The 57,194-nt window shown below is 67.9% G+C and carries 50 protein-coding genes and 3 pseudogenes (1 of these 53 only partly in view); 27 read left to right on the plus strand and 26 right to left on the minus strand.

Going from position 1 to position 57,194, the window contains the following annotated elements; genetic code table 11:
• Positions 1-277: hypothetical protein (locus ACFV7R_RS10050; protein WP_385262165.1), on the plus strand; the 277-nt coding region annotated here is incomplete at its 5' end.
• Here the strand turns inward: ACFV7R_RS10050 and ACFV7R_RS10055 are convergent.
• The 7 genes from ACFV7R_RS10055 to ACFV7R_RS10085 form a co-directional block, all read right to left on the minus strand.
• Positions 278-2,392: a hypothetical protein gene (locus ACFV7R_RS10055; RefSeq protein ID WP_385261974.1), complete on the minus strand. Its 2,115-nt coding sequence runs from the start codon at positions 2,390-2,392 to the stop codon at positions 278-280.
• A gap of 1 nt (position 2,393) precedes the next feature.
• On the minus strand, positions 2,394-3,965 hold the full coding sequence (locus ACFV7R_RS10060) for a hypothetical protein (RefSeq protein ID WP_385261976.1): 1,572 nt from the start codon (positions 3,963-3,965) through the stop codon (positions 2,394-2,396).
• A gap of 92 nt (positions 3,966-4,057) precedes the next feature.
• On the minus strand, positions 4,058-4,372 hold the full coding sequence (locus ACFV7R_RS10065) for a hypothetical protein (protein WP_385261978.1): 315 nt from the start codon (positions 4,370-4,372) through the stop codon (positions 4,058-4,060).
• A gap of 237 nt (positions 4,373-4,609) precedes the next feature.
• The gene (locus ACFV7R_RS10070; RefSeq protein WP_385261980.1) at positions 4,610-5,653 is read right to left on the minus strand and encodes a hypothetical protein; all 1,044 of its coding nucleotides are present in this window, start codon (positions 5,651-5,653) and stop codon (positions 4,610-4,612) included.
• 41 nt (positions 5,654-5,694) lie between these two features.
• Positions 5,695-6,072 (minus strand): RRQRL motif-containing zinc-binding protein, encoded by a 378-nt coding sequence (locus ACFV7R_RS10075; protein WP_385261981.1) that lies wholly within the window; start codon positions 6,070-6,072, stop codon positions 5,695-5,697.
• On the minus strand, positions 6,072-6,401 hold the full coding sequence (locus tag ACFV7R_RS10080) for a hypothetical protein (RefSeq protein WP_385261984.1): 330 nt from the start codon (positions 6,399-6,401) through the stop codon (positions 6,072-6,074). Before ACFV7R_RS10080 ends, ACFV7R_RS10075 begins: the two co-directional genes overlap by 1 nt.
• Positions 6,398-6,691, minus strand: a complete 294-nt coding sequence (locus ACFV7R_RS10085) for a hypothetical protein (RefSeq protein WP_385261986.1) — start codon at positions 6,689-6,691, stop codon at positions 6,398-6,400. The genes ACFV7R_RS10080 and ACFV7R_RS10085 overlap by 4 nt, the downstream gene beginning before the upstream one ends.
• 671 nt (positions 6,692-7,362) lie before the next feature.
• Here ACFV7R_RS10085 and ACFV7R_RS10090 point away from each other — a divergent pair.
• Positions 7,363-8,121, plus strand: coding sequence for an XRE family transcriptional regulator (locus ACFV7R_RS10090; protein WP_385261988.1), 759 nt, complete (start codon positions 7,363-7,365; stop codon positions 8,119-8,121).
• Between the two features lie 2 nt (positions 8,122-8,123).
• Positions 8,124-8,597 carry an NUDIX hydrolase gene (locus ACFV7R_RS10095; RefSeq protein ID WP_385261990.1) on the plus strand — a complete coding sequence of 158 codons (474 nt, stop codon included), beginning with the start codon at positions 8,124-8,126 and terminating at the stop codon, positions 8,595-8,597.
• Here ACFV7R_RS10095 and ACFV7R_RS10100 read toward each other — a convergent pair.
• The 3 genes from ACFV7R_RS10100 to ACFV7R_RS10110 all read right to left on the minus strand — a co-directional run bounded on the left by ACFV7R_RS10100 (position 8,585) and on the right by ACFV7R_RS10110 (position 10,425).
• Entirely contained in the window at positions 8,585-9,151 is a 567-nt protein-coding gene (locus tag ACFV7R_RS10100; protein WP_385261992.1) for an HD domain-containing protein, read from the minus strand. The two genes, ACFV7R_RS10095 and ACFV7R_RS10100, sit on opposite strands and share 13 nt — an antisense overlap.
• A gap of 1 nt (position 9,152) precedes the next feature.
• Positions 9,153-9,614 (minus strand): GntR family transcriptional regulator, encoded by a 462-nt coding sequence (locus ACFV7R_RS10105; RefSeq protein ID WP_385261995.1) that lies wholly within the window; start codon positions 9,612-9,614, stop codon positions 9,153-9,155.
• 88 nt (positions 9,615-9,702) lie between these two features.
• Positions 9,703-10,425, minus strand: a complete 723-nt coding sequence (locus ACFV7R_RS10110; RefSeq protein WP_385261997.1) for a hypothetical protein — start codon at positions 10,423-10,425, stop codon at positions 9,703-9,705.
• A gap of 900 nt (positions 10,426-11,325) precedes the next feature.
• On the opposite strand from ACFV7R_RS10110, the gene ACFV7R_RS10115 reads away from it, so the two are divergent.
• The 10 genes from ACFV7R_RS10115 to ACFV7R_RS10160 all read left to right on the plus strand — a co-directional run bounded on the left by ACFV7R_RS10115 (position 11,326) and on the right by ACFV7R_RS10160 (position 26,116).
• Entirely contained in the window at positions 11,326-12,564 is a 1,239-nt protein-coding gene (locus ACFV7R_RS10115; protein ID WP_385261999.1) for an IS256 family transposase, read from the plus strand.
• 567 nt (positions 12,565-13,131) lie between these two features.
• Positions 13,132-15,585, plus strand: coding sequence for an ATP-binding protein (locus ACFV7R_RS10120; protein ID WP_385262001.1), 2,454 nt, complete (start codon positions 13,132-13,134; stop codon positions 15,583-15,585).
• The gene (locus ACFV7R_RS10125; protein ID WP_385262003.1) at positions 15,582-17,261 is read left to right on the plus strand and encodes a DEAD/DEAH box helicase family protein; all 1,680 of its coding nucleotides are present in this window, start codon (positions 15,582-15,584) and stop codon (positions 17,259-17,261) included. Before ACFV7R_RS10120 ends, ACFV7R_RS10125 begins: the two co-directional genes overlap by 4 nt.
• Positions 17,258-17,893, plus strand: coding sequence for a hypothetical protein (locus tag ACFV7R_RS10130; RefSeq protein ID WP_385262005.1), 636 nt, complete (start codon positions 17,258-17,260; stop codon positions 17,891-17,893). Before ACFV7R_RS10125 ends, ACFV7R_RS10130 begins: the two co-directional genes overlap by 4 nt.
• A 29-nt stretch (positions 17,894-17,922) precedes the next feature.
• The gene (locus ACFV7R_RS10135; protein WP_385262006.1) at positions 17,923-18,357 is read left to right on the plus strand and encodes a very short patch repair endonuclease; all 435 of its coding nucleotides are present in this window, start codon (positions 17,923-17,925) and stop codon (positions 18,355-18,357) included.
• Positions 18,358-18,412: 55 nt separating this feature from the next.
• Positions 18,413-19,603: a DNA cytosine methyltransferase gene (locus ACFV7R_RS10140; protein ID WP_385262009.1), complete on the plus strand. Its 1,191-nt coding sequence runs from the start codon at positions 18,413-18,415 to the stop codon at positions 19,601-19,603.
• 345 nt (positions 19,604-19,948) lie between these two features.
• Entirely contained in the window at positions 19,949-21,511 is a 1,563-nt protein-coding gene (locus tag ACFV7R_RS10145; protein WP_385262011.1) for an ATP-binding protein, read from the plus strand.
• Positions 21,504-22,487, plus strand: coding sequence for a PD-(D/E)XK motif protein (locus ACFV7R_RS10150; RefSeq protein WP_385262013.1), 984 nt, complete (start codon positions 21,504-21,506; stop codon positions 22,485-22,487). Before ACFV7R_RS10145 ends, ACFV7R_RS10150 begins: the two co-directional genes overlap by 8 nt.
• On the plus strand, positions 22,484-25,327 hold the full coding sequence (locus ACFV7R_RS10155; protein ID WP_385262016.1) for a Z1 domain-containing protein: 2,844 nt from the start codon (positions 22,484-22,486) through the stop codon (positions 25,325-25,327). Before ACFV7R_RS10150 ends, ACFV7R_RS10155 begins: the two co-directional genes overlap by 4 nt.
• Before the next feature lie 366 nt (positions 25,328-25,693).
• Entirely contained in the window at positions 25,694-26,116 is a 423-nt protein-coding gene (locus ACFV7R_RS10160) for a hypothetical protein (RefSeq protein ID WP_385262018.1), read from the plus strand.
• A 152-nt stretch (positions 26,117-26,268) separates the two neighbouring features.
• Here the strand turns inward: ACFV7R_RS10160 and ACFV7R_RS10165 are convergent, their stop codons facing one another.
• The 4 genes from ACFV7R_RS10165 to ACFV7R_RS10180 form a co-directional block, all read right to left on the minus strand.
• Positions 26,269-26,721 (minus strand): hypothetical protein, encoded by a 453-nt coding sequence (locus tag ACFV7R_RS10165; RefSeq protein WP_385262021.1) that lies wholly within the window; start codon positions 26,719-26,721, stop codon positions 26,269-26,271.
• A gap of 28 nt (positions 26,722-26,749) precedes the next feature.
• On the minus strand, positions 26,750-27,037 hold the full coding sequence (locus tag ACFV7R_RS10170) for a hypothetical protein (protein WP_385262024.1): 288 nt from the start codon (positions 27,035-27,037) through the stop codon (positions 26,750-26,752).
• 214 nt (positions 27,038-27,251) lie between these two features.
• A complete protein-coding gene (locus ACFV7R_RS10175; protein WP_385262027.1) occupies positions 27,252-27,722 on the minus strand; it encodes a hypothetical protein in 471 nt (156 codons plus the stop codon).
• 490 nt (positions 27,723-28,212) lie between these two features.
• Positions 28,213-28,680, minus strand: coding sequence for a hypothetical protein (locus ACFV7R_RS10180; RefSeq protein ID WP_385262029.1), 468 nt, complete (start codon positions 28,678-28,680; stop codon positions 28,213-28,215).
• Between the two features lie 254 nt (positions 28,681-28,934).
• Here ACFV7R_RS10180 and ACFV7R_RS10185 point away from each other — a divergent pair, with 254 nt between their 5' ends.
• Both ACFV7R_RS10185 and ACFV7R_RS10190 read left to right on the plus strand, forming a co-directional pair.
• On the plus strand, positions 28,935-30,035 hold the full coding sequence (locus ACFV7R_RS10185; protein ID WP_385262031.1) for an MrcB family domain-containing protein: 1,101 nt from the start codon (positions 28,935-28,937) through the stop codon (positions 30,033-30,035).
• Between the two features lie 488 nt (positions 30,036-30,523).
• Positions 30,524-31,501 carry a lytic polysaccharide monooxygenase gene (locus ACFV7R_RS10190; protein ID WP_385262033.1) on the plus strand — a complete coding sequence of 326 codons (978 nt, stop codon included), beginning with the start codon at positions 30,524-30,526 and terminating at the stop codon, positions 31,499-31,501.
• Positions 31,502-31,565: 64 nt separating this feature from the next.
• On the opposite strand, the gene ACFV7R_RS10195 is transcribed toward ACFV7R_RS10190, so the two are convergent.
• A complete protein-coding gene (locus ACFV7R_RS10195) occupies positions 31,566-32,438 on the minus strand; it encodes an esterase/lipase family protein (RefSeq protein WP_385262035.1) in 873 nt (290 codons plus the stop codon).
• Positions 32,439-32,763: 325 nt separating this feature from the next.
• On the opposite strand from ACFV7R_RS10195, the pseudogene ACFV7R_RS10200 reads away from it, so the two are divergent.
• From ACFV7R_RS10200 to ACFV7R_RS10220, 5 genes and pseudogenes are all read left to right on the plus strand, one after another.
• Positions 32,764-32,838 (plus strand): annotated as a pseudogene (locus tag ACFV7R_RS10200) (cupin domain-containing protein); the annotation flags it as partial.
• A gap of 119 nt (positions 32,839-32,957) precedes the next feature.
• Positions 32,958-33,698: a VOC family protein gene (locus ACFV7R_RS10205; protein WP_129797074.1), complete on the plus strand. Its 741-nt coding sequence runs from the start codon at positions 32,958-32,960 to the stop codon at positions 33,696-33,698.
• A gap of 266 nt (positions 33,699-33,964) precedes the next feature.
• The gene (locus tag ACFV7R_RS10210) at positions 33,965-34,585 is read left to right on the plus strand and encodes a LysE family translocator (RefSeq protein WP_385262037.1); all 621 of its coding nucleotides are present in this window, start codon (positions 33,965-33,967) and stop codon (positions 34,583-34,585) included.
• A gap of 454 nt (positions 34,586-35,039) precedes the next feature.
• Entirely contained in the window at positions 35,040-35,735 is a 696-nt protein-coding gene (locus tag ACFV7R_RS10215) for a response regulator transcription factor (protein WP_385262040.1), read from the plus strand.
• Positions 35,728-36,840, plus strand: a complete 1,113-nt coding sequence (locus tag ACFV7R_RS10220; protein ID WP_385262043.1) for a sensor histidine kinase — start codon at positions 35,728-35,730, stop codon at positions 36,838-36,840. Before ACFV7R_RS10215 ends, ACFV7R_RS10220 begins: the two co-directional genes overlap by 8 nt.
• A gap of 156 nt (positions 36,841-36,996) precedes the next feature.
• Here the strand turns inward: ACFV7R_RS10220 and ACFV7R_RS10225 are convergent, their stop codons facing one another.
• The 5 genes and pseudogenes from ACFV7R_RS10225 to ACFV7R_RS10245 all read right to left on the minus strand — a co-directional run bounded on the left by ACFV7R_RS10225 (position 36,997) and on the right by ACFV7R_RS10245 (position 42,048).
• Positions 36,997-37,695 (minus strand): VanZ family protein, encoded by a 699-nt coding sequence (locus ACFV7R_RS10225; protein ID WP_385262044.1) that lies wholly within the window; start codon positions 37,693-37,695, stop codon positions 36,997-36,999.
• Between the two features lie 65 nt (positions 37,696-37,760).
• Positions 37,761-37,961, minus strand: a pseudogene (locus ACFV7R_RS10230) (hypothetical protein); the annotation flags it as partial.
• A gap of 237 nt (positions 37,962-38,198) precedes the next feature.
• Positions 38,199-39,281, minus strand: a complete 1,083-nt coding sequence (locus ACFV7R_RS10235; protein ID WP_129797077.1) for a S1 family peptidase — start codon at positions 39,279-39,281, stop codon at positions 38,199-38,201.
• 375 nt (positions 39,282-39,656) lie between these two features.
• Positions 39,657-40,559, minus strand: a complete 903-nt coding sequence (locus tag ACFV7R_RS10240) for a S1 family peptidase (RefSeq protein ID WP_385262047.1) — start codon at positions 40,557-40,559, stop codon at positions 39,657-39,659.
• A gap of 229 nt (positions 40,560-40,788) precedes the next feature.
• Positions 40,789-42,048: a DUF5685 family protein gene (locus ACFV7R_RS10245; RefSeq protein ID WP_385262050.1), complete on the minus strand. Its 1,260-nt coding sequence runs from the start codon at positions 42,046-42,048 to the stop codon at positions 40,789-40,791.
• Positions 42,049-42,359: 311 nt separating this feature from the next.
• On the opposite strand from ACFV7R_RS10245, the gene ACFV7R_RS10250 reads away from it, so the two are divergent.
• Positions 42,360-42,800 (plus strand): cell division protein SepF, encoded by a 441-nt coding sequence (locus ACFV7R_RS10250; protein ID WP_385262051.1) that lies wholly within the window; start codon positions 42,360-42,362, stop codon positions 42,798-42,800.
• A 41-nt stretch (positions 42,801-42,841) separates the two neighbouring features.
• Here ACFV7R_RS10250 and ACFV7R_RS10255 read toward each other — a convergent pair whose 3' ends face one another.
• Both ACFV7R_RS10255 and ACFV7R_RS10260 read right to left on the minus strand, forming a co-directional pair.
• Positions 42,842-44,014, minus strand: a complete 1,173-nt coding sequence (locus ACFV7R_RS10255; RefSeq protein WP_385262150.1) for an acyl-CoA dehydrogenase family protein — start codon at positions 44,012-44,014, stop codon at positions 42,842-42,844.
• Positions 44,015-44,185: 171 nt separating this feature from the next.
• On the minus strand, positions 44,186-45,814 hold the full coding sequence (locus tag ACFV7R_RS10260) for an MFS transporter (protein WP_385262053.1): 1,629 nt from the start codon (positions 45,812-45,814) through the stop codon (positions 44,186-44,188).
• Positions 45,815-46,085: 271 nt separating this feature from the next.
• Here ACFV7R_RS10260 and ACFV7R_RS10265 point away from each other — a divergent pair, with 271 nt between their 5' ends.
• The gene (locus ACFV7R_RS10265) at positions 46,086-47,339 is read left to right on the plus strand and encodes a mannosyltransferase family protein (protein WP_385262056.1); all 1,254 of its coding nucleotides are present in this window, start codon (positions 46,086-46,088) and stop codon (positions 47,337-47,339) included.
• Between the two features lie 263 nt (positions 47,340-47,602).
• Positions 47,603-48,649 (plus strand): phosphatase PAP2 family protein, encoded by a 1,047-nt coding sequence (locus ACFV7R_RS10270; protein ID WP_385262058.1) that lies wholly within the window; start codon positions 47,603-47,605, stop codon positions 48,647-48,649.
• Between the two features lie 79 nt (positions 48,650-48,728).
• Here the strand turns inward: ACFV7R_RS10270 and ACFV7R_RS10275 are convergent, their stop codons facing one another.
• Positions 48,729-48,944, minus strand: a complete 216-nt coding sequence (locus tag ACFV7R_RS10275) for an I78 family peptidase inhibitor (RefSeq protein ID WP_129797083.1) — start codon at positions 48,942-48,944, stop codon at positions 48,729-48,731.
• A 442-nt stretch (positions 48,945-49,386) separates the two neighbouring features.
• Here ACFV7R_RS10275 and ctaD point away from each other — a divergent pair.
• A pseudogene (gene ctaD / locus ACFV7R_RS10280) lies at positions 49,387-51,060 on the plus strand (cytochrome c oxidase subunit I); the annotation flags it as partial.
• On the opposite strand, the gene ACFV7R_RS10285 reads toward ctaD, so the two are convergent.
• Genes ACFV7R_RS10285 through ACFV7R_RS10295 form a run of 3 tightly spaced genes read right to left on the minus strand, consistent with a single transcriptional unit; the run spans position 50,957 to position 53,858 of the window.
• Positions 50,957-51,997 carry a helix-turn-helix transcriptional regulator gene (locus ACFV7R_RS10285; protein WP_385262060.1) on the minus strand — a complete coding sequence of 347 codons (1,041 nt, stop codon included), beginning with the start codon at positions 51,995-51,997 and terminating at the stop codon, positions 50,957-50,959. The pseudogene ctaD and the gene ACFV7R_RS10285 overlap by 104 nt on opposite strands.
• Before the next feature lie 45 nt (positions 51,998-52,042).
• Complete coding sequence (locus ACFV7R_RS10290) at positions 52,043-53,329, minus strand: ABC transporter substrate-binding protein (RefSeq protein ID WP_385262062.1); 1,287 nt, start codon at positions 53,327-53,329, stop codon at positions 52,043-52,045.
• Entirely contained in the window at positions 53,304-53,858 is a 555-nt protein-coding gene (locus ACFV7R_RS10295) for a hypothetical protein (RefSeq protein WP_385262063.1), read from the minus strand. Before ACFV7R_RS10295 ends, ACFV7R_RS10290 begins: the two co-directional genes overlap by 26 nt.
• Positions 53,859-53,996: 138 nt before the next feature.
• On the opposite strand from ACFV7R_RS10295, the gene ACFV7R_RS10300 reads away from it, so the two are divergent.
• The 3 genes in view from ACFV7R_RS10300 to ACFV7R_RS10310 are tightly spaced (each overlapping or abutting the next) and all read left to right on the plus strand, a layout consistent with a single transcriptional unit that may run on beyond the window.
• Positions 53,997-54,473 (plus strand): hypothetical protein, encoded by a 477-nt coding sequence (locus ACFV7R_RS10300; protein ID WP_385262065.1) that lies wholly within the window; start codon positions 53,997-53,999, stop codon positions 54,471-54,473.
• On the plus strand, positions 54,473-57,172 hold the full coding sequence (locus ACFV7R_RS10305; protein WP_385262153.1) for an ATP-binding cassette domain-containing protein: 2,700 nt from the start codon (positions 54,473-54,475) through the stop codon (positions 57,170-57,172). The genes ACFV7R_RS10300 and ACFV7R_RS10305 overlap by 1 nt, the downstream gene beginning before the upstream one ends.
• On the plus strand, positions 57,169-57,194 hold the 5' end (the start) of the coding sequence (locus tag ACFV7R_RS10310; protein WP_385262068.1) for an ATP-binding cassette domain-containing protein. Its footprint extends 682 nt past the window's final position; the window shows 26 of its 708 coding nt (coding positions 1-26); the start codon lies at positions 57,169-57,171; the stop codon falls past the right edge of the window. The genes ACFV7R_RS10305 and ACFV7R_RS10310 overlap by 4 nt, the downstream gene beginning before the upstream one ends.

Here is a 57,194-nt window from a genome sequence, read left to right on the forward strand (position 1 = left end):
CTCCACCGGCCTGCCGACGAAGACCGAGCAGGCGGACCTCCTCCAGGCCATGTACGGCCGCAACGGCGAGGCGCCGGTCCCGATCGTGGCGCGGGCCCGCGGAGGTGATGGGTTGTGGTGGTGCTGGCTTGTCGCGTTGCTTGTCGTCTTCCTTGTCGTCTCGCTTGTCGCTTGTCTTGTCTTGTCGCTTGTCGCCTTGCAGGTCACAAGCCGTTTCCGGGCCTCCAGACGCCCTGTAGCGGCATGTGTTTTGGCGGGGGCGACAGGCGACAAGTGATCAGTTTTCGGGGGGCGGTTCGGGGGCGTGGGAGCGGTGGACGTAGCGGGCCTTGGTGCCCTCCCCGACGCGGACGGCGGTGCCGTCCTTCACCCATGCCTTGAGCCAGCCGACGACCGTCTGACGGGTGGTGCCGTGCTCGTCCGCAAGCGCGCGGGCGATCGCGGACGCCCCGGTGCCCTCGGGTCCGGCGGCGATCAGCAGGGCGAGCGCGGCCTGTTGAGCGGGGCTGTCCTGCTCGCCCCGCAGCGCCGACAGGTTCAGCCCACCCGATCCAGTCGGAGGAGCCTGCTCGGTCGGGGTGTGCGGGTCGGGGGCGGTGGCGAACTGGGCGTCGATCTCCGCCCGGAAGCGGCGCAGCATCTCGTCTTCCGGCGAGACCCGCTCCGTCTCCCCACTGCTCAGCGCGGACAGCTTCAGCCCCGCCGCGGCTGGCCCGTCGGCACTGTCGGTGCCGAGGGTGTGGTCGCGCATCCATGTGGTGCGGTCGGCGTCCCAGCGTCGGGCGTAGGCGGGGCCTGCCGCCTTGGCGGACACGTCGTCCAGCACGGGGTGGCGGTCGGAGGTGGCGGCGATGATCTCCCGGATCTGGTTGGGCAGGATCCGCCAGGCCTTGAACAGCGCGGCCGGGGACTCGGGGGTGCCCATGAACCCGGCGCCCTTGTGCGGGGCCCGGTCCACGCGCAGGCCGCGGGAGCCGGGGAACATCTTGCCCAGGTCCATGCCCTCGGTCTCACCGCCCGTCAGGGCGACGCGGACCTTGGCCTCCCGGCGGATCATCAGGTTGCCCAGCACGCTGCCGGTGGCCCCGAGCGCGGTAAGGACGGTGCGCAGGCCCATGGCGCGGGCGATCCGGATGACTTCCAGGATCTTCTCCGCGAGCTTGCGCATCTGCCGGTCGGGGCTGGCCAGGATCTCCGCTCCCTCGTCGATGACGAGCATGATCTGCGGGATCCGCGCACTGATCGGCAGCAGGTCCGTGTTGGCCTTGGCCAGCAGGTCCTGGTAGCCCATCTTGCGCTGCTTGGCGACCCTGACGGCCGTCTCGAGCATCGTCATGGCCTCGTCGAACGTCCCGGCGATCCAGTCGATGCCGGGCCGCACCGGCTTGCCGTCCTCCCGCTCGATGTCGCCGTTGAGGGCGGGCAGCACCCAGGGCAGACCGGCCGATCCGGCGTTGAGGTCGATCACCCAGGTCAGCACGTCCTCGGCGCGGGCGAACCCGGCGAGGATCGCGTGGACCATGTTCGTCTTGCCCGACCCGGTCGGGCCGACCACGAGCGCGCACTGTTCGCGCAGGTAGGCGAGGATGCTTTCCGCGTTGGTGCGGTAGCCCCACGGGATGCCGGTGAGCACCGACAGGGGGCCGTAGTCGGCCGGGTAGGTGCGCTCCTCTTCCAGGACGTTGACCGTGGTCACGTCGATGATGACCCGGCCCTGGTCGATGCCGGGGGAGGCGGTGGCGGTGCAGCCGTGCGGCAGCCGGGCGTCCGCGGACAGGCGCGGGGACTCGGCGGCGATCTTGTTCCAGGTGGCGCCGCCGGGCGGGAGTTCGGCGTCGATGGAGAACCCGGCGCCGGTCTCCCACATCTCGACCCCCAGCACCCGCACGGTGATGGAGCACACCCGCTGGATCCGGTCGACCCATTCCGCGGCGATCGCCCGCCGCTCCGCGGAGAGCTCCCGCGCGATCTGCCGCTGCTCCACGGCGATGGCCTCCTCCTCGCGCGCCTCCTCGTACAGGGCGGTGGAGCGGGCGGCGGCGCCGATCCCGACGCCGATCGTGGCCAGCGAGCCGAGCGCGGCCCACGTCAGGGGGCCGTGCGTCATGGCCCACGTGATCCAGCCGGCGCCGACCAGCCAGGAGGCGGCGCGGGTGGCCAGGGTGCGGCCGGCGTTGCGCACCCGCAGCCCGACCACGGTGTGTCCCAGGGCGCCGGCCGCGCCGACGGCCAGCGCCCAGCCGGGCGGCATGCCGGTGGCGGCACCGGTGGTGGCGACGGCGAAGGCTCCGGTGGTCGCGGACAGGGCGCCGGTCACGGGTCCGTGACCGGCCGCCCAGTCCAGCACCGGGCCACTGCCGGCGTTCTGCTTGGCGGTGGCGGTGCTGCTCATCTCAGACGTTCCAGCCCTTCTCGGCCTCGTGGCCGTTGCGGGGGTCCTCGTGCCGGGCGATGTCCTGCTCGTGCACCTGCCGGAACAGCGGGCCCATGTCCTCGGCGACCGCGACGGCGCTCATCAGGGCGCCGAAGATGTCGTTGAAGCCGTCCGCGACCTCCTTCTCCAGGGGGAACTCGCTGTCGGAGCGCTCCGCGAGGATCTTCATCACGTTCGCCACGCTGGTCAGCGCGGCGGGCAGTCCCTCGACCATGGCCAGGATCTCCATGGCGTTCTCGGGGTCGTAGGAGTTGGCCGCCTGCTCCATCTCGGCGGCGGCCTCTTCGAACCGGAATCCGGACACGTGCTCTCCTTCACTCACCTCGGGTGTGGTGTTGGTGGGGACTGTGGCCGCGGGCCGCTCGACGCCGTCCGCGATGCCCTCCGCGCCGTCCTTCGCGGCCTCGGCGTCGGCGGCGGCCTCCTGCTCGCGCAGGTTCTGGCGGGTGGCCTCGTCGCGCTGCGCGCGCTGCTCGCCCGCCGTTTGGACCATGCGCCCGTACAGGCGGCGGCCCGGGTGCATCAGCGCGGGGATGCCGAGCCTGCGGCCGATCCACGTGGTCAGGCAGCCGATCAGCCCGACCGGCAGGGCGAGCAGGGCGGCGAGCAGGCGGCGGCCGTGGAAGCGGGCCGCGGACCGGCGCAGCGCCTTGCGCGCCGCCGCACGGACCGGGGCCTTGCGGACGTTGCCGCGCTGCGCCGCGACCGCGCCGCTGGCCTTGGCGTCGCGCCGGGCGCGCTGCTTGGCGATCGCCGCGTCCCGCGCCGCCCGCGCCTTGCGGGCGGCACCGCCCATGAGGCGCCCGGTCAGACCGGCGCGCTTGCCCAACCTGCTGTTGCCGGTCGCGGCCTTGGCGGTGCGGCGGGCGTCGGCGACCGCGCGCCGCGCGGCGGTGGTCTGCGCCCGCTGACCGGCGCGCGATCCGCCCGCGGCCTGCTGCGACGCTCGTAGGGCTTTTATCTGCCCGACCCGGCCTGCGGCCTTGCCCGCGCCGCGGGCCGCCGCGTGTTTGGACAGGCCGTGACCGGTCTTGCTGCGGGTCTTTCCGCTGGTCGCGGTGCTGCCGTGGCGGGCGGCCGGGCCGGTGCCGCGGCGGTGCCGGCCCGGCACCCTGCCCGATCGGCCTCCGGAGCGACCGGCACGGGAGGCAGCCGAACGACTCCCCGCGGTACCGCCACGGCGCAGGCCTGCGCGGTGGGCAGCGGTGCGGCCGGCGGCGCGGGCCGCGGCCCGGCGGGCGTCGCGGCGCGGGTGGGGCTTGCGGGAGCGGGTGGCGGCGACCCTGCCGAGCACGACCATCCCGGTGGCAACCACAGCCGCGGCGATGGGACCACCGGCCAGGGAGGCGGCGGCGACCGCGCCGACGGTGCTGTTCGCCCCGGTCAGGGCGAGGGGGACGACCGGCCAGCCGCCGGGCGTGTGATCCACCTCCGTCACGTCCTGCGCCGTGGTGGGCGGGGTGTCGGGCGGCGGGGGCGGGGTGGTCGGGGCAGCCTCGACGGCTACCGGCTCGGTGCTGAGTTCCGTCATGCTGTGAGCACTCCTTTTGACGGAGTAGGGCCCGGCCGGGGCCGTGGAAAGTTGCCGGCCGGGCCTGCCGAATGAGGACTGAAAGCCGCAGCTCAGAGGCTGCGGTGCGGGTGCTGGGCGGCGACCTCTTGCCACCGACGGCTCTCCGCGGTATCCGTGCGGGTCAGCCGCACCTGGAAGTCGCAGCCGGGCTGCGTGCAGCGGTGTGTGGTCGTCGACAGCGCGTCGACGAGACGGCCCCACAGGCTGACGTAGGTGGCCAGGCACGACAGGGAGCAGGCCACCAGCAGCGGCACGCGCACGCCGTAGTCGGACAGGCTCACCGCGATCGCGGCGGCCAGGGCCGTGGACGCGGCGATGCCGGCCAGATGGACCAGACGATGACGGGTCGTTGATGTGCGGTTCACCAGGGAAGTTCCCTTCCGGTCAACGGAGTCTCAGGCGATGTACGGCCCCCGGGCGAGAACGGCGCCCGCCCGGGGGCGGATTCAGCTCGCCGGGCCTGCGCGCCGGGTCTGCGAAGGTGCCGCTCGCCGGGGCTCACCGGGTCTGCTTCACTGGTGCTCGACTGCTTCCGGCAGTCGCGATGACGGCCAGCCCAATGCCCGTGGGCTGGCCGTCATCGGTGTGTGCCGGACGGTGGGTCAGGCCTCGGATTCCTCGTGGGACATCAGCGAGCCCCACGCCTTGCGCACCCGCTGCTCCCCGCCGACGAATCCGGCCTCGCGGAATGCGGCCACGGCTTGGCGGTAGGACAGTGGCGGGTCGTCGACGTAGCGCAGGTGCCGCAGCACGACGACAAGCTGCGCGTCGCTCAGCGGCTCACCCATGACCGGTGTCGGGACGTCGGCCACGGCCGCGATCTCCTCCAGCGTCACGGGCGGCGTCACGGGTGTGACGCCCTGCGGCGGCACCGTCTCCAGTACCGGCGTGACCTGCGTGTCTTGCTCCGTCACGGGGGGTGTGACGCCCCCGTCTTTCGGACCGTCGACGGCGAGGGGCTGTGACGCGGCCGTGACGCCGGTGGCGGGGGCCGTGACGGGCAGGGCGAACATGCCCGCGAGCGCGGCGTCCGCGCCAGCCGTCATCCGCTCGCGCTGCACGTCGACCAGGTGCGCCCCGAGCAGGGCGTCACCGGTGCCGACCTTCTTCGCGAGCTTCCACGACTGAAGCTCCGACTTGTTGCGGGCCTTCTCCTCGGGGTGGTTGGCGGCGCGGGCCCGGTGGTAGGCGAGACGCTGCATGACCGCGGCGTTGCGGCGCTGGGCTTCGGCGTCCACGCCGGTGCGGTAGACCACGATCCGCCGCGCGAGCAGGCCCATGCCCTCCGCGGACACGCACATGGCCATGGGCGTCACGGCGAACACCACCGCCTCGGTGACCGTCTTGGCCACGGCGGCGCCGGTCAGGGAGGCCACTGCGGGCAGCGTCCACAGCCCGATCCGCACGGCGGCCGGCGCGGACTGGCCCAGCATGGTCAGCCCGACCAGGACCAGGGCGAGCACGAGGGTGGCGCCCTCACCTGCGGCGACCACACCGAGGGCGGTTGCCGAGCGGTGAAAGACGGATGTGATGTTGCTGTAGGTGCCCCATGCGCCCATGCCGCCGAAGGCGACCATGGGCACCGCGGCGGCACCGAGCACGAGTGCCTGACCCCTGCTCAGGGACCTTTCGGGAGGATGTTTCACTGTTCACTCCTTGTCGGGGGGTTGTTGCCTGACCAGGCCGGTCAGGCGGCGCACTGGCGGTCGGGGTAGGCGCACGGGACGCACACCCCGAGCGAGGCGGGGATGAAATAGCCGGCGTCCGTGCGGCACTCCGGGCAGATGCGGCGGGCGCGCATCGCGCATTCGAGCGCCCGGCGCTTCGCCGGGGTCATCGGCCGCACCGGCTTGGCCTTGTCGAGCCGGTAGAGGTAGGCGACCAGCGGCCCGCGCCGGTAGCGCGGGCGGAGCACCTGTGCTGCGACCGGCTGTCCGCCGGGGCGCAGGCCACGGGTCCGTAACTGCCGTCTGGTGGCCAACCCGTCCGGTGCACAGCGCCACGGGTAGGTGGGGATGCCATGCCGGGCGCCGGTCGGGTCGAAGCACTTGCCCCACGCCGCCATCAGGCCACCGCTCCGGCCGGTGCCGGGGCGGGGATGTCGGCGTAGGCAACCAACTCCAGCCCAGCGTCCGCACATTGGGCGTCCGCACGCAAGACGCGCGTGTGACCCCCGCTCTGCGTGCCGTGCCGCACCGCGTCCGGGGCGATGCCCAGCGCCTCGCGCCACGCCTCGAACTCGGCCAGACCGCGGTGGAAGCTCAGCCGCAGCCGGTTCGGGTAGATCGGGGTCACGTCCACATCGGGCGCTGGCAGGTGCCCGAAGTCCGTGGCCAGTAGGCGCAGCGCCTGCAGCGGCACGATCAGGTCGTCCAGCGTCAGCCCCTCGCTCATGCCGCAACCCCCGTGCGTGCCGCACGGCGGCGGGCGGGGCGGGCCAGCGGGACCACGTTGAACAGGTCCGGGTGGTCTTCGACGACCCGTGCGGCCAGGCGGATCAGGTCGTCGGGCAGGCTGCGGTACTCGGGGTCGGCGAGGATGTCGCGCGCCGCGTCCAGGCGCGCCGCGCGCTCCTCGTCCGTCTCGCCCTCCACCCCGAGCCACAGCTCAACCGGGGTGCCGAGGGCCAGTTCCGTGAACTCCGCCTCGGTGACCGCCTGATGACCGGCAACGATGCACTTCATGGAGGTCTCTCCTCACAGTGGAACGGCCCGAACGCGCCCGGAGGTGCCTCTACGGGGCGCGCGCCGTGGAAAGGAACCGCACCGGAAGTGGTGCGGGTGGGACCCTCGAAAGTCCTCATCAAACGGGCAGGCCACCGGCGTGACGTCGGCGCCCTGCCCGCATGACGAGTGACGGGAAGCCCGTCACTGTCGTCTCGCGGCTCCGTACGCACCTTGCTCCGCCTCCCTTGGACGGCGCGCGGTCACCGCGCCACTCAGTCGTCACTCGCTGAGTGGAAGCGCCCATCCCTTCCGGGTGTCATGGACCGGGTGCAGCCCAATCACCGGGATCCCCGTGATCCGGTCCCTGGGTCTACGCCCGAGGGTCAGACCAGCGGCTTAGCCGATGACACCGATCGATCCGTGAAGACGACGGGCTTTTACGTCTCCCCTGCCGCTCGGGCCGCGTGTAAGCGGGTCCGGCGGGGTCCTTCATGATGCAGTACCTGTTTTACAGGTACTGCACAGGGGGCCGTCAAGTACGCCGGCCGAACTTCTTGGCTTCGCACCGGGACTTCTTGGTGCACCATCAGAATCGGTGCAGGTCAAGGGAGTTGGTCACCCCATGCATGGACAGCTCAGGTTGATCTGGCTACTGTCAAGAAGTCCCTACAAGTCCCTCAGGGGTGCGGATGTCCAACGAGCGCTTGAGGTCTGCTCTGTTAGCGCGGGGCATGACTGTTCAGGACTTGGCTGAAGAGATCGGCGTCATCCCGAAGACAGTCGAACGCTGGATCACCCGAGGGAAGGTGCCGTACCGGCGCCACCAGTACGCAACGGCAGCAGCGCTCAAAGTCGATGTGACGACGCTGTGGGACGACTCCCGGACGCAGGACTCCGCATCTGACCTGAGCAAAGCCGAGATCGTGGCTGTCTACCCTCATCGGCATGTCGTGCCGTCAGGCCTCTGGCGCGAGATGTGCGAGCGCGCCAGGGAACGCATCGACATCCTTGTGTATGCCGGCATCTACCTGGCGGAGGACCCTCTCTTCTTCTCGACGCTGAAGGAGAAGGCCGAGAGCGGTGTCCGCATCCGAGTACTCATGGGTGATCCAGAGTGCGAAGCCGTCATCCGACGCGGCATCGACGAAGGGCATCGCATCATGGATGGCAAGATCCGTAATGCGCTGGTCAACTACCGCCCACTGTTCACCAGCCACCCCGAAATAGCCTTCCGCCTGCACGACACGGTGCTCTACAACTCGATCTACCTTGCTGATGACGAGATGTTGGCCAACACCCACGTGTACGGCATCGGCGCCTACATGGCACCCGTGTTCCACCTGCGGCGACTCCCCGGAGGTGGTCTGTTCGACACCTTCGCCAATAGCGTTCAGCAGACCTGGGAAGGCGCCAGGCCAGTAACCGAACGCGACATCACGGGAGCTTGAGCATGGGACGCATCGACTACTTGCACGACCCGGCCGCCCCGCCGGCCAACTCTGTCGTGCCCTCGGTCGTGGCATTCGTCCAGAACGACGCGGGTCAGGTGCTCATGATTCAGCGATCCGACAACGGACGTTGGGCACTGCCCGGCGGTGGCCACGACGTGGGCGAGTCCATCAGTGACACGGTCGTCCGTGAGGTCTGGGAAGAGACGGGCATCAAGGCCGAAGTCGTCGACCTGTCCGGGATCTACACAGACCCTGGGCACGTCATGCAGTACGACGATGGCGAGATCCGCCAGCAGTTCAGCATCTGCTTCCGCGCACGGCCGACCGGCGGTGAGTTGCGTACGAGCAACGAGACAACGCAGGTCCGCTGGGTCGACCCAGCGGACCTGGCGAAGCTTGACGTCCATCCCACCATGCGGCTCCGAATCGAGCATGCGATGGACCGGACGCGGCCGACTCCCTACATCGGCTGACGCTTGGCGACGGCGACCCGTTCGAGGACGCGCGACGTGCACGCGAGGATTTCAGGCTCGGCCCGACGGATGAACTTCCCGATCAGGCTGTCCGGCCCGTAGCGTCCGGCGATCTCGTTGACTCGGTCGACGGGGTTCGTGGGCGTGCCCTCCGGCGTGGTGTTCATGTCGCAGTAGCAGAGCGCGTCATTAAGGTGCGCCTCTTCCCGGGGGAACTCGCCCTCCAGCTCCTCACGTAGGCCGCGCGCTTCCGCCTCCATCCACGCGCACGAGTGGTGGGCCACGAGGTTCACGACTCGTGCGTCAACCTTCGCGACGTCACGGAGGTGTCGAGCGCCGTCGAGCGGGTGGAAGCCCGTCTCGGCAAGGTCCGGCGAGTAGCCGATGTCGTGCAGGACGGCCGCGGCCTCCAGCAACTCCGCGTCCCGTCCGAGGATGGGCGCGATGGTCCGCGCCCGCTCGGCGACGCCCAAGCAGTGCTTCCATCGCCGCGGCAACGGTTCGGCGAGCAGGGACTCAGCCAGGGGATAGGCCCATTCCGTCAGCTCCGACAAGCTACGAACGCTCCTCTCGATTCGGCACGGCGCGGACGGTCCGCACCTTGCCCTGTCCTCCACTTGCCAGCACGCCGGCGGTCTCCAACTTGTCGAGCGCCTTCGTCACGGTGGGCCGTGAGACTCCGAACCGCTCAGCCAGGACGGACGCGCTGGGGAACGCTGCCCCGACTTCGAGGCCTTCATCCGTGACGATGTCCGCGATGCGCTCTTCCAGTGGGCGTCGGTCGGTGCGCTCTCCGCCCCGTACGACGCGCCACCGCCCACCCGGTACCGGCTCGGCGACTCCGTCCTTCTGAAGGGCTCCGAACGCCCGGAGCGCGACCCCACGCGAGATCTTGTAGTCGCGCATGAGATCAGCAGCAGACGGCAGCTCCGTCATGGCGGGTTCCGCCTCGATCCGGGCCTTCACTGCGTCCGCGACCTTCAGGAAGGTCCCCCGGGGGCTGGCCTGCTGCGACACGCGCTCTCCCTCCCAGTCTGCTCGCCATCCGTTTCAAGCTTCCCATGCCTTCTGTTGCGGCAGGATGCTGCTGGCTTGGCTGTGCCGATCAGGGGGCCAGTGCGGCAGTCACACGAGCCATGCGGGCGGTGGGCCAGGCGAAGCGGTTGGCGGGGTTGCGAAAGGACAGGCCGCCGTCGTTGATCCGGTGGCCGCCCTCGGCCGTGATCCAGCGCACGGGACCGCACGGCCCCTGGTCTTCCAGGAGGGCGGCGGCGAGCTGGTCGGGGGCTTCGACATGAGTGCGGGCGCACAGCGCCGCCGTCAGGCGGTCGACGGCGTCATCGGGTACGGCGTCGTCGCCGAACGCGGGCAGCAGGAGCAACAGCCGGGCGTGGGGATCGGTAGTGCTGCCGCCGGTCAGGCCGTTGTCCGCTGCGGCGGTCAGCTCGGCCCAGGAGAGGCCGGGGCCCATGAAGTGCCCTTCGTCCTGTGCGAGGTGTTCGGCGTCGTCCCAGTCGGGGTGGTGCAGGAGGTAGTCGATGCCTTCGTCCTCCTCGAAGGCGCGGTACACCACATGCAGGCGGTGGGCACCGGTGAGGGGCACGGTGAAGACGGGCCAGTCGTCGCCTCCCAGCAGCCGGTTGTGCAGCTCCGCGGCCTCCTGCTCGTCCGCGCCGAGCAGGAGTTCCTCGGCCTCCTCGCTCTGGGCGCAGTTGTGCAGATGCCCCAGCCAGAACAGGTGCTCGCCCAGCAGCTCGGGCAGGTGGCTGAAAGGCCCGCCGTCGTAGCCCGGTATCCGGGCAGGGTGCGTCTCCGCGCTCTTCGTCACGGAGGCCATCATGCAGTCCGGCTCGTCGACCATCGCAGTCGGGGCCGCAACCGGACCCTTTGCGGGACAGCCCTTAGCCGGGCGGATCGCCGACAGCTCAGCGCGGACATTCAGATCGTGGCGCTGGCAGTCTTTCCCTACGTCATCAAGGCTCGCTTCGCTCGCTGGTCCGGTGGCCGACACTGCTTGTCGATCATCGTCAAACCGACCGCCGCAGACTCCGCCCAGGCGCATCAACGGCCGCTGCCGGCCCGCACACCACCGTCACCACGATCCGGCCTCGGAGAGGGAAACCACCACAGCAGTCAGACCCCAACGCACCTGTCCCGGGGCCACCTGCGCACCCCCTTCCACCCGGCTGCCTGACACGTCAGGTCGATCATGGATCGATGGCCGCGCACAGCGCGGCGGCGCCGGTCGGCCGCCGCCCCGCTGCCTCCATGTCTACGCCACCGGCTGCGGTGCGCCGTCCGCCCGTCGCCACCGCAGCGGCCAAAACACACCACGGGCACGGGGGCGCAAGGTGATCCCCAACGGTGCTGGTCAAAGACGCTTTGTGCTACCGCAAGAGGCCGGATCGTGGTGACGGTGGTGTGCGGGCCAACGCTGCCTGATACGCGGGCGTTCATCCGGCCCGCTGACCACGCACCAGGCCACCGGCCGGACGGCGGACGCGACCTTGAGAAGGGGAGAAACCCCGTCGTGGCTGGGGCGGCCGGCTCCGCGGCTTTAGCCAGCCACTTTGGCGCGAGCCTCGCAGATCAGGTTGCGTCCTTGCAGGTGGTGTACGGGTTCGACCTGATCCGGGGGTTTGTTCCAGCGTCGGGATGAGGCCCGCATAGACGAACGGCCACCGGCTGATCTTTCAAGACGACCAAGTCTTTGAAGGAGATCAGCACGATGACCGCACCAGACAGTCTGCCTCTGCACGCCCTCGCCGAAGACAACCTCGCCGCGGCGAGTCCCGACCTGCTCCGCGCGATGATCAAGACGTTCGCCGACGCGCTCATGTCCGCCGAGGCCGACGCCCTCTGCAACGCCGAATACGGACAGGTCAGCGACGAGAGAGTCAACCACCGCAACGGCTACCGCCCACGCGAGTGGGACACGAGGGCCGGCACCGTCGAACTGGCCATCCCCAAGCTGCGGACCGGCAGTTACTTCCCGCACTGGCTGCTGGAACGCCGCCGACGGGCCGAACAGGCCCTCATCAGCGTGGTCGCCACCGCCTACCTCCTCGGCGTGAGTACTCGCCGGGTCGAAAAGCTCGCCGAGTCCCTCGGTGTGACCCACCTGTCGAAGTCCCAGGTCAGTGCGATGGCCCGGCACCTGGACGAACAGGTCGCAGCCTTCCGTAACCGGCCCCTGGACGCCGGCCCGTATGCGTTCGTCTGGGTGGACGCACTGACCCAGAAGGTCCGCGAGGGCGGCCGGATCATCAACGTCCACGCGCTGATCGCGGTCGGCGTCAACGCCGACGGCCACCGCGAGATCCTCGGCCTGGACGTGGCCACCGCCGAGGACGGGGCCGGCTGGCTGGCCTTCCTGCGCTCCCTGATCGCCCGCAGCCTGAGCGGGGTCCAGCTGGTCATCTCCGACGCCCACGCCGGCCTGGTCGACGCCACCGGCGCGGTTCTGCCCGGCGCGTCCTGGCAGCGCTGCCGCACCCACTACGCCCGCAACCTGCTGAGCCAGGTTCCGAAATCGGCCCAGCCCTGGGTGGCCACGCTGCTGCGGACCGTCTTCGAACAGCCCGACACCGACGCGGTGAAGGCCCAGATGACACACGTCCTGGACGCTCTGGAGGCCAAGTTCCCCAAAGCCGCAGCTCACTTGGACGCGGCCCAGCACGACCTGCTGGCCTTCACCGCCTTCCCGCGCGAGATCTGGCGGCAGATCTGGTCGAACAACCCGCAGGAGCGGCTGAACAAGGAGATCCGCCGTCGCACGGACGTGGTCGGCATCTTCCCCGACCGCGCCGCCGTGATCCGCCTGGTCGGTGCGGTGCTGGCCGAGCAGAACGACGAGTGGACCGAGGCCCGCCGCTACATGGGCCGCGAGCTCCTCGCCAAGGCCCGCCTCCACCCGATCGAGTCAGAAACCGACGACACCGTCCTGCCCACCGAACTCACCGCATAGCCTCAAAACGAGATCGCCGAGTGGCCGTCGATACACCACTCCAGCGGACGTGACCGCAGATCATGGCCCCACATCGGGCACTAACGGGCAGGTCCACAAGCCTGCCCGATCCGCGGGCCAGCGTAAGGGGCCATGATCACTCGCGCCAAAGCTCCCGGCCAAAGCCGCTACGCCGCCCTTGCGCGGTAGGGCGCTCGCGCGGAGGGGGAGCGAAGCCGGCAGCCGCTGCGCACGCTATGCCGTGTCATCATTCGCGCCTTCGATCAGCCCACTCACGAACTGGCGATGACGGCTACGAAAAGCGGTGGGGACGCCCCTTCCCCCGCAACCAACTCGAGGGCTTGCGAACGGCTTGGCGCGGGCTCGGCTCGCACGACGGCGGAACCTGACGAGGCTGTGCAGTGCGCTGACTGACGTGTGCGAGAGGCACAACTCATCAGGACCCGTCACCGTGCGGGGTTCCAACATCACAGACTCCACACACCGGAGCGCCGCGAGTGAGTAATCTTGCCGCAGGCATGGTGGACGCGGTACTGCCAGGGTGTGGGGCTCAAGTGGGCAGTGTCCATGACCGAAGACGGAGGGGTTTGGGTGTCACTTGGCGCGAGCGAGGCATACGCGGAGAGCCTGGACCTGACACCGTCGCCACGACTCCTTGAGGTGCTGGGTGATATCCCCTACAAGCCGTGGCAATGCCTCGCGGAGCTGATCGACAACGCGTTTGACGACTTCCTGTCAGATGACGATCGAGACCCAACCGATCCCCCCTATGTTCGTGTCACGTTGCCGAAGCCCGGCACCACCCCCGAGGGCGACGAGATCGTGTGCGTGGCGGACAACGGGCGCGGCATGGGTCTGGAGGCCTTCCAGCTCGCCCTGCGCGCTGGCTACAGTCAGAACAGCCGGTACGGAAGCCTGGGACTGTTCGGCATGGGCTTCAACATCGCGACCGCTAATCTGGGATCCGTTACCGAGGTGCGGACTACCCGGTCAGGTGACCGGGAATGGCTGGTTGCGGAAATCAACTTCCTTGAGATGCAGCAACATGGTGAATTCAAGGCCCCGCTGCGGCGTGAACCCAAGGATGACCCCACGATGCACGGCACCGAGATCACTGTGCGTCATCTGCGGCCTGACACACGGACCGCCCTGCGCCGCCCACAACTGCCTTCCACGATCCGGGAGCAACTGGGCAAGGTCTATTCCTATCTGCTTCGCGGGAAGGACGTTCTTCCAGAGCTTCCCGGGGCCGAACTTAAGGGGCGAGGCTTTCGGCTGTTCGTCAACAACACACTCGTGCGGCCGCGCTTGCCCTGTGTCTGGGACTCCCAGCGGTCGGTGGCCTATCGAGGTTCCGACGTGAAGGCGATCCAACCGATTGACCTCCCCTTGACTTCAGCGTGGGCATGCCAGGACTGTGGTCACTGGCATCGCGTATCTCTAGAGACCTGCGTCGAGTGTGGCAGCGCGAACCTCGAGCTGCGGGAACGCCGGATCGTCGGCTGGGTGGGCATCCAGCGCTACTTGCACACCAGCGACTTTGGTATCGACTTCCTCAGGAACGGGCGGAAGATCCTCATCTCCGATCGAAGCCTCTTCGAGTGGGAGCACCCCGACACAGGGGAGACCCTTCCCGAGTACCCGATCGAGCTCGGCGCGACGGTGGGCGGCCGAATCGTGGGCGAGATACATCTCGACCATGTGCCTGTGACCTACCAGAAGAATGACTTCAAAAGAGATTCCCGGGACTGGATCACCGCCGTCCACCTCATTCGCGGCGAGGGCCCCCTTCAGCCGAACAAGGCGAAAGCGTATGGGTACGCGCCCAACGACACGCCCGTGGGGCGCTTGTTCAACGCCTTCCGCAGAAATGATCCGGGCCTCAAGCACCTTGTACCTGGGGACGGCGCGAACCCGCTTCACGAGCTGGCAAGGGAGTGGGCTGGCTCGTTCCGTAAGGGGCTCGCCGAGTTCCTCACCGATGAGAAATGGTACGAGGCCGCGCGGCAGCACGATGAGATCAAGCGAGGCCAACTCCCGGCCCGGCCCGGGGGCGGGGCCAGTGCGCCGCCGCGAGGTTCCGCCCGCGACACTCAGGAGCAGTCTGATGATCTGCTCGGCCGCACGGGGCTCGGGCTGGGGAACCCCTCGGGCGGCACGACGAGCAGCTCGCCGGGCGTAACCACGCCGCAGCCCCAGCCAGAGACGGAGGATCAGCGCTTCGCCAGGTACCGTGCCGGGGCACGCCAGCTGAGCGACCTCAGCGGAGCGGTGTCCGTGGCCACCCTGGGCAGGCGCATGGTCACGGTGTACGCCACACCCGAGCCACTCCTGGACCATTCGGGCCGGCCGACCCCATGCGTGTCACACACGCTGCGCGGCAACGCAATTGAGGTGTTCGTCCACGGAGATCACCCGGTGTTCAGGGAATTCGGTCGCGATCCCCGCGACTACGCGATCATCGAGATTGCGGAGGCGCTACGCGCGCTCGCCAGCACCGATGACAGCGCCGCACGTGTCGCTGCCGAGGTCACCGTGCAATTCCCGGATCAGCGGTTTACCGACGCTGCACTGCGAGAGCGGGCGAGTGCCCTGCTCGGCCGGGTGCGAGAGGGCATCCAGCGCGTTGGCGCTGCCCGTGCCGCCTCCCTGTGGGCGAGCCTTCCTACAGCGGAGAAGCAGGCTGCGGAGAAGCACGCCGCTGGGGCGGACCCCCGGTTGGTGTGGCCCGTAGCCACCGAGAACGGCGACTTCATCGCACACGTCACCGCGGAGGGCATCGCCGCGATCATCCGCGCCCATCCCGAGCTGGTGATGGATGGCGCCGTCTTCTCCACCACCTGGTCGACGTGGAACGACCCCGGCGCTCGCGATGCCCAGGTCGAGCGCCTTGGGCGACTGCTTGAGGTGGCGGGAACATTCCTGAGCAACATCAGTGGTAAGACCCGCCTCGATCTCGCGATGATGCGCATGACACTCGACGTGATCGAAGAAGAGATCGCGGATGAGGAGTCGACGTGAGCTCATCCTTCATGGCTCCCGATTTCCTTCTGGACATCGGCCCTGCGGCCTTTCCGCGGCAGGTAGAGCGGCTCATGCTGCACCTCGGCTTCACCGATGTGGTCAACGTCGACGGCCCAAACGATCATGGTGGCGATATCCTCGGGACGCTCAACGGCCAGCGCTGGGTCTTCCAGGCGAAGTGGAGGGCGCGCGGCACGGTGGCACCGAGCGCGGTCGACGAGGTCATCAACGCGAAGGCGTTCTATCGGACGGACCGGGCGGCGGTTGTCACCAATGCCAGATTCGGTCCGAAGAGCGAGGAACGGCGCGAAGCGCTGCGCCGAGTGGGCCATCCGATCGAGTTCTGGTCGGGGCGCGAGCTGGTCGACCTGTACAACAGCGATCAGTTGTGTTCCGAACGGCTGCCAGAACGCCCCCTGCGCGAGTATCAGGCCAAGGCTTTTGAGCGGCTCGTGGAGGACCTGGAGGGCACGGGCCGTGCCTTGCTGATCCTCGCGACCGGCTTGGGGAAGACGGTGATCGGAGGGGAGATTGTCGCACGCCATCTGCGCCTGCGCCCATCCGACAAGATCCTTGTCGTCGCCCATACAAAGGATCTCGTTGAACAACTGGAGCGCGCGCTCTGGTTCCACGTGCCCAAGGCCGCGCGCACCCAGCTGCTGACTGGCGACCATAAACCGGATGATCTCCGCGGCATCACGTGCGCCACGGTGGCCACCGCGCTCACGTACGTGCGCAGCGGTTACAAGCCTGCGCTGGTCATGGTGGACGAGGCGCACCATGTGTCCAAGGATGGATACTTCGCCGAATTGCTCGACCACCTGGCCGACGTGCCTCGGCTTGGGGTGACCGCAACGCCCTGGCGCGGCGACCGCTTTGACATCCGGAACAGTTTCGGCGAGCCCAGTTATACCTTGGGTATCGACGGTGGTATGAGACTTGGCTACCTCGCTGAAGTTCGTTACCGGCTATTTACGGACAACATCGACTGGGATTTCGTACGTACGGCAAGTCAACACAACTACAGTGTGAGGGATCTGAACGCCCGGCTGTTTCTACCCGAACGTGATGAAGCCATCCGCGATCGACTCATCGAGACATGGGCACACGTCAAGGAACCCCGGGCCGTGGTGTTCTGCCGCACCGTCGAGCATGCCGAGCGCCTCGCCGGACTGCTCAACCAGGTCCCCCAGTGGAAGAACGTGAAGGCGGTCCACGCCGGCCTGGATCGCAGGGATCGACAGCTGCGACTCATGGCCTTCCGCCAGGGCGAGATCCCGATCATCACCGCTGTCGACATCCTCAACGAAGGGGTCGACATCCCGGACGTCAACATCCTGTGCTTCGCGCGCGTCACACACAGTCGACGCATCTTCGTCCAGCAGCTTGGCCGCGGACTGCGGCTCCGCGAGGGAAAGAGCTACGTCGAGACCCTGGACTTCGTCAGCGACATCAGGAGAGTAGCGGCGATCATGAGCCTTCGCGAGCAAGTCTCCGCGGACGAATTCGAAACGCTGCGACTGTCCCCGATGGGCACGCGTTTTGAGTTCACCGACGCCCGGGCCGAGAGCCTCATGCAAGAATGGATCAAGGACGCCGCGAGCCTGGAGACCGCCCTCGACGAGCACCGTCTCCAATTCCCCGATCCCGAATCGTTGCTTGGGCAGGCATGAGCGATATCCCGGAAACGGTCCGCCGCGCGGTAATCAGAGACATCTACCGCAAAGCGGATGAACTCGGCTGGGACGGCCTCAGCGCGATAGATCGCACTGCTTGGTACAACCGCTGGGTTGATGACGAGAAGTTGGGCGGCGTTCTGACCCGCTACATGCCCCGCGAGCGTGCCCGCATGTGGATCAAGGACGTGCCAATGAAGCATTACAACCGGGCCCGCAGCGGGATCGGACCGTACGCGGACCTGGTGGGCACCCCGCTCCCGAGCGCGTACGACATAGCCCGGATTGCCCTGGGGGAGGACTGGACGGTGCTGGGTGGAACCTTGCGTGAGAAGCCGAACCGGTGCCAAGTGACCGACGGCCACCGCCAAATGCTGATGATCTGGGGTAACCCGCGAAACCTGAAGAGCCTGGTATGGGCTGGCCTCAATGCGCGCGTCGACGGGCTACCGTCCCCCGTCGTGGTCATTAACCTGCTGCAGGGGGAACGCCTCACCGAGAGCGAGCGACGGCGTCATCAGAAGGTTTGCGAGCTAGCCGGCCTCGATGTGCGGGTGATCACCACCCGGGCACCCCGGACAACGTCCGCGGACCGAGAGAGACCAACGCTGCGGCTGCCAGACGGCTAAGCTCACTCACGATCCTTGGAGGTGCGGCCGTGCGTGATCCCGCGGTGACCAGTCGCATCATGGCTGCCGTGCCGAGTCGGAACACCAGGCCGGAGGTCGCGCTCAGGAGGGCACTGTGGCGTCGCGGCCTGCGCTATCGTGTCCGCACCACGCTCCCGGGCAAGCCTGACATCACGTTCCCCGGGGCGAGGCTGGCGGTGTTCGTGGACGGCGACTTCTGGCACGGCAACGCCTGGCGAATCAGAGGGCTGCCCAGCTTCGAAGCGCAGTTCGACCGCATGAACAATCCGGACTTCTGGCGCGCTAAACTACGCAGGAACATGACACGCGATGCCGAGGTGAATTCCGCGCTCGCTCAGGCTGGTTGGACGGTCTACCGAGTCTTCGAGTCGCGGCTGAAACGAGACCTCGACGAAGTCGTGGAGGAAATCTTCCAGCGAGTCCGCGCCGGGCCGCCGCGGTGACGAATCATCGGACAGTCATTATCCGGCCTCAATCAAGCCATGACAAGGAGTCTATATGCCACGGTCGGTAGAATTGTTCGCTGGCGGTGGCGGCATGGCCATAGGCATGTTCAACGCGGGTTTCGAGCACGAGCAATTGATTGAGAGAGACCCGCGGGCGTGCCACATTTTGCGAACGAATGCGGACCGTTCTCCGGATCTGTGGAAACGGGAAAACGTTCGGGAGGCAGACGTGCGTGCGTGGCTAAAGGAGGTTCCCAGTCTCGGGTTGGAAGGCATCGATCTAGTAGCCGGCGGCCCTCCCTGTCAACCTTTCTCGATCAGTGGAGCCCATGCGGGCGAGAACGATGAAAGGAATATGTTCCCGGCTTCTGTAGAAGCCGTGCGTATCCTCAGACCCAAATGCTTTGTTTTTGAGAATGTACCCGGACTGCTGCGCCCCTCTTTCAAACCCTACTACGACTACATAGCTGACTGGCTGACCAAGCCGTCCGTCAAGCCAAGGAATCAGGACGAGGATTGGACAGCCCACCACGATCGCATCCTCAAGACGAAACGACCTGGGCTTTCCTATAGAGTCCACCAGCAGGTGATCGACGCCGCCGATATCGGCGTGCCTCAGTCGCGTAAACGTGTCTTTCTGGTTGGCATTAGAGCGGATCTACCCGGTGTGGACCGTTGGTCTGCCGTGCAACCAACACACACTAAAGACCAGTTGCTTCGTGAGCAATGGATCACAGAAGCGTACTGGCAGCGACACGAGATCAAGAAGCCGGAGATTCCGGAACAGTATCGATCCCGCGTCGAGCTATTGCGTAGCACGGGCGATTGGGCAGACAAGGAAGTCGCCTGGCGTACAACTCGGGACGCAATTTCCGATCTGCCGTCGCCGAAAGATGATGTCGACATCCCCACCGTCCTAAACCATCGGGGTATCCCTGGAGCACGGGTCTACGCCCGCCATCGCGGCGGATGGATTGACTGGCCCGCCAAGACGCTCAAAGCCGGTGTCCACGGTGTCGCAGGTGGCGAAGCCATGATCCGCTTCCACGACGGCTCCGTCCGCTACCTCACAGTGCGGGAGTCCGCGCGAATCCAAACCTTCCCGGATGGCTACGAGATTCCCGGCACCAGGACAGCGGCCATGCGCGCCCTCGGAAACGCGGTAGCGGTTGAGGTCGCGGCAGAGATCGGCCGACGCCTCCGGGTGGTACTCGACGACGAAGCGCCAGAGCGGCAGCCGTGATTCAGCCCGCCGCCGTAGCCAGCATCGGCTAGCGGCTGACGGGAGAGGTCCACGGTTCCGAGGCTGGGCCGCAGCGAGGGCGCCGGTCACTCGCATCGTGTGTGCCCTATCTGTGCACATGTCTAAGACCAAGGGCCCTCCGGATCCGTGCCTGACTAGCCTCCCGACGCCTCAGGCCGCAACCGACACCCAGCCGAAGGAGCGCTTCACGACGGCCTATCGCGCCCAACTTGGCTGCCATGCACGCGGCCTGCGTGTACTCACGCCTGGACCGGCTGCTGACCACCACCTCTCGCCTGTTGAACTTCTTCACAAGACGTACACCTTTGGCGATACGGTGATGGCATGCCCTCGGTGACTCATCCCTTCAAGAACGGCGACCACATGACGCTGAGTCAAGGGTGGCAAGAAGATGTGCCAGTGGACGGCACTGTTGAGCTGCCTCCCGACCGGCGCGCTCTCGATGGCCTCGGACGGAACCACTCGTTGCGCACGGCCCTCGCAGACCTGGTGGACAACTCGATCGACGCCGAAGCGAGCCACGTCCTGATTCGGTTCGTCCGCAAGCACGGACGGCTACGCGGGCTGTACGTGGTGGACAACGGCAAGGGCATGACCGCCGAAGCCATCAACGTGGCCATGACCCTCGGTGGACGTCGAGAGTATGCCGAGAAGGACCTTGGAAGCTTTGGGATCGGGCTCAAGGCAGCGTCGTTCAGCAACGCGAAGCTCGTCACCGTCCTGTCATCCGCAGCGGGGCATGCTCCGGTGGGCCGGCGCATGGAGGCCGATCCCAATAAGCGTGGTTTCCACTGCGACGTCGTCGCCGAGGCGTTCGCCAAGTCGGAGCTGTCCCGCCGGTGGGGCATTCCCTGGTCCGGGACGGGAACAGTCGTACGTTGGGACGAAGTCTTCGGCTTCCCAGCCACGGACGACCCCACCCGTGTCGAGGAGTTCATCAGCCGGTCAATGACAGAGATCATCAACCATCTGGGGCTGATCCTCCATCGCATCATCAAGAAGGGTCTCATCGAGATCAATCTGGACGTTGAAGACGTCGACCAGGACCTGGTAGGTCCTCGCTCGCGCGTGGACGCAATCGATCCCTTCGGCTACGCCAGACCGGGCAAGGCGGGGTACCCGAAGGATCTAGTCGCCCGGCAGGGTGACCTGCAGGTAGTTTTCAAGTGTCATATCTGGCCGCCACGGTCGCGAATGCTGGAGTTCAACCTCGTGACGGGGGCAGAGAAGCACCAAGGACTGTTCTTCTACCGGCGCGGGAGACTCCTTCAGGCAGGTGGGAGCTGGGACGGGGTCAGTGTCTCGGCCCGAGAACGGCAGCTGGCCCGTGTCGAGGTGGACATCGATGGGCTGTCGCCCAGGCTGCTTGCTATGAATCCAGAGAAGTCGCGTGTCCAAGTTGGACCGGACTTCGCCTCGTTGGCGGCGTGCGCGATAGCTAAGGACGGAACAACGTTTGCCGACTATCTGGCGGACGCAGAAGAGCGGTTCAGGGAGTCACGCAAGCGACGGCGGGCACGCAAGTCAATGATCCCGCCAGGCAAAGGCTTCGCGCCACAGCTTAAGCGCGCGATCCGCGATGAGATACCGATGCAAGACCACCAGGTGCCCATCACGATGCGGTGGACACGGTTCGATCGTGCAAACAGGGATGACTTCTTTCGCGTCGACCGAGCCGACCGCGTGTTGTGGCTAAACGAGCGCTTCAGGCCGCTGGCAAAGAGTGGCCGCCGTGGTTCAAACGATGCTGCGCTGCTGAAGTCCCTGCTGTACCTCCTCCTGGAACAGGCCTTCACTGGCGAATATCTCGGGGTTCGCGACCGAGACAACATCGAGCTGTGGCAGGAGATCTTGAGTATGGCGGCGAAGGTGGACGTGGGTGAGTGACAACCGCCATCTAGATCCGGAGAACTTCGCGGAGGCCGTGTCCATCGGAGTTCCCTTCGAATACCCGATTGTGGGCAACCCGAGACTGAGCGTCTTCATCAACCCCAGTCGCCACGAGATCGGGCTGCGGGCGCCGCGGGCCTCGCAAGAGGGGAAGATCGAAACAGGCCTGCCACACATTCGGTGTCGGTCGGTCCTGCTCGCCGGCAGGCAGCACGTCGAGGTAGTCGTCGATCATCCAGACATGTTCGCCGAAGGCTACGCGATCCTTTGCCTCGTGGCCGATCGGATCCAGCTCGCAGGTCGCAGCGTCTCAGCAGCCGTCACAGAGACCATCCGCTCACTCGGGCAACTGCTTCGCGGTCATGGGGCACTCTCGCCCGAGCGCGAGGTCGGCTTGTTCGGCGAATTAGTGACACTCAGGTCCCTGATCGGCTGCCTCAGCCCCGAAGACGCTGTGGGCGGATGGCTCGGGCCCGTCGCCGAGGAGCACGATTTCAGCCTGCGAGAGATCGATCTTGAGGCAAAGTCCACTCTCTCGGAGAATCGCGAGCATTGGATCTCTAGCCTCACGCAGCTGATGCCGACGGTGGGCAAGCCCTTGTGGCTGGTCTCGCATCAATTCACCGCTGCCGGGCCCGGCCAAGGCAAAACGCTGGCCGAGCTCGTCGCAGAGGTGCGAGCGGCGCTGGGCAGCACCGTCTTGGCAGACTTCGATCACCGCCTGACAGCAGCTGGTTGGGGCGGAGCTCCGGTGAAGGACAGCGGACGACGCTTCCGCTCACGAACCTCACCGGTTCTCTATCTGGTCGACGAGACCTTTCCGCGCCTCACTCCGACGAGCTTGGCCGGTGCTGGCGTCCATATGTCCTCCATCACCGAGGTTCGCTACCGGCTCGACCTCTCAGCAGTGCCGCACAATCACCATGCACCTTCGTACCTACGATCGGCCCTGGCCTCCGGAGGAACCGTATGAATCTTGTCGATGCCTATCTCGGGGCCTTGAAAATGATGGAAAGCACTGGGCCCCGTCCGCTACGTCAGGCGGCCGTCTTCATTGCCGCAAATCCCGCTCTGGTGGGAGAGGCCGAGCTGCGCAGCCACTTGACGGCGGCCGATCCGAACGACGAGTTGCGTCGCGCGCTGAGTCTGCGGCTGGCCACATTTGACCACCAGGCCGAGGACGCTGCCTGGACGGAGGACACCGCCCCCAACACGCGCGAGCGCCGCGAAGTGGTGCTACGCATGCTCGAAGTCGAGGAGGCGACCGCAGCGCTGCTGGGTGAACTCATCCCCATTGCCAACCTCGACGAGCCCATCGTCATCGCCGACGAGTGGACGCCCTGGTACACGGAGAGCATCAAACGTAGCCGCGACTTCTACTGGCAGCACTACTCCGAGTCCCTTCAGGCCGCCCCGCATTTGGACCCGAGGGCAATCACGGCACTGGACAAGGCCACGGATCGGGTTGTGGAAAGGCTGGCGGATCCGACCGCAGCCGAGGCCTATCAGGCCAAGGGCCTCGTGGTGGGCTACGTTCAAAGCGGCAAGACCGCCAACTTCACCGGCGTCATCGCCAAGGCCATCGATGCCGGCTACCGACTGATCATCGTCCTCAGCGGAACCACAGACCTGCTTCGGACGCAGACACAGCGCCGCCTGGACATGGAACTCGTCGGTCAGGAGAACCTCCTTCGAGGCGTCAAACCGGACGACGACGCGGCCCTGGACGCCACGGACTACGTCAGGGACGATCCGGACTGGGACCGCTTCGTCCGACACGGCCTGCAACCATCAGACGGGGGTGGTTCGGACCTCTATCGGCTGACGAAGAAGTCCTTCGACTACAAGAGCTTGGAACTCGGCATCTCCGCGCTGGACTTCATTAAGCGGGAGCGACACCTGCCCTTCTTCCATCGGGCAAATCTCTTCGCCGGAGATACACGCCTGTTGGTGGTGAAGAAGAACAGTACAGTCCTCAAGAAACTCGTAGCGGATCTTAACAAGATCACGACGCGCCTCGAAGAGGTACCCACCTTGATCATTGATGATGAGTCTGATCAGGCTTCCGTCAACACCAGTAGGCCTAAGCCGCTCTCCGCCGAGGCAAAGAAGAGGCGCTCCGCGATCAACCGTCACATAGCGGACCTACTGAGGATGCTACCTAGGGCGCAGTACGTCGGATACACGGCGACTCCTTTCGCCAACGTATTCATCGACCCGAACGACGCCGAGGACATCTTCCCCAAGAACTTCCTAATCGCCTTGCCTCCAGGCCCGGGCTACATGGGTGCGCGTGACTTCCACGATCTGAACCTCGGCATCCCTCTCGACGAGCGCACCAAGGAGAACTCGGCCGAGAAGGCACATGTACACATCGTCAACGAAGACGAGAACAAGCAGGATTCGGATCTCCAACGTGCGCTTGACACTTTCGTCCTCACCGGTGCGGTGAAGCTCTATCGTGAGAGTCTCGGTTGCGGCACTTTCCGCCATCACACCATGCTCTATCACGTAGCGATGCAGAAGGATGCCCACCGCGAACAGCGTGCAAAAGTCAAGGAGATGTGGGACCGTTCCGGATATCGGTCTGCCTCGTGCTTCGAACGGCTGCGTAACCTTTACGAAGAGGACATCCTGCCGGTTACGAGACGTCCGGACGGTGGTGCAGCGCCGTCGACATTCGACGAGCTCGTCCCATTCATCGGCGACACGGTTAACCGTATCGGGCAAACCGGCCATCCAGTCCTTGTAGTCAACAGCGACAAGATCGAGGGAGAGGAGCTCGACTTCGCGACAACTCCGCACGTCTGGAGGGTCCTCGTGGGAGGCAACAAGCTGGCTCGCGGTTTCACAGTCGAGGGTCTGACTGTCTCCTTCTATCTGCGGCGATCCCGGCAGGCCGACACCATGATGCAAATGGGTCGTTGGTTCGGGTATCGCGCCGGCTACCGCGACCTGGTGCGCTTGTGTACCACGCAAGCGCTGTACGACGAATTTGAGGACATCTGCCAGGACGAGGAGTTCTTCCGCGACGAACTACGCCAATATGCTCCGTTCGGAGCTGACGGCAGACCGCAGATTACGCCGAGCCAGATTCCACCGCTCGTCGCCCAGCACCACCCGAAGATCAAGCCGACGGCCGCGAACAAGATGTACAACGCACGGGTGGAGCAACGGCGAACGCCGATGAAGGAACCGAGCAGTGGCTACCCCCTCATCTCCGACGGCACGTCGCTCGAGCGGAACACCAAGGCTTTCTCGCCGCTTCTCTCGTCCGCAGTTGCCCACCCGGAGGTGTGCGACCTGGACGGTCGCCCCGTCAACGTCCTCAGCACTCAGATATCCAACGAGGACTTGGTCTCGATCCTCGGCCAACTTCACTGGGCGAAGGAGGACTCGTTCCGCCCCGACCTCAACTACCTTCGCCAGGCAACACCCGACATGATCACGGACTGGCATGTCGTTCTGCCCCAACTCAAGGGGCAGGACGCCCAGGTGAGCATCGATGGCGTCGGACCGCTTAGCGTCCACCGTCGCCGAGTCATCAATGGAAAGCTCCAAGCGAAGTCACAGCCAGCCGACCGATCCCTCGTCCAGCCAATCGCGAACCTCCCAGGGTCCAGCCGAGGCGGCATGCTGCTCTACCCCATGGTGCCCAAGGACGCGGCCGTGCAGGGCGAGCTGTCTGCGGGCGACGTGGTCATGGCCTTTACGCTCTTCCTCCCTCAGGCCTCGGGAGCAACGGACGGGAAGCTCATCACCTGGAGCACCAAGGATTCCTCGCTTCCTGGCTACGCTCTCGTCTCCGTGTGAGGCAACAGTCCTGGACAAGACGTCATGAAGAGTCTGTAGGCCTCGGCGAGACCACAAGCACCGCTTGCCTAGGCCTACAGAGGCGCATGCTCGGCACCCCACCTAGGTGTATCCCTGCCAGCGATACGGGTTGCCTAGTGGCGATCTGTGCGGTCATGCACAGCCGTGGACCATCCGTGGACTGGGAATCACCCGGCGGTGCTGCGGAGACCCCTGACCTACGGGAATCCTGAACAACGCAGGGCCCTCCGGAGCCGTGCATCTTGCGACATGTCCCCATGGACCGTCGGCTTCGGTGGTTCGGTAGGCGGCGCCATTCAAGGGCCGCAAGACTGTCCCGGTTGCGACAGACGACAGGACGGGCCGATGACCAGCTACCAGATCAAGGGCATCAAGCAAGGCGAAGGCACATGTGGCAAGTGTGGATCCCCATTGAAGCAGGCCATCATCTTGGCACCGTTGGACCTGGGCGGAACCCCTGAGAGGCATCCCTTCTACGTCGGGGCGGACTGTGCCGCGAAGCTGACCAGGTTGAGTCAGGCCACTGTGCGTTTGAAGGCTGTAAGGGCCGAGGAGGTGCGGCAAGCGGAGTTGCAGGTCCTGCGACGGCGAGAGGCGTACCGAAGGCGCTGGGAACAACGGGAACGCGAGTGGCTGCAGGACACGTACGGCGTGGAAGACATGCGTGCCGCCTCCGAAAAGAGTGGCAAGGACTGGCTGACGGTGTTCAACGAGTTTCGTGCCTGGCTCGACCAAGTCGATGGCATGAAGGAGGACCCAGCACGGTGAGCTTGCGCTGTACAGCAGTGAAGTACAGCAACCGCCGCGACCGCAGCCGGCCAACGCCGCCCGCCAGCGGACGTCTGACCAGCCGGGCAGACCTCAGCAACCGCCCCGCCCGTAGTTCGCATCGAGGGGTGACAAACGCTTCGGTCACCCAGTTACGCTCCCAAAAACGCAACCAGCGCTATGCAAATGGCGTTCAAGCCAATGCCAGCAATAGCTGTGAAAGTGTAACCTCGCACCCTCTTCCCGTCGTACACATGTGGATCAAGACTCAACACGTAAGCATCAACCGCCAACACAAGGAGGCAAATTCCGAGAACTAGGACCGCGGCAAGGGCAGGCGACCAATCACTAGGGATGGCAAGGATTACACCCACGGCCGTTAATATAACTGCAGGAACTATTTGGGCCGCATCAATCACAAACGACAAATAACTCTTGATGGAGGGGTCGGAGCGGTGAGCAGGGATCACGACGCTGGCCGCATCGGGCATGCGTTGATCACTCTCGCTGATGGATTTGAAAACAGCCGCTTGCGCTTTCTTTTCGATGAGGGGATTGAAAAGGTACATTATTATGGCCGCACCGAAAGGGATGTAGTCATCCATGGGGGATTCCTCGTCACATCCACGCCGATCAGGGTATCCGGCAATCAATGCGTATCACAGTCTCCTTGTCGGATTCATAGCGCGGCAAATATCTAGCGTATCCATTGCGGGGAGTGATGGTGATCTTTTCAAGAAACAACTCCTCGTCTGCTCCAGCACCCACTGCGACAACGGGGGCTATCACTTTAAACCCCGACCCCCTCTCTGGAATTTTAACCGTACCTTCAAACTTGACCCCACGCCTCGAACCCTTAAGGTAGCGGGCGTTTCCTTGCCGGCAACGGAACACTACCTTCACCTCGTATGCATGATCCATGTGGTTATGAAATACCACATAGTGATAGCACACGGTAGCTCCGATGCTGCACTCAGGGCTTGCGGCAACATAAGTTTCACCGGAAAACCAACCCGGGAGACCTCTAATCGACCTCAAGCATTTGCATCCCTTTCGAGGCTTTTGCAGGGCTGCTGGTTGTTGCCCCGATCCAGTCATGAGCTAGACCTCCCAGACTAGTCGGCGACCGGCACTCTCAGGACATCTCACCCAATACTGCGTTCACTTCTTCGACCACGCGCGGTGTGGCTGTCTTTTGAATCCATGAGTTAATGTGGCGCAGATACATCTGACGCCCGCTAATTGCAACCAGCGTTACGCGACCGAAAGATTCTATTGGAGGAAAAACCTGAAACGCCACAGAGGAGCCATCCCTTTGAAAGCGAATGAAATCACAATACTCATCCAAGTAGTCTGCTGGAAATTTCTTGGCCCATCTGATCGTGTCTTCGGTAGGTCCCTCATGCCTATCGTCTCCTACGGCAACCATGGCGACCCCTGGCATTCTTTTTCCCAGGTCTAGGAATTCATCAGCTGAGCATCTCGCGGTCCAGCTGAAGACATCGATATCCCCTCTTGGGTCCACACTCAGAAAATCACGGGCCGACATTTCCAAGTGAAATATCGATCCATCTGCCGTCTTGGTTTCATGAGTGTCGTAAGCCATGGGCGCTCTCTCGAAAGTGGAGACCTTTCCAGCCTAGCGGCGTGCTGCGCTGTTCGCCTCCTGACCGCGGACCCTAGCCTTTGGATACGCGCCCACACACTCAAGACAGGGCAAAGCCCTTGTGCCAGGCTATGCAGTCGGCACCTGGGGTTCTTCAGGCGTTCCCAGCTGGCGTCACCCAGCCGACGCCAGAGAACGTGCCCATCACCAGCCAGCAGCCCTCTTGCTCGAGTGAGCGCCGAGTCCGTGGGCGCTTCCGCGGACCATCTGTGAACGAACATCTGTGCACCAGCAAGTCACGGCCCTGTGAACTGCGGATACCTCAGAGACAGAAGGGCCCTCCGGCTGTGTGCGCAAGTTTGTATCCGACCCGGGGCGCCGGTGCCCAGAACGAGCGGAAGCGCCTCGGACCTTGACCGATGTCCAGATGAAGGCCCCACGCACAACCTCGCATGCGTGTGGGGAGTTCGATCCGATGCCTGGGACGAGTTCACCCTCCAAGCTCGGGGAGGTTCTGCCAGACCCTCTTGAAGAGTATCCGCGCTTTCAGAGATGACTCGGGGATCCGCAGCAATTCCTGCGTCATGAGGTTTTTAACCCATCGAGTCCCATCTGCATCCTCAAAGAGCACGGCAAGCCCCACGCGATTCGCCTTGGGCCAGCTCAGCGTGTCTGACTCCTTCGGCAGTAGGAACGCTGTCGGGAAATGGTAGTTCCTAGATCGCCCTAAACTCTGGGTCAGCATCCGGATATCCGTAAACGGCCTGTCGGACGCGTTGTGCGCAGTAAGCGTCCATTGATCACCGTTGCCTCGTAGGTTGAAGACTAGTTTGCGTGCTTCGGCTTTCTCCTCTTTGCGTCGATCGCGCAGAAGGATGTAGAAGCCCAGCATCAGCGATCCGCTGGTGAGGATGGCGCTGCACCAGGCCGGGACGTTCCCCCAGTCGACTCCGCTCATGTGGAGACTTTGCCAGAAGGGGAGGACTGGCGACGGTTGTACGGGCAGAACTGGTTCAGCGTCAGGTATCTTCGTTGACCGTCATCAGCTTGGGGTAGCTGCGTAACCAGCTGAGCAGAGTGGCCGGTCTGGCTCCCTGCGACCGATCCACATAGAGCTACGGACCAGCAGCCACCACCTAAAGTCCCAGCTGCGGGGCCTCTATTGAGGAGCTCGCAGCTGGGATGTCAGACCCCCCGGTTACGCTCCAAAGCGTGGATGAACTCTTGAGCGAGGTCCTTGACCTACAGCAGGTGTGGCAGGCTCAGAACACCGACCCGATGAAGCGCCGCGGCGTTGTCATCCGTACCGAGATGCCCAACTGGCTGCGAGAGCACCGCGAGGCCCTCTCCGTCGCCATGAATGTGCCTATCGACGACGTGGGCATCGAGGGCCGTGATGGCACAGGCCTGAAGACCGAGGTCGCGTGGACCCGCCTGTACTCCCAAAGCCGTTCGGCCAGCGCCACTACCGGGTGGTACATCGTCTATCTGTTCAGCGCATCCGGTGAGCGGGTCTACCTGTCGCTCAACCAAGGAACCACACAGTGGACTGGTGGGGACTTCAAGCCCCGGAAGCCAGCCGACCTGCAGAGCCGTGTCGACTGGGCCCGTCCCATCATCAGCCAACAGGACAGCAAGCGTCCGGACTTGCTGACGGACATCCACTTGGACGGTCGTACCCCGCTGGGCAAGGGCTACGAACTAGGCAACGTCATAGCAATCGAGTACCAGCGACACGCACTGCCCGGCCCAGATGTTCTCCGCGAAGACCTGCTGTTCATGGCGACCCTCCTAGGGCAGCTGTATAAGGCCGCGGACGCAACCCCGTACATCCCCGGCGACGTGCCCATCGAGGTCCGAGAGGCTACGCAGAGCGCCGCGACGACGGCCAACCGAAGGAGTGCACGCCGGGCCGGCCAAGGGTTTCTCCTCACAGCCGCAGAGCGAAGCGCCATCGAGAAGCGCAGCGTCTTGCTCGCGACGGAGCACTTCGAGGCCCAAGGGTGGTCGGTCAAGGACGTCGGGGCCACCAAGTCGTACGACTTGCTTCTCTCCCGCGGCGACGAACGTCTCCATGCTGAGGTCAAGGGGACAACGTCCGAAGGAACCCAAGTCATTCTGACGCGGGCCGAGGTCGAGCGACAACGCGAGCTCGCACCACACAACGCCCTCGTTGTAGTCCACTCGATCCAGTTGGATCGAACCATGCAACCTCCGGCGGCGACCGGCGGCACCCTCCACTGCATCTCACCGTGGACCATCGAGGAGGACAGCTTGACCGTGATCTCCTACATCCACCAGACCGGCCTGTAGATCGCGGCGTTGTCGTGAGCGCAACCTCCCGCCAGCCGTGTCGAATGTGTGTCGAAGCGGGCACGGCTGGCGATCTGGCCTCCGGAAAGGCCCAGTTCACGCGACAGGAGCGGTCGGAGAAGCCACACGCCTTCTAAGCACTCGGCCGTTGATGCGGCAGCCCAGGCGGCGGAGGAAGTTTTCCCCCACATGGCTGCTTGCTCCCCTCTGCCGGCGTCGACGGGAGCCATTCCGGGAGCCAACCAAGGCGTCTCACCGCGGACGAACGCGGACTGCCACGGACAGTTCCACCGTTCGCCAGCAGGTGAGACAGGGCTCCCCAACCACCCTCCCTGAGCTCTCGGTTAGTCCTGCCTTAAAGGGACCATAAGGATCTCCATCACCCGCCTCCAGCAGGCGATTTCACGGTTTCTTGGGGCTAGCTTCTGATCAGCCCCCACGGGATCCCCCCGGGATTCACCCCAGTGACCGTTACGAGGAGCTCCCCCATGCCCGCACGCCGCAAGGCCGCCGCCGTCGCCACCCTCGGCCTGGCCCCCCTCGCTCTGACCGCGCTCGCCGCCGCACCCGCATCCGCGCACGGCTCGATGGGCGACCCGGTCAGCCGGGTCTCGCAGTGCTACGCCGAGGGCCCCGAGAGCCCCCGGTCGGACGCCTGCAAGGCGGCGGTCGCGGCCGGCGGCACCCAGGCGCTCTACGACTGGAACGGCATACGCATCGGCGACGCGAACGGCCGCCACCAGGAGCTGATCCCCGACGGCAAGCTGTGCAGCGCGAACAACGACGAGTTCAAGGGCCTCGACCTGGCCCGCGCCGACTGGCCCGCGACCGCCGTGAGCAGCGGCTCGTACACCTTCAAGTACCGCGTGACCGCCCCGCACAAGGGCACCTTCAAGGTGTATGTCACCAAGCCGGGTTACGACCCGTCCCAGCCGCTCGCCTGGGACGACCTGGACCTGGCCGACCCGGTGGCGACGGCCACCGACCCGGCTCCCGTGGGCGGCTTCTACACGTTCTCCGGCACGCTCCCCGAGCGTTCCGGCAAGCATCTGCTGTACGCCGTCTGGCAGCGCTCGGACAGCCCGGAGGCGTTCTACTCCTGCTCGGACGTCACCTTCGGCGGCGGCAGCGGCGAGCAGAGCGGCACGGAGAACGCCGGCGGCACCGACGCCTCCCCGGCGCCCACCGCGTCCGCCCCCTCCGAGGAGCAGATCGACGCCGGTACCGACAAGTCGACCGTCGAGAACCACGGCCACGGCGACAACGACGCCGACACGTCCGCGGAGCCGGTCGCGGCGGCCAACCAGCCCAAGGCCGCCGGTGCCACCGAGAACCTCGCCGAGACCGGCGGCGACAGCAGTACGCCGTACATCGCCGTCACCGGCGCGGCCGCGCTGGCGCTCGGCTCGGCGGCCCTGTTCGCGTCGGTACGACGGCGGGCGGTGGGCGGCCGGGCCGGCCGCTGAACCGGACTCCGGGGCCTGACCGGCGGCTCAGGCCGGTCAGGCCCCGGCGATGGCTGGGTGCGCGTCAACTGAACACCGACGCGCAGGTGGTGGGCTTCGCCCGCGCAGGATCCAGGGAGTTGGCCACCTCATGGAAGGCGATCCGGTCGAACAGCCCGATCGCCAGGTGCTCGGAGAGGTCGACCGGGCACAGGTCCTGGAGCAGGACGTTGCGCACGTTCGCCCCCTCCAGATACTGGCTGCGGTACGGCGTGGCCACCTGGTCGTACTTGGTGGCGATGACCGTGTACCGGACGCCGGGCACGGTGTCACCGCCCTCGTTGAGCTTGGTGAGGAAGGCGGAACCGGGGATCTGGTCGGCGAGGCCGGGGGTCGCGGTGGAGAGCAGGTCCTCGGCGCCCGGGAAGTACGGCAGCAGATGGGTGAGCCCACTGAGGGTGGCCCCGTGGTTGTCGGGCGCGAGGCCGATGAGGGCGTTCACCTCGGCTGCTCCGCCGAGGAACTTCAGGTAGTGGCGGGGCATCATGCCGCCCTGCGAGTGACCGACGAGGTCGGCCTCGGCGGCGCCGGTCGCGGCGAGCACCTTGTCGACGAACGCGTCGAGTTGCTCTGCCGACTTGTCGATCGGACCGAGACCGTGGAAGAACGGGACGCCCGGCAGTTGGCCGTAGTCGAGCGAGAAGACGCAGTAGCCGCGCCGGGTCAGATACGGGGCGAGGCCCAGCCAGTTGTCGACGGAGTTGCCGAAGGTGCCGTGCACCAGGACGACGGGGCGGGGGTGGGCGGCGGACGGCTTGCAGGAGTAGTCGTTCCAGCCACTGTCCGAGGTCACAGTGGCGTCGGCCGCGTGAGCGGCGGTGGCGGCGGGGAGGGTGGCGACCACGGCGGTCAGCAGCAGCGCGGCCGCCGATCTGAGCACTCGTTTCCAGGGCAGCATCGGGTGATCTCCTTGCGGCTCAAGGGGAGGTGCGATGGCCTTACGCCCTGTGATCCGGATCACGAGGATGCTGTTCACTTGTCAAGTTACGGACGAGTAGTTCAAGTGGGAAGTTACGCGTCAGTAAAAACTTCCAGTGATAACCAGTCACCAGGAGGGGCGCAGGGGGCCGTTGGGCGCGAGATGCAGCAACTGGCGGTGCAATGCGCGGACTTCAGCCTCCCCCACCAGCCCACTCCACTCCCGCACGACGTCCGCAGCCGCCTCCTCCGCAGCCCGCGCACAGGCCACCCGCACTCAGTCAGCACGACGAGCCGGACATGTCTGGGCCACCACCTCCATCGGCCTGGAGGCAGAGCCGGCCGACGGCACGCGCATCGTGCCGCCGTGGGCCAACTGAACTGCTGATCGAGGGGAGTTACACCACCGACGACCCCGGAATCACCGCCCCGGCCCGATCCCTGTTTGGCGACGGTACCTGCGGATGTCGTTGCAGAGCGGGTGCATAGGATCGCCGGCATGGCACTGCGACCTGTTCAGGTGAACATAAAGGCTCTTGACGGCTCGGCGGTCGGCCGGTTCTGGGCGGAGGCGCTCGGCTGGAGTGCTTACAGCCCCGGCGTGACCACCTACGTCGGACCCGCCGGCGGCCTCGTCTGGCCGGACCCGGTCTTCGTCTGCGTCGACGTCGTTCCCGTCCCGGAACCCAAGACGACAACAAAGAACCGTGTGCACCTCGATCTCGCCACCACCTCTGCGGCCCATCAGGCGGAATTGGTCGCGCGCCTGAAGGCTCTCGGTGCGACGCCCGCCCACGTGGGCCAGGGCAAAGTGCCGTGGACGGTCCTCGCCGACCCGGAGGGCAACGAGTTCTGCGTGCTGGAGCCCCGGGAGATCTACCGGGACACCGGGCCGATCGCCGCGGTGGTGGTCGACTGCGCGGATCCGCGGGCCATGGCCCGGTTCTGGGGTGAGGCGATGGACTGGACCCTGCACGAGGTGACCGACGACCATGCGGTGTTGCGCTCCGCCAAGGGTGTCGGCCCGTATCTCGAGTTCCTCCGCACGCCCGGCGTGAAGACCGTGCCGGACCGCGTCCATCTTGACCTGCTGCCGTACCCCGGTGACGACAAGGCAGCGGAGGTGGCCCGGCTGCGGGCCCTCGGCGCCACCGACCTCGACCTCGGCCAGGGCGACGTCCCGTGGACGTGCCTGGCCGACCCGGAGGGCCACGAGTTCTGCGTCCTCGCCCCCTCCTGACGCGGAGCCTTGACGACACCCCGACAGGTGAGCCTTGGGTGCTCATGCGCCATGGCCCCGGGTGGGTCGGGCTGCGGCGTCTCGGCCGATTCGGGCGGCGAGAGCTTGCGTGCAGGGGGGCGAGATCAGCACGCTCGCCGACCACGACACTCGGCTCGCCAGCTGAAGCGCAGGCTGGTCATCGACGGTGTCGTGCCATCGAAGGTTGGCCGGTCCAGGGACTGCCCTCGAAACGACGAGGCGATCCCGGGTGCGAGACTGAGCCCATGTTCGTTCAGCTCCTTGCGGCCATGGGTGTACTCGCTGTCCTGACCATGGTGCCCGGCCCGGACATGGCAGTGGTGACGAAGCGAGCCATCGCGTCCGGCTGGCAAGACGGCCTGCGCACGATCGGCGGCATCACAGCCGGACTGCTCATCTGGGGTGTGCTCACCGTGGTCGGCCTGGCCGCTGTTCTGGCGGCGTCCGCCACGGCCTACACGGTCGTCAAGCTGGCCGGTGCCGTCTACCTCGGCCTCCTGGGTGTGCAGGCACTGCTGCAGAGCCGGCGCAGCCGTTCGGCGAATGCGGGGGTGAGCGCCCCGTCCCCATCCGGCAACCCGTGGCGCACAGGACTGATCAGCAACGTGTTCAATCCGAAGATCGCCGTCTTCTACACGGGCTTGCTGCCCACGCTCGCGCCCTCTGGCTTCTCGCCGCATATGGGGATGGTCCTGCTGGTACTCATCCACGCGGCCCTCACTCTCGCCTGGCTCGGCAGCTACGTGCTGGTGCTGGCCAAGGCCCGCGCCTTCTTCGAGAAGCCTTCCGTACGACGCACCATGGACCGCATCACAGGTGTCGTCCTGATCGGGTTCGGGATCAAGGTCGCCGCCTCCCAACCCTGAACACCGCTGGAACCACGGCTCCGCCCCCCTTTTCCCGCCAGAGCAACCCACGGCCACTCGGACTCCGCGGCAAACGATCAAGGCGCGATGGCGCGGGACATGGACGCGAGGAAGAAGGAGGTCCGCGTCGGCGGTGCGCGTCAGTGTGCGAGTACGGAACACGACGTCTTGCGGGTCAGGCGCGACGGGCGGCTTGGGGGGCTTACCTCGATGCCCTTACGCGCGTGAGTGCGCACCGGATGCCCCGTTCCTCGGGGCGTGTGGCCGAGGGCTGCGGTGATCGCTGCGGTGACGACTATCAGGCGACGACAAGGAGCCGGTGAATCCGGCGGGGCGTTGTTCGTGCGGATGCCGGGGTTCGAGGCACGCCTTCAGTCAAGGCAGCGTGGTGTTGCCGGCACGTATGCGGTTCTCGATATGTCGACGATATGCGCCGGCTCGTAGCATCGGGACCATGCGTGTGTTGATCGTCGAGGACGAGCCCTATCTGGCAGAAGCCATCCGCGATGGTCTACGCCTGGAAGCGATCGCGGCCGACCTCGCAGGTGACGGGGAGACCGCTCTGGAACTGCTGAGCATCAACGCCTACGACATCGCCGTCCTCGACCGCGACGTCCCCGGACCGTCCGGTGACGAGATCGCCAAACGCATCGTCGCGTCCGGCAGCGGCATGCCGATCCTGATGCTCACTGCTGCCGACCGTCTCGACGACAAGGCCTCCGGGTTCGGACTCGGCGCCGACGACTACCTCACGAAGCCGTTCGAGCTGCAAGAACTCGCGCTCAGGCTCAAAGCACTCGACCGCAGGCGCGCGCACAACAGGCCGCCCGTGCGGGAGATCGCAGGTCTGCGGCTGGATCCGTTCCGCCGCGAGGTCCACCGCAACGGCCGCTACGTCGCGCTCACCCGGAAACAGTTCGCCGTGCTCGAAGTCCTCGTCGCTGCCGAAGGCGGTGTCGTCAGCGCCGAAGAGCTGCTGGAGCGGGCGTGGGACGAGAACGCCGACCCGTTCACCAACGCCGTGCGCATCACCGTCTCGGCACTGCGCAAACGCCTCGGCGAACCCTGGATCATCGCCACCGTGCCAGGCGTCGGTTACCGCATCGACACGCAACCAGAGGCCGGACACGAGGGAGGAGACCGTGGATAGGGCGCCTGGGTTGAGCGTTCGCTTCAAGCTCACCCTCAGCTACGCCGGATTCCTCATGCTTGCCGGCGCCCTACTGCTCGCGGCGGTGTGGATGTTCCTCCTGCGTTACGTCCCCGAGCGTGCGAAGCTCATCAACGCCGAGGACAACCCCACGAGTGGTGTTTTTCCCGTCCGGTCCAGCCTCCTGGACGTTTTCGCTCCGAGGGCAGCCGCAGTACTGGCGTTCCTGCTGGTGTTCGGCCTCGTGGGAGGGTGGATCCTCGCCGGGCGGATGCTCGCCCCGCTGACCCGGATCACGGGCGCCACACGCACTGCCGCGAACGGATCGCTCTCCCACCGGATCCGGCTACCGGGCCGCAAAGACGAGTTCCGCGAACTCGCCGACGCCTTCGACGGCATGCTCGAGCGGCTCGAAGCGCACATCGCCGAACAGCAGAGATTCGCAGCCAACGCCTCGCACGAGTTGCGCACCCCACTGGCGGTCTCGAAGGCACTTCTCGACGTGGCCCGCACCGATCCGGCACACGACGCCGGCGAAGTCATCGACCGCCTCCACGCCGTCAACACCCGAGCGATCGACCTCACTGAAGCACTGCTCCTGCTCAGCCGCGCCGACCAGCGGTCCTTCACCCGAGAACACGTCGACCTGTCCCTCCTGGCGGAAGAAGCCACCGAAACACTCCTTCCTCTCGCCGAGAAACGTGGCGTCACCGTCGAAACCTCCGGCGACATCACCCCCACCATCGGCTCACCCGCGCTCCTGCTGCAGCTGACCACGAACCTCGTGCACAACGCGATCGTCCACAACCTGCCCGAACAGGGCACCGTGTGGGTGAATACCAGCGTCCATCCCAGGGCTGTGGTGCTCACTGTCGAAAACACCGGCGAGAAGCTCACCACACAGCTGGTCTCGACACTCACCGAACCATTCCAGCGCGGCACCGCGCGCATACACACCGACCACGCAGGCGTCGGCCTCGGCCTGGCCATCGTCAAAACCATCACCCAGGCACACGACGGAACACTCACTCTCACCCCGCGCTCGGCCGGCGGGATCCGCATCACTGTGGAACTGCCCGCGATATCCCCGCACACCGACAGGTGACGAATATCGAATTCATTCGAACGTCTCCGGTAGCCAATGAACCCGGACATTCCGGGGCCTGGCGGCGGACCATGATCAATCTCAGCGTCAACCACGGTTCGACTGATCCCCGCGGCCGAGGTAGCGGTGCACCGAGGCCAGCGTACCGCGCGCGGCTCAGCGCCCCGGTACCGGGGCCGATCGAGGTCCGTCCGACGACGCTGTGGCCGTAGCGCGCCACCAGCGGCGCGACGCCAGCGCGGCCAGCCCGGCGCCGGCGGTGTTGAGCAGTACGTCGTCCACGGAGGACACCCGGTCCAGCCGCAGGACGTACTGCGCGGTCTCGACCAGGACCGAGCAGCCCGCCGCGAGCGCCAGGACCCGCGGTACCGACGCCAGCGCCGCGAACCGCAGCGGGGCGAGGAATCCCAGCGCCGCGAACACCAGCAGGTTGCCGACGACCTGACCCGTGTCCATCGCCAGCAGGTCCCGCAGCGGTACCAGGCTCACGACGGCGCCGGCCTCGTCGCCCGGCAGCATGATGATCCAGACCCACGGCATCGTCCCGTAGACGATGCCGACCTCGGCCAGCGACATCCGCCACGCCGACGTGACGCCTGCGGCCCTCCGACGGCGTGCCAGTGCCCACACCGTCGACGCGGCCAACGGCAGTACGGCCACCGTGATGAGTGCCACGCCGTTGAACGTACCGAAGAAGACGTGCCACCCCGGCCTGCGCAGCGGCATGGACAGCATCCTCAGCACCGTGCCGAACGGGCCGAACGCAGCGATCGCTGCACCGAGGATCGCCAGACCGGCGATCACGATCCTGCGCGTACGACGGGCTGGGGCTGACAGTGATGTGCTGTGGTCCATGCCCGCATTGAAGGCGGAGGACTGTATCGCGGGCGTATGCGTTTTTCGATGCGCCCGCGATACGACGCGGTCTTCCGCCCGCCGGAGAGAGGGAGTTGGGCCCCATCCCGGCTCCGGACGGCCCGGTGCAGTTCGGTCAGGTGCAGTTGCAGATCACGGCGGTTGGCGCCGAACGCGTCCGACGCGCCCCCGCCTGAGCAAGCCTTTGGGCGGTGCCGATGCCGAGGTCGTCCTCGGGGCCGAGCAGGACGGTGAGGCCGTCGGCGATGGGGGGCCCCCGCTCGAGCGTCTTCGAGAGTGGGGGACAGCGGAGCGGGGCACAGGGGGTCGACTCGTCGATGAAGGCACCGCCGCGCACCGGAGTACGGCGCCTTCCCCGTCGTACGGACGCGTCGGGCTCGGGCCCCTCCACCGCCAGGTTCACGCCGAACAGCAGACGGACGCCCGCATGCGGAAGTCCCGCCCCTCGCGCGCGGGGCGGGACTTCGCAGGAACGGAGTGAATCAGCCGATCTCGGTACCGGTCGCCGACAGGGCCTCCGTCACCGGCTGGAAGAAGGTCTCCCCGCCGGAGGTGCAGTCGCCGCTGCCGCCGGAGGTGAGGCCGACCGCGTTGCTGCCGGAGAACAGCGAGCCGCCGCTGTCACCGGGCTCGGCGCAGACGTCGGTCTGGATGAGGCCGTTGACGATGTCGCCGTTGCCGTAGTTCACGGTGGCGTCCAAACCGGTGACCGTGCCGGAGTGCACCTGCGTGGTCGAGCCGCTGCGGGTGACCTCCATGCCGACCGTGGCCTCGGCCGCGCCCGAGATCGCCTGCGTGGAACCGTCGTAGAGGTTGACCTCGCTCGGGTGGTCGACCTCGGCGGTGTACTTGACGAGGCCGTAGTCGTCACCCGGGAAGCTGGAGGCCTCGTTCTCGCCGATGACGTTGCCGGACGAGTCCGACCAGGTGGAGATCCCCTCGGTGCAGTGGCCCGCGGTGAGGAAGAACGGCTCCCCGCCCTTGACCACGTTGAAGCCGAGCGAGCAGCGCCCGCCGTCGCCGGTGATGGCGTCGCCGCCGGCGATGAAGGGCTTGAACTCGCCCTTGGTGCGCTGGAGTTCGGCCGTGCCGCCGAGCTCCTCGACAACCGCCGTCAGCTTCTTCCACTCGGCCGCGGAGACCGTGCGGTCGGCGGTCACGACGACCTTGTTGGTGGTCGGGTCGGTCACCCAGGAGGTGCCGGGGATGGTCGCGTCCTGCTTCAGGGTCGTACGGGCGCCCTTCAGTTCGGCGAGGGAGTTCTCGACGATTCTGGCCTTGGCGCCGGCCTGCTCGACCGTCTGTGCCGCGGCCTCGTCGAGCACGTTCACCACGAGGCTCTTGGCCTTCGCGTCGTAGTACGTTCCCGCCGCGTCCGCGCCGAGGTCACGGTCGAGCGTCGAGGCGAGCTTTCCGGCCGCCAGGGCCGACAGCGTCTTGAGCGCGGGCGCCTCCGGGGTCTCACTGGCGTTCGCACTCTGCAAGGTGACTCCCGCGGCGACCAGTGCGGCGATGCCCGCACCTGCCACGGCGGCCCGCCGCCTGGGTATGCGTCGGTGCTTCAACTCACGTCCTCCTGTGGGGGGTTGGTCCGGGAGGCTGTGGGGGCCTCACGGACCAGAAGGTGTGTGGACTGGGCGCCCACTATTCCGACACCCACAGGGAGCACACAAGGTCGACTTCAGGACGCGCGTACGACAACTGGCGTGCGCCCCATACGCCTTGTGCAACTTGAACGTCCACGGTCACGCCAGCGCGATTCGCAGTGCAAACACTACGCGCGAGTAACCGGTATGCATTGAGTGAGGTCTAGTCCTGTCCGAAACTCGACCCTTCAGGGAGTGGAACAAGGGCGAGCCCCCGCACACGAGTTGCGTGCGGGGGCTCGCTTGCCGCCGGCTGCGGATCAGGTCACACAGGTACCGATGACCGGCTGAACGTCAGTAGACGCTGACGCCGTAGGCGCTCAGGGCCTCCGTGACGGGCTGGAAGAAGGTCGTACCGCCGGAGCTGCAGTTGCCGCTGCCGCCGGAGGTCAGACCGTACGCGGTGCCGTTGCTGCCGTAGAGCGGGCCGCCGGAGTCGCCGGGCTCGGCGCAGACCGTGGTCTGGATCAGGCCGGAGACGATGTCGCCGCCGCCGTAGTTGACGGTGGCGTTGAGGGCGGTGACCCGGCCGCTGTGCGTGCCGGTGGTGGAACCGTCGCGGATGACGGTGGTGCCCACGCTCGGCGTGGCCGCGCGGGTGATGTCCACGCCGTTCGCGGTGCCGGGCCTGCTGACGGACCCGGAGTACCGCACGATGCCGTAGTCGTTGCCCGGGAAGCTGGAGCCGGTGGTCGAGCCGATGACCGTGGTGCGGCCGGAGTTGGAGTACCAGGTGCCGGCGCCGTCGGTGCAGTGACCGGCGGTCAGGAAGTACTGGGTGCCGCTGCTGTTCTGGACGTTGAAGCCGAGGGAGCAGCGCCAGCTACTCGCATAGATGGCGTCGCCGCCCTGGATCAGCTTGTTGAACTTGCCGGGGGTGCGCTTGATCGTCAGGGCGTCGGCGTCGGCGCCGGCCGCCTTCTTGATCTTCGCGATCTCGGCCGCGGAGACCGTGCTGTCGACGGTGAGCAGCACGCGGTTGGTCTTGCTGTCGACGGCCCAGGCGGTGCCCGGGACGTCGGCCTTGAGCACCGAGTTGCCGGCGCTCTTGAGCTCGGTGGCGCTGAACGTGGCGGTGTCGGACGCGTTCGCGCTGGGGATCGCGATCGCGGCGGCGGCCACAAGTCCGGTGGAAACGGCGATCAGCCGGGTCCGTCTCGTTATGCCGCTGCGGGGGGTGGTGCGCTTGATCCTCACTTTTCGTTCCTCCACATGGGAAGTAGGGGGCCCGCGTGGGGTCGGGGCCCGTGAGGCGCAGCCAGCGGCCGCGTGCCCGGATTCCGAACACGCCGTGCCCCTGACAAGCGCTGAGGGGGAGTATTCGGGGGCACGGCCGACGGGCGCAAGAGCGCCTTTCGGCCGTCAATCTTTGAACGAGTTACGGGAATTGGCCACCGCTGCCCCACCGTCGGAGCACAGCAACCGTTCAGCAGCCGTCGCAGGGGCAGCAGCAGTCGCAGCCGCTGCAGTTGCAGTCGCAGTCACGGCAGCAGCCCTCGCGCTTCTTGCGGGACCAGGGGCCCTCGTACTCTTCCGCGCAGCACAGCTTGCAGGTGCAGCACAGCAGCCAGAACATCCCGCAGCCGGCCCAGAACCCACGCCGTCCCTTCGGCGGCTGAGCGGCCGGCCCACCGCCGAACCCGCCGAAGTCACCACCGCCACCACCGCCGGGCGCTCCCCCGCCGCCCGCATAAGGGTTTCCGCCCGCATAAGGGTTTCCGCCCGCGTACGGGTTCCCGCCGGCGTACGGATTCTGCGGTGCCCCGTACGGCCCCTGCTGTGGCGGCTGGCCATAGGGCCCGGGCTGGTGGGACGCGCAGGCGGGCACCGTGCCGAACGCCCGGTCCACCGAGCGCCGCAGCTCGTGCACGAGCAGCAGGTGCGCCAGCCGGCCGTCCCTGAACTCCACCTCCCGCAGCGCCAGCCGCACCCCGTGCACGGCGTCGTCCGCGAGCCGCCGCGCCTCGGCGAGCGAGGTCCCCGTGGCCGTCAGTGGGTTCCAGGCACCCGACGCGGCGTCAGTCTCCTGGTCCTCCACGGCGTCCAGCAGATGCGCCAGCCGTCCGAAGAGCCGGCCGGCCTCGGCGAGCGGTGCGGCGTTGCCCGGCCGGCCCGCCAGGATCGCGGTGTGCGCAAAGGCCGCGGCCGTGGCGGTCTCGGTCGGCTCGGTGACGGTCAGGATCGACGTCCCGGGCCCGGCGAGCGCCTCGATGCCGACCTGCCGGTCCACGGCGTCGACCAGCACCGCCGTATCGAACCCGACCACCGCTGCACCACGAGCCCCCGCACGCCCCCACCCGTCGGCGACCCGGCGCGCGGCGAGCGCCACCGGCCGACGGCCCAGCAGCCCGTCCCCGTCGGCGACATGGTCGCGCACCTTGGCCGACGCGAGCACCAGCGAGACGGCGGCCGCGAGCCGGGCCCCCTCACCCTGGGCGACGGACGCGGTCCGCATCCCGCGCAGCGGACACGGCCCCGCGGTACGCCGCCACCCCTCGGCGTCGGCCCGCGCGGCCTGAGCCTCCGTCAATACGGAGATGAGAAGCCCGTCGTAGTTCGTCACCACCCGGGCGAACTGTCCATGGTCACTGCGCAGCGCAAGACACAGTCCGCACAGATGCGCCATCCACTGCGTCTTGAGCCGTTCCCCGAGCCGGTGGCTGCACGGCCTGACGATTCCGAACACGACGATCCCCCGTGATGCGTGCGACATTGAGCAGCCGCATCGTATCGACCGATTTTCACATCGGTCGCCCGCCTTGGTTCACCCGTACGCCCCGTCCCTCACCCGTACGCCATGAAGAATCATATTTCACTCACAGTCAGCAGCTGGACCTGGCAGGACCCTTGGGGCACCCGGGCTCTCGACGGATTCGCTGTGCACCAGTACCGTCACAAACCCCCCGCGCGGCGTCTATCCACTTGGCGCACCGTCCGCATCATGGATGACCATAGAGATGCGGAAAGCGAGAAAGCCCGCTGTGAGAGGAGGCGTCCATGGGATCGGTGCGCAAGGCGAGTGCGTGGCTCGGCCTCGTCGACGACAACGATGACGAGCGTTACTACGACGACGACGAGTACTCCGAGGGGACCGAGTCCAGGGACGCCTGGGTCACGGACCCCCGGGTGAAGGTGGCCACGGACACGGCCGAGGAGAAGGGCCGCCGGATCGGCACGGTCACCCCGGACAGCTTCCGGGACGCCCGCGCCATCGGCGAGCTGTTCCGGGACGGCGTCCCGGTGATCATGAACCTGACGGCCATGGAGCCCGCCGACGCCAAGCGCGTGGTGGACTTCGCGGCCGGCCTGATCTTCGGGCTGCGCGGTTCGATCGACCGCGTGTCCAACCGTGTGTTCCTGCTGAGCCCCGCCGACACGGAGATCATCAGCGGGGAGTCCGCCGCCCACCGGGCGGACGGCTTCTTCAACCAGAGCTGAGGCAAGGCCGCTCACCGGCCTGCCCTTTCCGGTGCGACGGATCACCGGAAGGCATCGACTCCGGTGAGCGCCTTGCCCAGCACGAGTTGGTGCATCTCGACGGTGCCCTCGTAGGTGAGCACCGATTCCAGGTTGGTCGCATGCCGCATCACCGGGTACTCCAGTGAGATCCCGTTGGCCCCGAGGATCGTCCGGGCCGTACGGCAGATGTCGATGGCCTCTCGTACATTGTTGAGCTTGCCGAAGCTGACCTGTTCGGGTCGCAGCCGGCCGGCGTCCATCCGCCGCCCCAGGTGATGGGCGAGCAGAATCCCCTTGTGCAGTTCGACCGCCATGTCGGCGAGTTTGGCCTGGGTGAGCTGGAACCCGCCGATGGGCCGCCCGAACTGCTCCCGCGTCTTCGCGTAGTCGACGGCGGTCTCGAAGCAGGTCCGCGCCGCGCCCATGGCACCCCAGACGATGCCGTACCGGGCATGGGAGAGACAGCTGAGCGGACCGCGCAGTCCGGTCACGTCCGGCAGCACGGCATCCGCGGGCAGCCGCACGTCGTCGAGAATCAGCTCGCTGGTGACGCTGGCCCGCAGCGACCACTTGTGCCGGATCTCGGGCACGGAGAACCCGGGGGCGTCGGTGGGTACGACGAACCCGCGGATGCCCTCCTCGGTCTGCGCCCACACGACCGCGACCCCGGCGACGGACCCGTTGGTGATCCACATCTTGCGCCCGCTCAGGACCCAGTCGCCGCCGTCCCGCTTGGCATACGTCCGCATCGAGGCGGGGTCGGACCCGTGATCGGGTTCGGTGAGCCCGAAGCAGCCGATCACGTCACCGGCGGCCATGCCGGGCAGCCACCGCTGCTTCTGCTCCTCGGAGCCGAACCGGTGGATGGCGTACATGGCGAGCGATCCCTGCACCGACACCAGGGACCGGATCCCGGAGTCGGCGGCCTCGAGCTCCAGACAGGCGAGCCCGTACTGCACCGCACTGGCCCCGGCGCACCCGTACCCGCTGAGCGACATCCCGAGCGCCCCGATACCTCCGAGCTCCTTGGCCAGCTCCCGGATCCCCGGCAGCTCGCCCGCCTCGAACCACTCGGCGATGTGCGGCAGCACCCGGTCCGCGGCCCAGCTGCGCACGGTGTCCCGGACGGCCAGATCCTCGGGGTCCAGCAAGTCGTCGATCCCGAGCGGATCGAACGGATCGAAGGCGGGCAACTTCTCGGGCTTCTCGGGCTTCGCGGACTTCGCGGACTTCGCGGACTTCGGGGACTTCGAGGACACCGACACCCTCCGGGCAGCTCAAACTAGCACCGCTAGTCACGGACTCGGGGTGACGTTACGACCCGAGGGCCTGCGGAGCAACCACCCGCAGGCCGCAGGCGGCGCTCAACCCCCGCGGGCGACGTCCACCGGGGGTGCATGGGTGGGAGACCCGACGCCGGCACGAGGCGACGGCACCTCCACAGCGACCGTCTCGTACTGCATGGCCCGCGGCAACCGCAACGCCATCACCGCCCCGAGCAGCAACAGCCCCGCACTCACCAGCAGCGTCACATGCAGCCCATGCACAAAACAGTCCCGAGCCGCCTTCCGCAGGGCATCCCCCGCCGGTCCCCCGAGCCGCCCGGCGACGTCATACGCCTCCCCCAGCGAATGCCCCGCCGCAGCCGAGGCCGACGCCGGAACCCCCGGCACGGACGTCAGCCCAGGCGTGTACGCCGCATTCATCACGCTTCCGAGAAGCGCAATCCCGATCCCCGCCCCCAGCTGGTACGACGTCTCCCCGATCGCCGCCGCGCCCCCCGCCTGCTCCGGCGGAGCCTCGCTCAGCATGGACTCGTACGCCCCGAACAGCGTGGTCTCCAGCCCGAACCCGAGCAGCACGAACCCGGCCAGCAGCAGCCCGGGGTTGTCCTGCTGCCCCATCGCGGTCAGCAGCACCACGGCGAAGGCCGTGAGACAGAACCCGCAGGACACCATCCGCCGCGGCCCGAACCGCCGCAGCATCCGCGCCCCGAACAGCCCCGCAGCCATCGCCGCGAACGTCAGCGGCACCAACCGCAGCCCGGTTTCCAGCGGCGACAGGTCCAGCACCAGCTGCAGATACTGCGCCGCGATCAGCTCCAGCCCCACCAGCGCGAGCATCGCCAGCACAATGCACCCGACCGACGTACTGAACGCCGGACGGGCGAACATCCGCAGGTCGACCAGCGGATGCTTGCGCCGCCGCTGCCGCCGTACGAACAGGACGACCAGCGCGACCCCCACCACGAGCGGCACCACGGTGAACGCGCTGTCCACCGGCTCACCGCCACCGAGCCGCTTGACCCCCAGCACCACCCCGAACAACCCGGCCGCCGCCATCAGCGCACCGGCCACGTCCCAGGGCCCGTCCCCCGCTCCCGTCGACTCGGGCAGCAGAAGTCGCCCCACCGGCAGACTGACCAGCATCAACGGGATGTTGACAAGGAACACCGACCCCCACCAGAAGTGCTCGAGGAGGAAGCCGCCGAGAAGGGGCCCGACCGCCGCGCCGACCGCGGCCACCGCACTCCAGACGCCGATCGCGAGCGCCCGCTCGCGCCGGTCGGGGAAGACCTGCCGCAGGATCGACAGCGTCGCGGGCATGATCATCGCGCCGCCGACGCCGAGCAACGCCCGCGCCACGATCAGGACCTGCGCGGTGTCGGCGACGGCCGCCATGGCGGAGGCGACGCCGAACAGGGCGTAGCCGAGGAGCAGGATCCGTCTGCGGCCCACCCGGTCGCCGAGCGTGCCGAAGAGGATCAGCAGCGAGGCGCAGACGAGCGGGTAGGTGTCGACGATCCAGAGCAGTTCTATCGCGCTGGGCTTGAGGTCCTCGGTGACGGCGGGCACCGCCACGTGCAGCACGGTCGCGTCGACCGCGACCAGCAACAGGCTGGTGCAGAGGACCACGAGGACGACCCAGCGGTTGGCACCGGCCCCGGCCGCCCGACGGCGCAGCCCGACGGCAGCCGTGGTCGTCCCGGACATGTACGTACCTCCCAGATGTTCCCTCGCTTCGGCGGGCTCACGGGAGTGGGGACTCTCCCGTGACTCGGCCGGAGAGGAGCGGTGGTCTCCGGCCCGCGCAACGATCGGCGAGTGACACGTCAGCGTACGCGAGTCCGTACCGTGATCTAGTGGCGGACCTCTCATACATATGGCGGAACAGTGTGGCGTACGCCACTACCGTCGCCCGCTGTCGCCCCCCGTCACGCCGCCGCCGGCCGTACGGCCCCGCGCGCCGTCGATAATCGAGCCCGTGACCGATCTTGAAACGCCTGTGGCACGCCGCGGCTCCGCGGCCCTGCGCCGGGCGGCCCCGGCCCTTCTCGGGTACGCGGCCGTCCGTGCGCTGGGACTGCTCGCGCTGGCCGGATGGAGCGCGGCGCGGGACAAGAGCGCGTACACGCTGCTGACCGCCCGCTGGGACGCGCTCTGGTACACCCGGGTCGCCGAACTGGGCTACGGCTACGAGGTGCGTCTGCCGAACGGCGACGTGCACTCCGACCTGGCCTTCTTTCCCCTCCTCCCCTGGCTGGAGCGGCTGCTGCACGCGGTGACCCCGCTGTCGTACGCCGTCGCCGGCTTCGTCGTCAGCCTGCTCGCCTCGCTCGCGGCGGCGTGGGGGATCTTCGCGGTCGCCGAGCATGTGTACGGCCGTCGGGCCGGAGTCTGTGCGGTGCTGTTGTGGGCGGTGCTGCCGGTCGGGATCGTGCAGTCGATGGCGTACAGCGAGTCGCTGTTCACGGCGCTGGCCGCCTGGTCGCTGTACGCGGTCCTGACCGGTCGCTGGCTCACGGCGGGCTCGCTGGCCCTGCTGGCGGGACTGACCCGGCCGGTGGGGCTCGCCGTGGTCGCGGCGGTGTGGGCGGCCGGGATCGCCTCGTTCGTACGAGCACGAGACCGGGACCTTGCTCCATCCGTGCGGTACCGCAGCGCGGCGCCCGATCCCGGCGCACATGCCCTGTCGCGCGCCGCCTTCCCCTCCGGGGGCGCGGGCATCGAGGGCGCGTCGGCCGGGCGGCGCGCCCTCGGCATGCTCCTCGCGCCGCTCGGCGCCGCCGGGTACGTCCTGTGGGTCGGCCACCACACCGGCAAGGGTCCGCTCGGCTATCTCGACGTCCAGGCGGGCTGGCGCAACGGCTTCGACGGCGGGTACGCCTTCGCCCGCTTCGTCGCCGAAAAGTTCACGTCGTTTCCGTCGGCCCTGGCCGGCCTGGGGCTGGTCGTCGGGGTCGGGCTGGTGGTCTGGCTGTACGTCGTCTGTGTCCGGCAGCGCCAGCCGCTTCCGCTGCTGGTGTACGCGGGGGTGGTCACCGCGCTCGCCCTGTGCGCGTCCAGCTACTTCGGCTCGAAACCGCGCCTGCTGCTGCCGGCGTTCCCGCTGCTGCTGCCCCTCGCGCTCGCCCTGGCCGGACTGCGCACCACCGCCGCCGCGCTGGTCGTGGGCGGGGTCGCGGCGGCGTCGGCGGCCTACGGGGCCTTCTGGCTGAACGGCTCCGGTCCGCCCTGACCTGCTTCGATCGCCGGTTTTTATTGCCGGGTTATTGCCAGGTTATCGACCGGAAAAGTTCTCCCCAGTGCCCGGTGAACGGTTTCATAAGCGGCTGAAACACTAGGCCATGGGCCGCTCAAAGAAATTGAAGGGAAGGTCCCCGAGGGATTGCAGAATCCCCGGAAATAAACCCCTTCCTGAGAGAAATCCCACATCACATCGTCATTACAAACCCGGTGATTGGGCGGGGAACTGAGCTCACTCGCTGTAACGTCGATTGTGTGCGTACCGAACCAACGCTGACCCGGCTCGACCGGATCTTCGCCCGACTGGACCGTGAACCCGTGCGGCCGGTCCTCGACGTGCCGCGAATGACCCGGCACCGGGTGGTGCTTTTCGGCGCGACTCTCACCTTCTACCTGACGATCGTCCTCGCCGTGGTGACCACCTCGTGGCTGGTCCGGTTCGACTGGCAGGCGATGCTGTTCCGGCCCTACCAGCAGTGGTCCGGGATCCACGCCTTCCTGGACTACTGGGTGGTCCTCGGGCAGCGCGGTCCCACGGCCGTCATGGTCGCCGCCTGGCTGGGCTGGCGCTGCTGGCGACAGCACACACTGCGGCCGCTGCTGGCGTTCGGCGCGGCACTGCTGTTGCTGAACGTGACCGTGGGTGCGGTGAAGTACGGCCTGGGCCGCTCGGGCCCGCACTACGCGACCGAGGTCGGCTCCAACGAGATGTGGCACTGGTTCCAGGCCGGAAGCGACATATTTCCCTCGGGACACACCGCGAACGCCGTCGTGACCTGGGGCATCCTCGCCTATCTCGCCACCTCGCCACGCGCCCGGCGCTGGCTGTCCGCGCTGTCGGCGGTGCTGTCCCTCAGTGTCGGCCTCACCACCGTCTACCTGGGTACGCACTGGCTGAGCGACGTGCTGCTGGGCTGGGCCGCGGGTCTGCTCATCCTGCTGGCGCTGCCGTGGTTCGAGCCGCTGATCGCCCACGCCGAGGCCCGGCTCCTGGACCTGCGCGGCCGCTGGCTCGCCGGCGCGCGGCGTACGGCTCCGCAGGCCGCGCCCGTCCCGGCCGAGGTTCCCGCGGTGCTCACCCCGTGCCCGGTCGCCGAGGAGGAGGCAGCACCGGTGCGCGAGACCCTCTCCCCGTCGGCGGCGGCCCGCACCACCCGGGCGCCGGTCTATCTGGCCCCGGGCCCGCACAGCACCCGCGCGGAGCGCACCCCGGTCACTCCGGCGGGCAGCCGCCGGCCCCCGCACCCCGACCGTCTCCCGCGCGGCCCGGCCTCGACCGCCCGCCCGGTCACGGGCGGCTGACCGGCCGGGCGGTACGCACGGCGAAGGCCCCGGTTCCTCCTGGAGGGAACCGGGGCCTTTCGTCATGCACCGTCGGCCGTCAGCCCTTCCAGGAGCGCGCCACCACGCCGTCCTTGACCTCGAAGTTCAGCCGGCCCACGCGGTACTCCATCGTGATGATCGCCCCCGGCGGCAGCGAGCGCACCGTCGACCAGCCGCGCTCGCGCGCGAGTCGCTCGGCCGCGGCCTCTTCGAGGCCGATGTACGCCTCGGGACTGTCGTCGGGTTCCGCGGGAGGTGTGGGAATGGGTGCCATGCCGCCACGCTAGGCGCTGCACGGCGGCCGGGGAAGTCGGCCGGGGAAGCGGAGCCCGTGCACCGTGGGTCACTGATCCCCCTGCGGTCACACTTCTGTCACAAGATCACGACACGCGTTTCGGTGGAACTCCATCACCCGAACGGACGGATCCGTACGCCTTGCGGCGGCATCCGAACACAATTCCCGTGTGTCTCCACAACTCCTCGAATTGCCCGGCGAAGAGTTTCTGAAGAACCGTCCCCGGATCCCATTCCATTCCATTTTCGGGCGGACCCGCGGGGAGTCGGCACAACACAGGAAATACCCGGTTCCGACACAGACTCCCCGTACGCCCCCTGTCGCGGTACCCGGCCGCGCGAGCATCATGGCGTGGGCCCGCGGGTACGCGTGGCGCGGGCTCGGCGGGCCCGGGCGCGACGAGCGAAGGGGCGAGCGAGGCATGGGGACGGAGACCGTACCGGCAGCGGCAGGACCCGTACGGACCGGGGCGCGCGGCGAGGTGATCGTCGACTGGCTGACCACCACCGACCACAAGAAGATCGGCCACCTCTATCTGATCACGTCGTTCGCGTTCTTCCTGATCGGCGGGGCGATGGCGCTGGTGATGCGCGCCGAGCTGGGCCGTCCGGGGCTGCAGATCGTGAGCAACAACGAGTTCAACCAGTTGTTCACGATGCACGGCACGATCATGCTGCTGCTGTTCGCGACGCCCAGCTTCGCCGGATTCGCCAACGAGCTGATGCCGTTGCAGATCGGCGCCCCCGACGTCGCCTTCCCACGGCTGAACATGCTGTCGTACTGGCTGTTCCTGTTCGGCGGGCTGATCGTGCTCGGCTCACTGCTCGTACCCGACGGGCCCGCCGCCTTCGGCTGGTTCGCCTATGCGCCCCTCAACAGCATGGAGCGCTCGCCCGGCGTCGGGCCCGACCTGTGGATCATGGGCCTGGCTCTGGCCGGCTTCGGCACGATCCTCGGCGCGGTCAACTTCATCACCACCATCATCGCCATGCGCGCCCCCGGCATGACGATGTTCCGGATGCCGATCTTCACCTGGAACACGCTGTTCACGTCGATCCTGATCCTGATGGCGTTCCCGGTGCTGGCGGCCGCGCTGCTGTGTCTCGAGGCGGACCGGCGGTTCGGCTCGCACATCTTCGACGCGGCCAACGGCGGTGCGCTGCTGTGGCAGCACCTGTTCTGGTTCTTCGGGCATCCCGAGGTGTACATCATCGCGCTGCCGTTCTTCGGCATCGTCACGGAGATCATCCCGGTCTTCAGCCGCAAGCCGATCTTCGGCTACACGGCGCTGGTCGGCGCGACGATGGCGATCACCGGTCTGTCCGTGGTCGTGTGGGCGCACCACATGTTCGCCACCGGGGCGGTGCTGCTGCCGTTCTTCTCCTTCATGAGCTTCCTCATCGCCGTGCCGACGGGCGTGAAGTTCTTCAACTGGACCGGGACGATGCTCAAGGGCTCGCTGTCCTTCGAGACGCCGATGCTGTGGTCGGTCGGTTTCCTGGTGACGTTCCTGTTCGGCGGTCTGACCGGGGTGATCCTGGCGTCGCCGCCGATGGACTTCCACGTCACGGACTCGTACTTCGTGGTGGCGCACTTCCACTACGTCGTGTTCGGCACCGTCGTCTTCGCGATCTTCGCCGGGTTCTTCTTCTGGTGGCCCAAGTTCACCGGGAAGATGCTCGACGAGCGGCTCGGCAAGATCCAGTTCTGGACACTGTTCATCGGCTTCCACACCACGTTCCTGGTGCAGCACTGGCTGGGTGCGGAGGGCATGCCGCGCCGCTACTCCGACTACCTCGCCGCGGACGGCTTCACCGCCCTGAACACCGTGTCGACGATCGGCGCCTTCCTGCTCGGCCTGTCGACGCTGCCGTTCCTCTACAACGTCTGGAAGACCACCAGGTACGGCAGGAAGGTCGACGTGGACGACCCCTGGGGCTACGGCCGCTCCCTGGAATGGGCGACCTCCTGCCCGCCGCCGCGCCACAACTTCACGACGCTGCCGAAGATCCGCTCCGACTCCCCGGCGTTCGACCTGCACCATCCCCAGTACGCCGGGCTCCAGCAGCACCCCGTTCAAGAGCCCGGCTCAGACGGTCCCGTGCCGTCCTGATCGCCTCCGTCAGCCCGTCCGGTTCCAGCACCTCGAACTCGAATCCCATCAGCGTCACATGAATGACCATCACCTCGAGGCTCGCGGCCCCGGTGCGCAGGATGCAGGCGTCGTCGCCGTCGGCCTGAAGCGTCCCGGCGGACGGCGAGATGTGCTCGGCGGCCTCCTCGACGGGTACCAGCAGCCGGATTGCGGCGTGCGTGGCGTACGCGCGCGTGGAGACGCCTTTGGAGACGTACGCGGCCAGGTCCTCGGCGGGCGGGGTGCGCGGGGCGAAACGCGGGCCGTGCGGGGGCTTGGGGGTGATGCGGTCGACGCGGAAGGTGCGCCAGTCGTCCCGGTCGAGGTCCCAGGCGATCAGGTACCAGCGGCGCTCGGTGCACACCAGGCGGTGCGGTTCGACACTGCGGCGGGTGGCGGCGCCCTCGTGGTCCAGGTACTCGAAACGCAGCCGCTCCGCATCCCGGCACAGGCCCGCCAGCTCCGTCAGCACGGCCGGGTCGACGGCGGCCGGCTGCGGGCTCCCCAGCATCGGCACGGTGAAGGCGTTCAGGGCGCCCACGCGGCGGCGCAGCCGGTTCGGCAGGACCTGCTCCAGCTTGGCCAGGGCCCGTACGGAGGTCTCGCCGATGCCCTCGATGCCCTGTCCGGCGGCCGTGCGCAGCCCGACGGCGACCGCGACGGCCTCGTCGTCGTCCAGCAGCAGGGGCGGCAGCTCGGCACCCGCGCCCAGTGTGTAGCCGCCGCCGGTGCCGGGGCTGGCGTTGACCGGGTAGCCGAGCTCGCGCAGCCGGTCGACGTCCCGGCGCACGGTGCGCGGGGTGACGCCGAGGCGGTCGGCCAGTTCGGCGCCGGACCATTCGCGGTGGGCCTGGAGCAGCGAGAGCAGGCGCAGGAGGCGGGCGGAGGTTTCCAGCATGGGTCGAGTCTGTCAGCCGTTGCGGACAGGTGCGGTCCTGAAGCGTCACGGCTCGTACGACAGCAGCGGCACGTCGAAGCAGGTGCTGTTCATGTCCCCCTGGGAGACCCAGCCCCGGCCGTCCTGCCAGCGGGCCACCGACAGACAGTTCCTGCGGGTCCGCGGCGGCTCGGGCAACGGCCTGAAGGTGACGGGGAGCAGCAGGCCGTCCGCGGTGTAGCCGTCGCTGCGGTGCACGAAATCGTCGACGCACGCGCGCGTGATGCCGGTCGGGGAGCAGGACCGCGCCGCGTCCGTGAACCACTTGGCCGCCGCCCAGCCCTCCAACTGCCACTGGGAGTGCGCCGGCAGCGACTCGGTGGCGTCCCGGAACTCCCGTACGGCCTCGTTGCCGGTGTCCTGGTGGTTGCGGCTGGACCCGGTCGCCCACAGGGCGTTGCGGCAGCGCGGGGCGTCCCTGTAGTCCTCGGGGACGGTGGACGTCCAGTTCTGCACGTTGGTGACCTTGGCGGTGACCTCGGCGCCGACGTCGTCCATCGCCTTGCACAGACGGGCGTTGCCGTGGCTGTCGATGGCGTCGAAGACGAGGTCGGCGCCCTGCTGCTTCAGGTCGGCGGCGACGGCACGGAAGTTGGGCAGCGCGAAGTCGACCTGCTCGGTGACGACCTCGTATCCCTCGGCCTTCAGGCCCCGTTCAACCAGCCGCGCGTAGGCGGCGGACGCGGCCTGGTTGTACGAGACGACGGCGGCCGTGCGTGCCCCGTGCTCGCGTTTGAAGTAGCGGTAGACCTCCGTGCCACCGTACAGCTTCCCGTCCCAGCCGGGCTTCCCGTCACGGGGCGCCTGGCTGCCGTAGATGCCGTACAGGTGCGGGTAGGTGTCGTAGGCGGCGCCGATGGGCTGGCCGCCGATGTCGGGCACACGCGCGCGGGAGACACGGGAGGCGCCGGCGTAGTCCAGGGCCGTGGTGGCGACGAGGGCGACGACCCGGTCCTCGTCGATCAGCCGGTGCACGCACTCGTTGTTGCCCACGCCGCTGCCGCCGTCGTCGCACCGGCGCACCTCGACACGGCGACCGTCGATGCCCCCGCGCGCGTTGAGGCGGTCGAAGTAGGCCTGGGCGCCGTCGCGCGGGCCGGTGAAGGCGTTGCCGCCGACCGGGCTGGTGACGCTGGTGATGATGCCGACGCGCAGGGGCTCACCGGTGGCCGGGGCCGTCGTACGCCTGTCGTGCTCGAAGTCGCTCTCCGGAAGGCGGCTGCCGCAGGCTGTGCCCAGCAGGAGCAGCAGGGCCGCGGCGGCGGCCTCAGCAGCCCGGCAGGGGCGTCGCATTGCCGGTCTGGTTCAGGGCGACGAGTCCGCACAGGGTCCTGACCGACACCTTCCAGGTGCCCTCCTGCTCGACCGCGGTACCGGCGGCGTCCGGCAGGGCGGTGGCGCCCTGGAGGGTCAGCGTGTACGTCACGTTCGCCTCGGTCGCCGAGGTGAACTCGACCTTGTCGACCTTCGCCTGCACCTGGGAGCCGCGTTCGTCGCCGCTGAAGGCCTGCAGCACCGGGGCCATCCGGTCGCCGTTCTCCAGGAAGTTCTGCTTGTCCTCCAGGGAGGTGGCCGGGTCGAAGAACTGCTGCCAGTTCTGCCTGATCTCCCGCTCGGCCGCGGCCGTGTCGGCGGGCGCGCTCGCCGCCTGATCGGTCGGTTGCGTCTGCTCCACGGCCGGCGTCGGAGGGGGACTGTCGCTGCCGCCGCCCTCGTCGTCGCTGCACGCCGCGAGGGCCGGGGCGAGGAAGAGGAGCAGGGCGGCCGCCAGTGCCGCACGCCGTCGCGCGTTCCCCCGCCTGAGGTCGCTCCCGAGAACCATCTGGCTCACCACCGGGTGTCGGTCCGGGCCGTGCACGCCGCTTTCAGCGTCAGCTTCCGGAAGGCATAGTGCAAGTCCGTTGGCAGACTTGGACATACAGCCAGACACACCCAGACACACGACGTGTGGGAGCCGGCCATGAGGACAGCCCGACCGCGGACCGTGCACCCCGTCCTGTGGGCCGGCTGGGCGGCGCTCGCGGCCGGCGCGGTGCTGTGCGTCCTGGGCTGGTACGGCGTCTCCGGTGAGCGGTTCGCCGAGCGGCAGCTGCCCTATCTGGCCTCCTGCACGGTCCCCGGCGCCGCGCTGATCATCGCCGGGGCGGTACTGCTCACCCACGGCCGCACCGCGCTCGCCGCCGCGCGCGTGGAGGAGCTGTACGCCCTGCTGGTGGCCGCCGAGCCCGCCGACGCGGACGGGTCGGGCCAGGCAGCCGCCGCGCCGGTCGCGGCCGGCGCGGACCTGTTGATGGTGCCGGGCGGCACACTCTTCCACCGCGCGGACTGCCCACTGGTGGCCGGGAAGGCGGAGGCCGTGCGGGTGGACGGGAAGCTGGTGGCGGGCGGCGAGCTGGGCCCGTGCCCGATCTGCGAGCCCGCCGGGACGACGGGCTGATGTCGTCCCTCACGTACGACCTGACACTCGCCGGCCTGTCGGTGGGCAGCGCCGCCGCGCTCACCGGGATCGGGCTGATCGTGACCTACCGCGCGACGGGCGTGCTGAACTTCGCGCACGGCGCGATCGCGATGGTGTGCGCCTACGCACTGCGGCAGTTCGTCGTCGAATGGGGCTGGCCGCTGTGGCCGGCCGCGGCGGTGACGCTGGTGGTGCTGGCGCCGGGTCTCGGCGCGGTCCTGGAGCGGTGGGTCTTCCGCCCCCTGTCGGTCCTGGGCAGTGATCCGGCGCAGACGTTGGTGGCGTCCATCGGGGTGTTCGTGCTGCTGGTGGGCGGGGCGGCGCTGCTGTGGGGGCAGGGGGCGCGGGACGACGCCCCGGTGCTGGTGTCGGACGAGCCGTGGGGGCAGTTGGCCGTCGTGCTCGTGCTGGCCGCCGCGGTGGCGGCCGTGATCAGACGGACGCGTTTCGGGCGGGAGCTGCGGGCGGTCGTGGACGACCGGCAACTGGCCGTGCTCGGCGGGATCGACGCGGACCGGGTGGCCGCGGCCGGCTGGGCGTTCGGCTCGTTCACGGCGGGGCTGACGGGCGTGCTGCTGGCGCCGTACGTCCGTCTGGACCCGTACGGGATGCCGCTGTTGGTCATGGAGGTGGTGGCGGTCGCGGTGGCCGCGCGGATGCGCAGTCTGCCGGTCGCCGTGGTGGTGGCGCTGGGCGTCGGGGTCGCGCAGAGCCAGTTGACGCGGCTTCATCCGGTGGGCTGGGGCGAGCCGTTGCTGCAGGCGGTCGGCGCGAACCTGTTCGTGGTGGCGTTGCTGGTCGCCGCCCTGGTGCTGCCCGGCATCGGCACCCGGGACGCGCTGCCGCGTACGGCGACGGCGCGGGTGCCGACCCCGCCGGGCGCCTGGATCGTCGCCGTGGTCCTGTTCCTGCTGCCGCCGGGCTTCGCCGGACGGGACCTGCACACCTCGGTGCAGGTGCCCGCGCTCGGCGTGGTGCTGCTGTCGCTGGTGGTGGTCACCGGCCGCAGCGGCCAGATCTCGCTCGGGCAGGCGGCGTACGCGGGTCTGGGCGCCCTGTTCACGGCCCTGCTGGCGGCCGGGCGGTTCCCGGGCCTGCCCCGCCTGCCGGAGCTGGCCGCGCTCGCCGTCGCCGTCCTCCTGGTCGCCCCGCTCGGTCTGCTGACCGGCTGGCCGGCGATCAGCCGCCAGGGCCTGGCCCTGGCGCTCGCCACGTTCGCGGTGGGCGTCGGGGTGAGCCGGTTCGTCTTCGCCCAGCCGTACGCCACGTCCGGGCTGTCGCTCGACCGCCCGGCGGGCTTCGCCGGGGACCGCGCGTACTACCTGCTGGAGCTGGCCCTCCTGACCGGCGCGCTGCTCGCCACGCACGCGCTGCGCCGGGGCCGTACGGGCCGGGCGCTGGCGGCGATGCGGGACCACGAGTCGGGGGCGTCGGCGGCAGGCGTCCAGGTGCCGGCCCTGAAACTGCTGGCGTTCGTGTCCGGCGCCGCGCTGGCGGCGCTGGGCGGCGGCATGCTCGGCATGGGCCTGCGGGCCTTCGACCCCGCCGCCTACGACCCCGTGCGCGGCCTGCTGTGGTTCGCGGCGATCGTCGTCCTGGGCGCCGACAGCACACTCGGCGCCCTGGCCGCGGCGGCACTGCTGGTCGGCCTCGACGCGGGCACCCGGGGCGGGTTGGCGGCGGCGCTGATCGGGCTGCTGGCGGTACTGGTGGGCCGCTTGCCCGGGGGGCCGTACGAGGCACTGCGGACGGCGGCGGGGAGGCTGCGGTTGCGGCGGGGGGCGAGGCTGACTGCGGTGGGTGAGCGGGCGCGGAGGCGACTGCACCCGGCGCAGCAGCGGGCACCCGCAGCCGCCGACGGCGCTGAGCCCCCACAGGGGCCACCCGCACCCGACAACGATGGCCGCACGGGGGGTGCGGGTGGGAACGAAGACCCGGCCGAAGGCCGGGTGCCCGTCCCCGCACCCGCACGGGCACCCGCACCCACCCTCACCACCCGCCACCTCATCGCCCGCTACGGCCGCTTCACCGCCCTCGACGGCGTCGACCTCGACATCCCGCCCGGCCGGATCACCGCCCTCGTCGGCCCCAACGGCGCCGGAAAGAGCACCCTGTTCCACTGCCTGGCCGGAACCGTGCGCCCCGCGCGCGGGCGGGTGCTGTTCGGCGGACGGGACATCACCCGGCTGTCCGCCCACGCCCGCACCCGGCTCGGCATCGCACGGACCTTCCAACAGCTGGCCGTGTTCCCCTCGTTGACGGTGGCCGACAACGTCCGGGTGGGCGCCGAGCAGGGGCGGATCGCCGATCCGGGTGCCGTGGAGCGGGCACTGCGGCTGTTCGGGCTGGACGGCCCGGTACGGGCGCTGCCCGCCGCCGGCCTGCCCACCGGCACGCTGCGCCGCGTCGAGCTGGCCCGGGCCCTCGCGGGTGGCCCGCGTGTGCTGCTCCTGGACGAGCCCGCGGCCGGCCTCGACACCGCCGAAGCAGCGGCGCTGGCCCGGGTCCTGAAGGCGCTCGCCGCGGACGGAACCGCTCTGCTCGTCGTCGAGCACGACCTCGACCTGGTCGCCGACCTCGCCGATGTCGTGCACGTCATGGCAGCGGGCCGGATCATCGCGTCCGGCCCGCCCGGTCGCGTCCTCGACGCCCTCGCCGCGCGGGAGGCCACGCCGTGACCATCGCCCTGCGCCACGCGCG

It is taken from the genome of Streptomyces sp. NPDC059866 (genome assembly GCF_042731325.1).
Classification (GTDB): domain Bacteria; phylum Actinomycetota; class Actinomycetes; order Streptomycetales; family Streptomycetaceae; genus Streptomyces; species Streptomyces flavusporus.

Bases quoted from the DNA above. Each gene is read 5' to 3' on its own strand.
- ACFV7R_RS10160 (WP_385262018.1), top strand. From the start codon at position 25,694: ATGACCAGCTACCAGATCAAGGGCATCAAGCAAGGCGAAGGCACATGT.
- ACFV7R_RS10120 (WP_385262001.1), top strand. From the start codon at position 13,132: ATGACCGAAGACGGAGGGGTTTGGGTGTCACTTGGCGCGAGCGAGGCA.
- ACFV7R_RS10175 (WP_385262027.1), bottom strand. From the start codon at position 27,722: ATGGCTTACGACACTCATGAAACCAAGACGGCAGATGGATCGATATTT.
- ACFV7R_RS10130 (WP_385262005.1), top strand. From the start codon at position 17,258: ATGAGCGATATCCCGGAAACGGTCCGCCGCGCGGTAATCAGAGACATC.
- ACFV7R_RS10095 (WP_385261990.1), top strand. From the start codon at position 8,124: ATGGGACGCATCGACTACTTGCACGACCCGGCCGCCCCGCCGGCCAAC.
- ACFV7R_RS10305 (WP_385262153.1), top strand. From the start codon at position 54,473: ATGTCGTCCCTCACGTACGACCTGACACTCGCCGGCCTGTCGGTGGGC.
- ACFV7R_RS10115 (WP_385261999.1), top strand. From the start codon at position 11,326: ATGACCGCACCAGACAGTCTGCCTCTGCACGCCCTCGCCGAAGACAAC.
- ACFV7R_RS10250 (WP_385262051.1), top strand. From the start codon at position 42,360: ATGGGATCGGTGCGCAAGGCGAGTGCGTGGCTCGGCCTCGTCGACGAC.
- ACFV7R_RS10080 (WP_385261984.1), bottom strand. From the start codon at position 6,401: ATGAGCGAGGGGCTGACGCTGGACGACCTGATCGTGCCGCTGCAGGCG.
- ACFV7R_RS10055 (WP_385261974.1), bottom strand. From the start codon at position 2,392: ATGAGCAGCACCGCCACCGCCAAGCAGAACGCCGGCAGTGGCCCGGTG.
- ACFV7R_RS10300 (WP_385262065.1), top strand. From the start codon at position 53,997: ATGAGGACAGCCCGACCGCGGACCGTGCACCCCGTCCTGTGGGCCGGC.
- ACFV7R_RS10205 (WP_129797074.1), top strand. From the start codon at position 32,958: ATGGCACTGCGACCTGTTCAGGTGAACATAAAGGCTCTTGACGGCTCG.
- ACFV7R_RS10295 (WP_385262063.1), bottom strand. From the start codon at position 53,858: ATGGTTCTCGGGAGCGACCTCAGGCGGGGGAACGCGCGACGGCGTGCG.
- ACFV7R_RS10075 (WP_385261981.1), bottom strand. From the start codon at position 6,072: ATGGCGGCGTGGGGCAAGTGCTTCGACCCGACCGGCGCCCGGCATGGC.
- ACFV7R_RS10140 (WP_385262009.1), top strand. From the start codon at position 18,413: ATGCCACGGTCGGTAGAATTGTTCGCTGGCGGTGGCGGCATGGCCATA.
- ACFV7R_RS10145 (WP_385262011.1), top strand. From the start codon at position 19,949: ATGCCCTCGGTGACTCATCCCTTCAAGAACGGCGACCACATGACGCTG.
- ACFV7R_RS10195 (WP_385262035.1), bottom strand. From the start codon at position 32,438: ATGCTGCCCTGGAAACGAGTGCTCAGATCGGCGGCCGCGCTGCTGCTG.
- ACFV7R_RS10060 (WP_385261976.1), bottom strand. From the start codon at position 3,965: ATGACGGAACTCAGCACCGAGCCGGTAGCCGTCGAGGCTGCCCCGACC.
- ACFV7R_RS10275 (WP_129797083.1), bottom strand. From the start codon at position 48,944: ATGGCACCCATTCCCACACCTCCCGCGGAACCCGACGACAGTCCCGAG.
- ACFV7R_RS10210 (WP_385262037.1), top strand. From the start codon at position 33,965: ATGTTCGTTCAGCTCCTTGCGGCCATGGGTGTACTCGCTGTCCTGACC.
- ACFV7R_RS10215 (WP_385262040.1), top strand. From the start codon at position 35,040: ATGCGTGTGTTGATCGTCGAGGACGAGCCCTATCTGGCAGAAGCCATC.
- ACFV7R_RS10090 (WP_385261988.1), top strand. From the start codon at position 7,363: ATGTCCAACGAGCGCTTGAGGTCTGCTCTGTTAGCGCGGGGCATGACT.
- ACFV7R_RS10165 (WP_385262021.1), bottom strand. From the start codon at position 26,721: ATGGATGACTACATCCCTTTCGGTGCGGCCATAATAATGTACCTTTTC.
- ACFV7R_RS10285 (WP_385262060.1), bottom strand. From the start codon at position 51,997: ATGCTGGAAACCTCCGCCCGCCTCCTGCGCCTGCTCTCGCTGCTCCAG.
- ACFV7R_RS10180 (WP_385262029.1), bottom strand. From the start codon at position 28,680: ATGAGCGGAGTCGACTGGGGGAACGTCCCGGCCTGGTGCAGCGCCATC.
- ACFV7R_RS10290 (WP_385262062.1), bottom strand. From the start codon at position 53,329: ATGCGACGCCCCTGCCGGGCTGCTGAGGCCGCCGCCGCGGCCCTGCTG.
- ACFV7R_RS10190 (WP_385262033.1), top strand. From the start codon at position 30,524: ATGCCCGCACGCCGCAAGGCCGCCGCCGTCGCCACCCTCGGCCTGGCC.
- ACFV7R_RS10085 (WP_385261986.1), bottom strand. From the start codon at position 6,691: ATGAAGTGCATCGTTGCCGGTCATCAGGCGGTCACCGAGGCGGAGTTC.
- ACFV7R_RS10155 (WP_385262016.1), top strand. From the start codon at position 22,484: ATGAATCTTGTCGATGCCTATCTCGGGGCCTTGAAAATGATGGAAAGC.
- ACFV7R_RS10225 (WP_385262044.1), bottom strand. From the start codon at position 37,695: ATGGACCACAGCACATCACTGTCAGCCCCAGCCCGTCGTACGCGCAGG.
- ACFV7R_RS10260 (WP_385262053.1), bottom strand. From the start codon at position 45,814: ATGTCCGGGACGACCACGGCTGCCGTCGGGCTGCGCCGTCGGGCGGCC.
- ACFV7R_RS10170 (WP_385262024.1), bottom strand. From the start codon at position 27,037: ATGGATCATGCATACGAGGTGAAGGTAGTGTTCCGTTGCCGGCAAGGA.